At 72.9% G+C, this 56744-nt stretch carries 46 protein-coding genes, 1 pseudogene and 1 riboswitch; of the genes and pseudogenes, 22 read left to right on the top strand and 25 right to left on the bottom strand.

Annotation, left to right across the window (positions count from 1 at the left end):
• Positions 1–58 precede the first annotated feature (58 nt).
• From ACIOGZ_RS40250 to ACIOGZ_RS40225, 6 genes are all read left to right on the top strand, one after another.
• Positions 59–808, top strand: coding sequence for a 50S ribosomal protein L11 methyltransferase (locus ACIOGZ_RS40250; protein WP_363632359.1), 750 nt, complete (start codon positions 59–61; stop codon positions 806–808).
• A 495-nt stretch (positions 809–1303) separates the two neighbouring features.
• Positions 1304–2476 (top strand): 3-deoxy-7-phosphoheptulonate synthase, encoded by a 1173-nt coding sequence (locus ACIOGZ_RS40245; RefSeq protein WP_400989571.1) that lies wholly within the window; start codon positions 1304–1306, stop codon positions 2474–2476.
• Between the two features lie 122 nt (positions 2477–2598).
• The gene (locus ACIOGZ_RS40240; RefSeq protein ID WP_363587042.1) at positions 2599–3369 is read left to right on the top strand and encodes a 2,3-dihydro-2,3-dihydroxybenzoate dehydrogenase; all 771 of its coding nucleotides are present in this window, start codon (positions 2599–2601) and stop codon (positions 3367–3369) included.
• Positions 3370–3411: 42 nt separating this feature from the next.
• The gene (locus ACIOGZ_RS40235) at positions 3412–4041 is read left to right on the top strand and encodes an isochorismatase family protein (protein WP_400989569.1); all 630 of its coding nucleotides are present in this window, start codon (positions 3412–3414) and stop codon (positions 4039–4041) included.
• On the top strand, positions 4038–5993 hold the full coding sequence (locus ACIOGZ_RS40230; protein ID WP_400989568.1) for an anthranilate synthase family protein: 1956 nt from the start codon (positions 4038–4040) through the stop codon (positions 5991–5993). The genes ACIOGZ_RS40235 and ACIOGZ_RS40230 overlap by 4 nt, the downstream gene beginning before the upstream one ends.
• 35 nt (positions 5994–6028) lie before the next feature.
• Positions 6029–6886, top strand: a complete 858-nt coding sequence (locus ACIOGZ_RS40225; RefSeq protein ID WP_400989566.1) for an arylamine N-acetyltransferase — start codon at positions 6029–6031, stop codon at positions 6884–6886.
• A gap of 56 nt (positions 6887–6942) precedes the next feature.
• On the opposite strand, the gene ACIOGZ_RS40220 is transcribed toward ACIOGZ_RS40225, so the two are convergent.
• From ACIOGZ_RS40220 to ACIOGZ_RS40190, 7 genes are all read right to left on the bottom strand, one after another.
• Positions 6943–8511, bottom strand: a complete 1569-nt coding sequence (locus tag ACIOGZ_RS40220) for a class I adenylate-forming enzyme family protein (protein ID WP_363587045.1) — start codon at positions 8509–8511, stop codon at positions 6943–6945.
• Between the two features lie 73 nt (positions 8512–8584).
• Complete coding sequence (locus ACIOGZ_RS40215) at positions 8585–10063, bottom strand: adenylosuccinate lyase family protein (protein ID WP_400989564.1); 1479 nt, start codon at positions 10061–10063, stop codon at positions 8585–8587.
• Positions 10060–12051 carry an FAD/NAD(P)-binding protein gene (locus ACIOGZ_RS40210; protein WP_400989562.1) on the bottom strand — a complete coding sequence of 664 codons (1992 nt, stop codon included), beginning with the start codon at positions 12049–12051 and terminating at the stop codon, positions 10060–10062. The genes ACIOGZ_RS40215 and ACIOGZ_RS40210 overlap by 4 nt, the downstream gene beginning before the upstream one ends.
• 73 nt (positions 12052–12124) lie before the next feature.
• Positions 12125–13696: a class I adenylate-forming enzyme family protein gene (locus tag ACIOGZ_RS40205; RefSeq protein WP_400989560.1), complete on the bottom strand. Its 1572-nt coding sequence runs from the start codon at positions 13694–13696 to the stop codon at positions 12125–12127.
• Between the two features lie 228 nt (positions 13697–13924).
• Complete coding sequence (locus ACIOGZ_RS40200) at positions 13925–14470, bottom strand: SRPBCC family protein (protein ID WP_363587049.1); 546 nt, start codon at positions 14468–14470, stop codon at positions 13925–13927.
• Between the two features lie 181 nt (positions 14471–14651).
• Positions 14652–15095 (bottom strand): GNAT family N-acetyltransferase, encoded by a 444-nt coding sequence (locus ACIOGZ_RS40195; RefSeq protein WP_400989558.1) that lies wholly within the window; start codon positions 15093–15095, stop codon positions 14652–14654.
• Between the two features lie 75 nt (positions 15096–15170).
• Positions 15171–15584 (bottom strand): transcriptional repressor, encoded by a 414-nt coding sequence (locus ACIOGZ_RS40190; protein ID WP_363587051.1) that lies wholly within the window; start codon positions 15582–15584, stop codon positions 15171–15173.
• Positions 15585–15784: 200 nt separating this feature from the next.
• Between ACIOGZ_RS40190 and katG the strand changes: the two genes are divergently transcribed.
• Entirely contained in the window at positions 15785–18019 is a 2235-nt protein-coding gene (gene katG / locus ACIOGZ_RS40185; protein ID WP_363587052.1) for a catalase/peroxidase HPI, read from the top strand.
• A 130-nt stretch (positions 18020–18149) separates the two neighbouring features.
• On the opposite strand, the gene ACIOGZ_RS40180 is transcribed toward katG, so the two are convergent.
• Positions 18150–18302 (bottom strand): hypothetical protein, encoded by a 153-nt coding sequence (locus tag ACIOGZ_RS40180; RefSeq protein ID WP_400803322.1) that lies wholly within the window; start codon positions 18300–18302, stop codon positions 18150–18152.
• A 103-nt stretch (positions 18303–18405) separates the two neighbouring features.
• Entirely contained in the window at positions 18406–18963 is a 558-nt protein-coding gene (locus ACIOGZ_RS40175; RefSeq protein ID WP_363587053.1) for a histidine kinase dimerization/phosphoacceptor domain-containing protein, read from the bottom strand.
• Positions 18964–19316: 353 nt separating this feature from the next.
• Between ACIOGZ_RS40175 and ACIOGZ_RS40170 the strand changes: the two genes are divergently transcribed.
• A complete protein-coding gene (locus ACIOGZ_RS40170) occupies positions 19317–19565 on the top strand; it encodes a hypothetical protein (RefSeq protein ID WP_363587054.1) in 249 nt (82 codons plus the stop codon).
• Positions 19566–19581: 16 nt separating this feature from the next.
• On the opposite strand, the gene ACIOGZ_RS40165 is transcribed toward ACIOGZ_RS40170, so the two are convergent.
• Positions 19582–20166: a hypothetical protein gene (locus tag ACIOGZ_RS40165; RefSeq protein WP_363587055.1), complete on the bottom strand. Its 585-nt coding sequence runs from the start codon at positions 20164–20166 to the stop codon at positions 19582–19584.
• Positions 20167–20533: 367 nt separating this feature from the next.
• Here ACIOGZ_RS40165 and ACIOGZ_RS40160 point away from each other — a divergent pair, with 367 nt between their 5' ends.
• The 3 genes from ACIOGZ_RS40160 (at position 20534) to ACIOGZ_RS40150 (ending at position 26474) form a co-directional block, all read left to right on the top strand.
• The gene (locus ACIOGZ_RS40160; protein WP_063346527.1) at positions 20534–20713 is read left to right on the top strand and encodes a hypothetical protein; all 180 of its coding nucleotides are present in this window, start codon (positions 20534–20536) and stop codon (positions 20711–20713) included.
• A 179-nt stretch (positions 20714–20892) separates the two neighbouring features.
• Positions 20893–24105, top strand: coding sequence for a type 2 lanthipeptide synthetase LanM family protein (locus tag ACIOGZ_RS40155; RefSeq protein ID WP_363587056.1), 3213 nt, complete (start codon positions 20893–20895; stop codon positions 24103–24105).
• 368 nt (positions 24106–24473) lie between these two features.
• Positions 24474–26474 carry an ABC transporter ATP-binding protein gene (locus tag ACIOGZ_RS40150; protein WP_363587057.1) on the top strand — a complete coding sequence of 667 codons (2001 nt, stop codon included), beginning with the start codon at positions 24474–24476 and terminating at the stop codon, positions 26472–26474.
• A gap of 311 nt (positions 26475–26785) precedes the next feature.
• On the opposite strand, the gene ACIOGZ_RS40145 is transcribed toward ACIOGZ_RS40150, so the two are convergent.
• Positions 26786–27805 (bottom strand): JmjC domain-containing protein, encoded by a 1020-nt coding sequence (locus ACIOGZ_RS40145; RefSeq protein ID WP_400989556.1) that lies wholly within the window; start codon positions 27803–27805, stop codon positions 26786–26788.
• A gap of 39 nt (positions 27806–27844) precedes the next feature.
• On the bottom strand, positions 27845–28891 hold the full coding sequence (locus tag ACIOGZ_RS40140; RefSeq protein WP_400989554.1) for a cytochrome P450: 1047 nt from the start codon (positions 28889–28891) through the stop codon (positions 27845–27847).
• Positions 28892–29364: 473 nt separating this feature from the next.
• Here ACIOGZ_RS40140 and ACIOGZ_RS40135 point away from each other — a divergent pair, with 473 nt between their 5' ends.
• The gene (locus ACIOGZ_RS40135; protein WP_363587060.1) at positions 29365–29817 is read left to right on the top strand and encodes a DUF5990 family protein; all 453 of its coding nucleotides are present in this window, start codon (positions 29365–29367) and stop codon (positions 29815–29817) included.
• A 73-nt stretch (positions 29818–29890) separates the two neighbouring features.
• Here ACIOGZ_RS40135 and ACIOGZ_RS40130 read toward each other — a convergent pair whose 3' ends face one another.
• Both ACIOGZ_RS40130 and tsaD read right to left on the bottom strand, forming a co-directional pair.
• A complete protein-coding gene (locus tag ACIOGZ_RS40130) occupies positions 29891–32176 on the bottom strand; it encodes a M9 family metallopeptidase (protein WP_400803308.1) in 2286 nt (761 codons plus the stop codon).
• Between the two features lie 207 nt (positions 32177–32383).
• Positions 32384–33436: a tRNA (adenosine(37)-N6)-threonylcarbamoyltransferase complex transferase subunit TsaD gene (gene tsaD / locus ACIOGZ_RS40125; RefSeq protein ID WP_400989577.1), complete on the bottom strand. Its 1053-nt coding sequence runs from the start codon at positions 33434–33436 to the stop codon at positions 32384–32386.
• Between the two features lie 175 nt (positions 33437–33611).
• Here tsaD and ACIOGZ_RS40120 point away from each other — a divergent pair, with 175 nt between their 5' ends.
• Positions 33612–34214: a superoxide dismutase gene (locus tag ACIOGZ_RS40120; RefSeq protein WP_363587062.1), complete on the top strand. Its 603-nt coding sequence runs from the start codon at positions 33612–33614 to the stop codon at positions 34212–34214.
• 55 nt (positions 34215–34269) lie between these two features.
• Here ACIOGZ_RS40120 and ACIOGZ_RS40115 read toward each other — a convergent pair whose 3' ends face one another.
• The 4 genes from ACIOGZ_RS40115 to ACIOGZ_RS40100 all read right to left on the bottom strand — a co-directional run bounded on the left by ACIOGZ_RS40115 (position 34270) and on the right by ACIOGZ_RS40100 (position 37974).
• Positions 34270–35430: an XRE family transcriptional regulator gene (locus ACIOGZ_RS40115; protein WP_400989552.1), complete on the bottom strand. Its 1161-nt coding sequence runs from the start codon at positions 35428–35430 to the stop codon at positions 34270–34272.
• Between the two features lie 3 nt (positions 35431–35433).
• Positions 35434–36294, bottom strand: a complete 861-nt coding sequence (locus tag ACIOGZ_RS40110; protein WP_400989550.1) for a tetratricopeptide repeat protein — start codon at positions 36292–36294, stop codon at positions 35434–35436.
• A gap of 319 nt (positions 36295–36613) precedes the next feature.
• Positions 36614–37804, bottom strand: a complete 1191-nt coding sequence (locus tag ACIOGZ_RS40105; RefSeq protein ID WP_400803299.1) for a methyltransferase domain-containing protein — start codon at positions 37802–37804, stop codon at positions 36614–36616.
• Positions 37801–37974 carry a hypothetical protein gene (locus tag ACIOGZ_RS40100; protein WP_400803296.1) on the bottom strand — a complete coding sequence of 58 codons (174 nt, stop codon included), beginning with the start codon at positions 37972–37974 and terminating at the stop codon, positions 37801–37803. Before ACIOGZ_RS40100 ends, ACIOGZ_RS40105 begins: the two co-directional genes overlap by 4 nt.
• Between ACIOGZ_RS40100 and ACIOGZ_RS40095 the strand changes: the two genes are divergently transcribed.
• The 5 genes from ACIOGZ_RS40095 to ACIOGZ_RS40075 all read left to right on the top strand — a co-directional run bounded on the left by ACIOGZ_RS40095 (position 37973) and on the right by ACIOGZ_RS40075 (position 41168).
• Positions 37973–38101, top strand: a complete 129-nt coding sequence (locus tag ACIOGZ_RS40095; RefSeq protein WP_400803293.1) for a hypothetical protein — start codon at positions 37973–37975, stop codon at positions 38099–38101. The two genes, ACIOGZ_RS40100 and ACIOGZ_RS40095, sit on opposite strands and share 2 nt — an antisense overlap.
• A 67-nt stretch (positions 38102–38168) precedes the next feature.
• Entirely contained in the window at positions 38169–39020 is an 852-nt protein-coding gene (locus ACIOGZ_RS40090) for a helix-turn-helix domain-containing protein (RefSeq protein ID WP_400803291.1), read from the top strand.
• Positions 39021–39033: 13 nt separating this feature from the next.
• Positions 39034–39603, top strand: coding sequence for a class IV adenylate cyclase (cyaB, locus tag ACIOGZ_RS40085; protein WP_400803289.1), 570 nt, complete (start codon positions 39034–39036; stop codon positions 39601–39603).
• A 158-nt stretch (positions 39604–39761) separates the two neighbouring features.
• Entirely contained in the window at positions 39762–40580 is an 819-nt protein-coding gene (locus ACIOGZ_RS40080) for a hypothetical protein (RefSeq protein ID WP_400989548.1), read from the top strand.
• Positions 40581–40694: 114 nt separating this feature from the next.
• A complete protein-coding gene (locus ACIOGZ_RS40075) occupies positions 40695–41168 on the top strand; it encodes a DIP1984 family protein (protein WP_363587072.1) in 474 nt (157 codons plus the stop codon).
• Between the two features lie 297 nt (positions 41169–41465).
• Here the strand turns inward: ACIOGZ_RS40075 and meaB are convergent, their stop codons facing one another.
• From meaB to ACIOGZ_RS40060, 3 genes are read right to left on the bottom strand one after another with little or no spacing between them, the layout of a single operon-like run.
• Positions 41466–42467, bottom strand: a complete 1002-nt coding sequence (gene meaB / locus ACIOGZ_RS40070; RefSeq protein WP_400989546.1) for a methylmalonyl Co-A mutase-associated GTPase MeaB — start codon at positions 42465–42467, stop codon at positions 41466–41468.
• A 12-nt stretch (positions 42468–42479) separates the two neighbouring features.
• On the bottom strand, positions 42480–44684 hold the full coding sequence (scpA, locus tag ACIOGZ_RS40065) for a methylmalonyl-CoA mutase (protein WP_400803280.1): 2205 nt from the start codon (positions 44682–44684) through the stop codon (positions 42480–42482).
• Positions 44681–46549 carry a methylmalonyl-CoA mutase family protein gene (locus tag ACIOGZ_RS40060; protein WP_400989544.1) on the bottom strand — a complete coding sequence of 623 codons (1869 nt, stop codon included), beginning with the start codon at positions 46547–46549 and terminating at the stop codon, positions 44681–44683. The genes scpA and ACIOGZ_RS40060 overlap by 4 nt, the downstream gene beginning before the upstream one ends.
• A gap of 302 nt (positions 46550–46851) precedes the next feature.
• On the opposite strand from ACIOGZ_RS40060, the gene ACIOGZ_RS40055 reads away from it, so the two are divergent.
• The 3 genes from ACIOGZ_RS40055 to ACIOGZ_RS40045 all read left to right on the top strand — a co-directional run bounded on the left by ACIOGZ_RS40055 (position 46852) and on the right by ACIOGZ_RS40045 (position 50704).
• Entirely contained in the window at positions 46852–47922 is a 1071-nt protein-coding gene (locus ACIOGZ_RS40055; RefSeq protein WP_363625125.1) for an NlpC/P60 family protein, read from the top strand.
• Between the two features lie 212 nt (positions 47923–48134).
• On the top strand, positions 48135–49688 hold the full coding sequence (locus ACIOGZ_RS40050) for an amino acid permease (protein ID WP_400989542.1): 1554 nt from the start codon (positions 48135–48137) through the stop codon (positions 49686–49688).
• Positions 49685–50704 carry an acetamidase/formamidase family protein gene (locus tag ACIOGZ_RS40045; RefSeq protein WP_363587078.1) on the top strand — a complete coding sequence of 340 codons (1020 nt, stop codon included), beginning with the start codon at positions 49685–49687 and terminating at the stop codon, positions 50702–50704. The genes ACIOGZ_RS40050 and ACIOGZ_RS40045 overlap by 4 nt, the downstream gene beginning before the upstream one ends.
• 38 nt (positions 50705–50742) lie before the next feature.
• On the opposite strand, the gene ACIOGZ_RS40040 is transcribed toward ACIOGZ_RS40045, so the two are convergent.
• The 4 genes from ACIOGZ_RS40040 to ACIOGZ_RS40025 form a co-directional block, all read right to left on the bottom strand.
• A complete protein-coding gene (locus ACIOGZ_RS40040; protein WP_400989540.1) occupies positions 50743–51678 on the bottom strand; it encodes a M56 family metallopeptidase in 936 nt (311 codons plus the stop codon).
• On the bottom strand, positions 51675–52043 hold the full coding sequence (locus ACIOGZ_RS40035) for a BlaI/MecI/CopY family transcriptional regulator (RefSeq protein ID WP_363589677.1): 369 nt from the start codon (positions 52041–52043) through the stop codon (positions 51675–51677). The genes ACIOGZ_RS40040 and ACIOGZ_RS40035 overlap by 4 nt, the downstream gene beginning before the upstream one ends.
• Before the next feature lie 145 nt (positions 52044–52188).
• A complete protein-coding gene (locus tag ACIOGZ_RS40030) occupies positions 52189–54939 on the bottom strand; it encodes an FtsX-like permease family protein (protein WP_400989538.1) in 2751 nt (916 codons plus the stop codon).
• Complete coding sequence (locus ACIOGZ_RS40025; protein WP_400989537.1) at positions 54936–55832, bottom strand: ABC transporter ATP-binding protein; 897 nt, start codon at positions 55830–55832, stop codon at positions 54936–54938. The genes ACIOGZ_RS40030 and ACIOGZ_RS40025 overlap by 4 nt, the downstream gene beginning before the upstream one ends.
• 137 nt (positions 55833–55969) lie before the next feature.
• A riboswitch (M-box (ykoK) riboswitch) is annotated at positions 55970–56146 on the top strand.
• Positions 56147–56505: 359 nt separating this feature from the next.
• Here ACIOGZ_RS40025 and ACIOGZ_RS40020 point away from each other — a divergent pair.
• A pseudogene (locus ACIOGZ_RS40020) lies at positions 56506–56744 on the top strand (manganese transporter); the annotation flags it as partial.

The following is a 56744-nucleotide window of genomic DNA, read 5'->3' as shown; positions in this document are numbered from 1 at the left end:
GGGAGGTGGTCCGGGCGACAACGCCCAGCTGGCGCGGTGGGGGGCACAGGCGGACGACATGAAGGCGCTACAGGACTACCGCCGTTCGCTGGAACGGAGCAGGGCCGCGCTGGAGCACCCGCACCGGCCCGCGACCTTCCGGCTCTGCGGCCGTGAATGGGACCTGCTGCCAGGGATTTTCGCCCCGGTCTACTCGCCCACCAGCGAGATCTCCATGCGCCTGCTCGGTCTGGACGACCCGCGGGCCGCCGGGCGCTCCGGCTCGCTGCTGGAGATCGGCTGCGGCACCGGCGTCATCGCGGTGGCCGCAGCACTGGCCGGGCATGCACGGGTGGTGGCCGGCGACATCAACGAGGCCGCCGTCCGCAACACCGAGATGAACGCCCACCGGCACGGCGTCGCCGACCGCGTCCACAGCGTGCACAGCGACCTGTTCGCCGCGCTCGCGCCCGAGGAGCGCTTCGACACCGTCTTCTGGCACTCCAACTACGTGCTCGCGCCGGAGGACTACCGCTACCGGACGATGCACGAGCGCGGCTACGTCGACCCGGGCTACGCCGCCCACCGCCGCTTCCTCGTCGAGGCTCCGGGCCGGCTGGCTCCGGGCGGCTCGGTGCTGCTGCACTTCAGCGAGCGCGGCGACCTGACGGCGCTCCTCCGGATCGCCGAGGAATGCGGGCGCACCCTGCGGGTGGTGCGCAGCGGCGTCTTCCCGGAGGGCGAGGAGGAGGTCGCGCACATGTTGATCGAGGTGACCGTGGCGCGCGGCCGGTCCGGCGGCGAGACGGCACCTGGTACCGGCTTCTGACGTCCGAGCCCGGCGGCCCGATCTGCCACGCCGACTTCGGCACATGCCACGAGGTGCCGGCGCACGGTGGTCCGCCCACCCCGGGGGATGCGTGGGCCACCGGAGTCCGGCCGTGCTGTACGGCGTCCAGATGGGGCGCGCGCCCGAGCCGTTCCATGGCCGGATCTCGCCGGTCCGCCACCTCGGGACGGACCTCGTCGAGGGCCCGCCGTCACCGTTCTCGGTCGCGCCGGGGCGACATCTGACGGAGTGTGCCGCCACCTGATGGAGTATCCGCCACCTGACGAAGTGCGGGGGCGGGCGTTGGCGACACCTGGTGGCACGCCACAAGATCTGGAAGAGCCTCAGCCGTTCGGCGGCCGGCGGACCGCTGCCGGACCGGGACCCGGCCCGCGGGCCGGCCGCTCCTCCCTGACCCGTGCCATCCACAGCCTCGCCACGACGCCCTTCCGTGCGCGCCGCCGAGCCGGCGCACCTTCGCCCCGGGAGACCCCCATGGTCACCGCCCTGTCCGCGCTCCTGTCCCGGCCCGCACTCCATCAGCCCGACTGGGCCGACCACGAGCACCTTCCCGACATCAAGGACCGGCTGGCCGGTCTGCCGCCGCTGGTCGGCCCGGCCGACGTCCGGCGGCTGCGCTCCGTGCTCGCCGACGTCGCGGCCGGGCGGGCCCAGGTCGTACAGATCGGCGACTGCGCCGAGGACCCGGCGGAGTGCACCGCGGGCGACGTCGCCCGCAAGACCGGCCTGCTGGACGTCCTGGCCGGCATCGTCACGATGGCCACCCACCGGCCGGTGGTCCGGGTCGGCCGGATGGCCGGCCAGTTCGCCAAGCCCCGCTCCAAGCCGACCGAGTTCGTCGGGGGCCTGGAGATCCCGGTCTTCCGCGGCCACCTGGTCAACAGCCCCGAACCCGACCCGGAGCTGCGCCGCCCCGACCCGCGGCGGCTGCTCGGCTGCTACTGGGCGGCGGCCGAGGCGATGACCCACCTCGGCTGGTCGGATCCGGACCGTCGCTCGCCGCTCAGCCCGCCGGTGTGGACCAGCCACGAGGCGCTGCTGCTCGACTACGAAATTCCGATGATCCGTCAGATCGGTTACACCGAAAGCCTCTTGACGTCCACACACTGGCCGTGGATCGGCGAGCGGACCCGCGACGTGGCCGGCGCCCACGTCACGATGCTCGCGTCCGTGGCCAACCCGGTCGCGTGCAAGGTGGGACCCGGCATGGTACCCGAGGAACTGCTGGAGCTGTGCGCGCGGCTCGACCCGCACCGCGAGCCCGGGCGGCTGACCCTGATCGCCCGGATGGGCGCCGAGGTCGTCGCCGACCGGCTGCCCGCGCTGGTCAGGGCCGTCCGGGAGGCCGGCCACCCGGTCATCTGGCTCACCGACCCGATGCACGGCAATACCGTCACCACGCCCGGTGGGCTGAAGACCCGCTTCGTGGAGACCGTCGTCCGGGAGATCCAGCACTTCCAGTACGCCGTCCGCTCCGAGGGCGGCGTGGCCGGCGGCCTGCACCTGGAGACCACGCCCGACGACGTCACCGAGTGCGCCCACGACGCCTCCGGGGTGGCGCACGTCGGCGACAAGTACACCAGCTTCTGCGATCCCCGGCTCAACCCCGGCCAGGCCATCACCGTGGTCTCCGCCTGGGAGGGCTGACCCGCCGGGCCCGGAACGGCGCCACACACCACCACACCGAGAGCAACCGAGAGCAACCGAGCAACCGAGAGCAACCGAGAGCAACGGGCCGGCCACGCGTCGGCCCCGAGGGAGGTCCGGCAGTGACGAACACGATCGCCCTGGTCACCGGGGCAGCAGGCGGCATCGGCGCGGCCGTGGTCCGCGCCCTGGCCGAACAGGGCACCGCGGTGGCCGCGGCGGACCGCGACGAGGAGGGCCTGCGCAAGACCGTGGCCGCCCTCGCCGAGGAGGGCCTGCGGGCCGAGGCCTACCCGGTGGACGTCAGCGACCACCGCGCCGTCGACCTGCTCGTCGACCGGGTGGAGCGCGAACTCGGGCCGGTGGACCAACTGGTGAACGCCGCCGGGGTGCTGCGCCTCGGCGAGGTCCGGGACTTCTCCGTCGAGGACTGGACGGCCACCTTCGCGGTCAACGTCAACGGCGTCTTCCACGTGTCCCGCGCGGTGGTCGACCGGATGATCCCGCGCGGGCGCGGCGCCATCGTCACCGTCGCCTCCAACGCCGCCCGCACCCCGCGCACCGAGATGGCCGCCTACGCCGCTTCCAAGGCCGCCGCGACGATGTTCACCAAGAGCCTCGGCCTGGAGGTCGCCAGGTACGGCATCCGCTGCAACCTCGTCGCCCCCGGATCCACCGACACCCCGATGCTCACCTCGATGTGGCACGACGAGTCCGGCCCGCAGGGCACCCTGCACGGTCGCGCGGACGCTTTCCGGGTCGGCATCCCGCTCAACAAGCTGGCCAGCCCTGCCGACATCGCCGCCGCCGTGCTCTTCCTGCTCTCCGACGCGGCCGGCCACATCACCCTGCACGACCTCACCGTCGACGGCGGCGCCGGCCTCGGCGCCTGACCGGCCCGCCCAACTCACCATTCCCCCAGGAGAGTCCACCGCATGGCAGGCATTCCGACCATCGAGCCCTATCCGATGCCGACCGCGGGCGAGCTGCCCGACAACACCGTGTTGTGGACCGTCCGCCCGGACCGCGCGGTGCTGCTCGTGCACGACATGCAGCGCTACTTCCTGCGCCCCTTCCCGGCGGACGAGGCACCCGGCCGGGAGCTGCTGCACAACGCCGCCCTGCTGCGCCGCCAGGCCGCCGAGCTCGGCGTGCCGGTCGCCTACACCGCCCAGCCGGGCGGCATGACCACCGAACAGCGCGGGCTGTTGCTGGACTTCTGGGGCCCCGGGATGCGGATGGACCCGGTCGACCGAGAGGTCGTCGAGTCGCTCGCCCCGGCCCCCGGCGACTGGCTGCTCACCAAGTGGCGCTACAGCGCCTTCTTCCGCTCCGACCTCCTCCAGCGGATGCGCGAGGAGGGCCGCGACCAGCTGATCCTGTGCGGCGTGTACGCCCACGTGGGCGTACTGATGACGGCCGTCGACGCCTTCACCAACGACATCCGGCCGTTCCTGGTCGCCGACGCCGTCGCGGACTTCTCCGCCGCCCACCACCGGCTCGCCCTGGAGTACGCCGCCGCGCGCTGCGCGATGCTGATCACCGCCAAGGAGACCTTCGCATGACCGACCGGACGACGGACCGGGCGAGCGAGCGGACGACGGGCCGGGCGAGCGGGCGGACGACGGACCGGACGACCGAGGAGCTGCTGCGCCGGGTGCTCGCGGAACGGCCGCCCGCCTTCGCCCTCCTGCACCGGCCCGAGACCACCGGCCCGGGCACGCTGGACGTCCTGTTCGGCGAGGTCGCCACCGCGGACACGCTGGACGCTGTCCCGCTGGGCCCCGAGCCCGGCCGCCCGGGCCCGGAGGTCCTGGTCCTGGTCCCGTACCGGCAGATCGCCGAGCGCGGTTTCGAGGCCCAGGACGACGGTGCCCCGCTGCTCGCCATGACGGTGACCGAGCACGCCACCGTCGACCTCGGCGAAGCGCTGGCGCTGATCCCGGACCGGCCCACCGAGCTGACCGGCGCCCGCTTCGACCTCGGCGACGAGGAGTACGCCGACATCGTCCGACGGGTGGTCGCCGAGGAGATCGGGCAGGGCGTCGGCGCCAACTTCGTCGTCCGCCGCACCTTCCTGGCCGAGATCAGCGACTACACCCTGCACGCCGCGCTGGCCTTCTTCCGCCGGCTGACCGAGCGCGAGGCGGGCGCCTACTGGATCTTCGTCGTGCACACCGGGGAGCGGACCTTCGTCGGCGCCAGCCCCGAGCGGCACATCAGCCTGGCCGACGGCGTCGCCGTGATGAACCCGATCAGCGGCACCTACCGCTACCCGCCCTCCGGCCCCACCCTGGCCGGCGTGATGGACTTCCTCGCCGACCGCAAGGAGGCCGACGAGCTCTACATGGTGGTCGACGAGGAGCTCAAGATGATGGCCCGGATCTGCGAGGGCGGCGGCCGGGTGGTCGGCCCGTACCTCAAGGAGATGGCCCGGCTCGCGCACACCGAGTACCTCATCGAGGGCCGAACCGACCGCGACCCGCGCGAGATCCTCCGCGAGACGATGTTCGCCCCGACCGTCACCGGCAGCCCGCTGGAGAGCGCCGCCCGGGTCATCCGCCGTCACGAGCCCGCCGGGCGCGGCTACTACAGCGGCGTGGCCGCGCTGATCGGCCGGGACGAGCGCGGCGGGCGCACGATGGACTCCGCGATCCTGATCCGCACCGCCGACATCGACACCGCCGGCCGGATCCGGATCGGGGTCGGCGCCACCCTGGTGCGCCACTCCGACCCGGCCTCCGAGGTCGCCGAGACCAGGGCCAAGGCGGCCGGGCTGCTGGCCGCGCTGGAAGCCGGAGGCCCGCGCACCTTCGCCGGCCACCCCCGGGTACGGGCCGCGCTGGAGCGGCGCAACACCGTCATCTCGGACTTCTGGCTGGCCGAGGACGCGGACCGCGGCCGGCGACTCGCCGAATTCGCCGGGCGCCGGGTGCTCGTGATCGACGCCGAGGACACCTTCACCGCCATGATCGGCCACCAACTCCAGTCACTCGGGCTTGAAGTGACGATCCGTCGGTTCGACGAGCACTACGCCTTCGACGGCTTCGACCTGGTCGTGATGGGCCCGGGGCCGGGCGACCCGCGGCAGGCCGACCACCCCAAGATCGCCAGTCTGCGCGCCGCCGTGGCCGAGTTGCTCGCCCGGCGGCGCCCGTTCGTCGCGGTCTGCCTCAGTCACCAGGTGCTGTCCACCCTGCTCGGCCTGCCGCTGCGTCGCCGGGACGTCCCCAACCAGGGCGTCCAACGCGAGATCGACCTGTTCGGCGCCCGCGAGCGGGTGGGCTTCTACAACACCTTCGCCGCCGTCAGCCCGCACGACACGGTCGACGTGGACGGCGTCGGCACCATCGAGGCCGTCCGCGACCGGGAGACCGGCGAGGTGCACGCCCTGCGCGGCCCGCACTTCGCGTCCATGCAGTTCCACGCCGAGTCGGTGCTCACCCAGGACGGCCCCCGGATCGTCGGCGGCCTGATCGCCGAGGTCCTCCGTGCCGGGGCGATCCTTGCCGGGTAGTCTCCGGGAGACCGCACGGGAGAGGGGCCGACAGGATGGGCGATGACCGCGCCACCGGCGAATGGGGAGCGGAACTGCTCGACGTCGGGGCCTACCTGGCCCGCACGGGCGTTTCCGGTCCGCTGCCCCCTGAACCCGGGACGCTGCGCCGGCTGCACCGCGCCCACCTGCTGGCCCTCCCGTTCGAGAACCTCGACATCCCGCTCGGCCGCGGCGTCCCGCTCGACCTGGACCGCGTCCAGGCCAAGCTGGTCGCCGGCGGCCGCGGCGGCTACTGCTTCGAACAGAACCTGCTCTTCGCCGCGGTGCTGGAACGCCTGGGCTTCCAGGTCACCAGGCTCGCCGCCCGCGCCCTGCTGAACGCCGGCCGACCGCTGCCACGCACCCACCTGGTGCTGCTGGTGACGGTCGGCCAGGCGCGTTTCCTCGCCGACGTCGGCTTCGGCGACAAGGGGCCGCTGGAGCCGCTGCCGCTGACCGACGGCGCCCTGGCCGAGCCCGACGGCTGGACTCACCGGCTCCGCCGGGTCGGCTCGGAGCCGGACTGCTGGGTGCTCGAACTCCTTCGCCCCGACGGGTGGTTGCCGCTCTACCGGTTCGAGACGGGCCTGCCGCTGCACCAGGTCGACTGCGTGGTGATGAACCACTACACCTCCACCCACGAGCGCTCCCCGTTCACCGGCCGGGCCTACCTGTCCAAGATCACGTCGCAGCGCCGGCTCTCCCTCGACGGCCGGCGGCTGGTCGTCGGCCGCGCCGACGGCACGACGGAGGCCGCGGACCTCACCGACGAGCGGTACGCCACCGTCCTCGCGGAGGACTTCGGTGTCCGGCTCGGGCCCGGGGACCTGCGGTCCGTCCTGCGGAGCCTGCCGGCCATCGGCTCCTCCTGACACGCGTCGGCCCCGGCGGGTCTCACGACACCGCCGGGGCCGACGCCTTCCTCGGCTCAGGCCTCCTCGGCCGCGGCCAGCTCCCTGGCCAGCTCCAGCCGCTTCACCTTGGTCGTGGCGGTGTGCGGCAGTTCGTCCAGCCGGCGCTGCACCGGCGGGGCCAGCGTGGGCAGGCCGGCCACCGCGCGGTTCCAGCGGGCGAGGTCGAGCGGCTGGTCGTCCCGGGTGCAGACCACGGGCACCGGGGCCTTGTCCCCGCCGGGCACGATGATCACCTCCAGCAGCTCGGGCAGCCGGGTGAACAGCTTGTCCTCCAGGTCCAGGGTGCTGTTGATCCCCGGGATCTCGTCGACCTCGCGGTCCAGCAGATGCAGGCAGCCCCACCGGGTGCGGTAGCCGAGGTCGCCCATCCGCCACCAGCCGTCCCGCGAGAACTGGCCCTCGAAGCGCTCCCGTTCGCCGAAGTAGGTGACGATCTGCCCGCCGCTGCGCACCTCGATGTGGCCGGGGGAGTCCTTGGCCACCGGCCGGCCGTCCCGGCTGACCACCCGGACCTCGGTCATCCCGGGGAAGGTCCGCCCGACGCAGCGGCCGTCGGCGCCGCTGCGGCGGTGCCGGGTGTAGGTGCGGGCGGCGATGGCGCCGGTCTCGCTCTGCCCGTACGTCTGGGCGAAGAACGGCAGGCTGCGCTCGGACGCGCCCAGCAGGGTGTCGACCGTGCGCGGGTGGATGGCGTCGAAGGTGTTGCTGAAGCAGCGGACCTTGGCCAGCGGCTTCGCCGGGTGGTCCGCCAGGACCTCCCAGCTCAGCAGGGTGTTGGGGTGGGACTCGATCACCCCCGGGGGGATCCGGGCGAACAGCTTCGCGACGTGCTCCGGCTCGTCGTCCCGCAGGATGATCATGGGATGGCCGCGCAGCGCGAACAGCGCGGCCCCGCTGATCATCCGCGAGTGGACGAAGGAGACGTGCACGGCGATCGGCTCGTGCCGCCCGACCGGGGCGAGCAGCACCGACTGCGGGCGGCAGCGGGCCTGGATCGTGATGCCGGTCTGGACGGCGAGCTTGGGCAGGCCGGTGGTGCCCGAGGTGTGGGTGATCAGGGCCGGCCGGTCCTGCGGCATGGTCACCGGCGCCACCCGCTCGACCCCGGCCAGCCCGGCCAGCGCGGTCGCGCCCGGGAACTCCCCGGTGGCCACCAGCACCCGCTCGGTCAGGTCGAACACCTCGGACGGGAGTGCCTGCTCCAGCTTCGCCGCGTCGGTGAGCAGCGTCGGCCGGGACAGTCGCCCCAGCAGGCGGGCGACGGTGGCGCCGTCCAGCTTCGGGGACAGCAGCACCGGTACCCCGCCGACCCGGGCGACGCTGTAGGCGAGCAGGGAGATGTCGAAGCTGTCCGACTTGTGGATCACCACGTGCGAGCCGGGGCGGACCTGGGAAGCCCACAGCCGGGCGGCGAAGTCATCGACCAGGTCGGCGAGTTCGGTCAGGGTGACCCGCCGGCCCAGCTCCGGGGCGATGTCGAGGTCGTGGTCGAGGTAGACCGGGCTCGCCGGGTGACGGGCGGCCGCGCGGTCCCAGACCGTGCCCAGCCGGATGCCTCGATTGCCGACGCGTTGCAGGAACATGCTCCTCTTCCCCTTCGGTTGGTCGCGGATCGCTCGGGCGCCCGGTGCCGGGGCGCCGGACGCCGGGCCGGCCTCACGGCTCGCGCAGGGCCCGGTCGACGAGGGGGCCGGCCGCTCCGGTGTACGTGGTCGGATCGCACAGCCGAGAGAGCTCGACCCTGCCGAACATGCCGTCGAGAGCGGGCAGTTCGGCGAGCACCTGCTCCAGCGGCCGACCGTCGCGGTCGGCCTCGCCGGACGCCTCGGTGAGCAGCTGCTTGGCCGCCGCCTTGCCGAGCCGGGGTGCCAGGACGGCGACGATCCGCTCCGAGACGATCTGACTACCCGTCAGTTCGAGGTTGGTGCGCATTCGTTCGGGCTTGACCTCCAGCCCCTCGGCGAGCTCCACCGCGGTGTGCGCGGCGCCCCCGGTCAGCCGCAGCGCCTCGCGCAGCAGCTGCCACTCGGCGTGCCAGGCGCCCCCCGAGCGCTCGTCCTCGGCCAGCAGGCACTGGGTGAGCCCGGTGGCGATCACCGGCACCTGCAGCGCGGCGCTGCGGATCAGGGTGGCCAGCACCGGGTTGCGCTTGTGCGGCATCGCGGAGGAGCTGCCGCGCCCGGCCGCGGTGGGCTCGGCCACCTCGCCGACCTCCGTCCTGGTCAGCGACTGCACGTCGATCGCGATCTTGCCGAGGGCGCCGGCGGTGAAGGCCAGCGCGCCCGCGAGGTCGGCGATCGGGGTGCGCAGCGCGTGCCAGGGCAGCACCGGGCGGGCCAGCCCGGTCTCGGCGGCGAAGGCGGTGAGCAGTCGGTCCAGGTAGTCGCCCGGGTCCGGCGCCGCCCCGTTCGCGGCCGCGCCGTCGATCCGGGCGTACTCCAGGTACCCGGCGAGGGTGCCGGCGGCGCCGCCGAGCGAGACCGGCAGACCGTGCTCGGCGACCCGTCCGAGCCGCTGCTCGGAGTCCAGGACGAGCTGGCGCCAGCCGGCTGCCTTGAGGCCGAAGGTGGTCGGTACGGCTTGCAGGGCGAGCGTGCGGCCGGGGAGGACGGTGTCCCGGTGCCGTTCGGCGAGGACGGCCAGGGCCCGCGCGGTGCGGGCGAGGTCGGCGCGGATGATCCGCAGGGCCTGGGCGGCCACCAGCATCGCGCCGGTGTCCAGGACGTCCTGGCTGGTGGAACCGCGGTGGACGTACTCGGCGGCGGCCCGGTCCTCGGCCGCCACCACCCCGGTCAGCGCCCGGACCAGCCCGACCACCGGGTTGGCGGTCTCCCGGGACTCGACCGCGAGGGCCCGCAGGTCCAGCAGCTCGGCGCGGGCCAGGCGGGTGATGGTGTCGGCGGCGGTCTTCGGCAGGGTGCCCAGCCCGGCCTGGGCCCGGGCCAGCGCCGCCTCGGCGTCCAGCATGGCCTGTAGCCAGGCCCGGTCGCAGACGGCGGCCTCGACCGGCGTCCCGGCGCGGACCGGCGACAGCAGCCCGGCGTCGGTCAGGATGTCGGCCGCGTCGTGCGGGTCGTGCGGGTCGTGCGGGCCGCCGGGTTCGTCCGGCGCGGCCGGCTCGTCAGGGTCGGTCATATCAGCACTCCGGTCAGGTCGGTGACGGCCGCGTCCGGCCGGACGCCGAAGGGCAGCTGGGTGGTGGGCGGCAGGGCGAGCAGCGAGCGGGCGATCGCGTCCGAGTCGCCGAGCGTCACCGAGTCCACGCCGGGCCGGATTCCGGCCGCCGTCACCCAGTGCACCGACTCGGTCGGCACCCCGTAGGCGTAGCGCCGCGGGTGCGCGCGGCCCCGGGTGTCCAGCAGCCGGTACGGCCGTTTGGTGACGGCCAGGCCGCCGGTCTCGTAGTCGGTGCCGCCCGTGCCCGGGATCCGGTACGCGGTGGCCTGTTCGGTGCTCAGCAGGTGCTGCAGCAGCGGGTCGGTGGTGCGGCGCAGGTCGGGTTCGGGCAGCCGGGCCTCGATCAGGACGGTGGCGCGCACCGGCGGCTGGGGCACCGCCCGGGAGGTGAGCACGTAGGCGGCCGCCTCGGTGTCGATCCGGATCTCGGTGCCCGGGCCGGTGAGTTCGACCACCCCGGCCTCGATCAGGGCGATCAGCTCCTCGATCCGGGAGACCGGCGGGCCGATCGACAGGAAGGCGTTGAGCGGGGTGTACCAGCCCTCCAGGTCGTCCCGGTGCGAGTTCCCCTCCAGCCCGCCGTGGTCCACCGCGAGGCGGATCTCGTTGCGCAGGTCGCGCAGGATGTCCAGGGCGGCCTTGAGCGGGCCGCTGAGGTTGCCGGCGCGGGCCGCCTCGACGTCCTCGGCCAGGTACCCGAGCAGCCAGTCGCGGAAGTCCTCCGGCCCGCTGAACTCCCGGTCCCCGTAAGGGCGGAAGAGCCGCTCCCAGTCCCACCGCTCCGACTCGGGGATGCCGTACTCGTCGAGCAGGGCCGCGAAGCCGCCGCCGTGGGCGACCGTCAGGTACCGCTGGACGAAGGGCTCCCGCTCGGCGCCGCGGCCCTTCGCGTCGAGCAGCGTGCCGTAGTAGACGCTCTCCACCTCGCGCGCGATCAGCGGCCACAGGTCGGTGCGGAACTGCACCGGCTCGCCGGCCGCGGACTGCTCGCGCAGCCCGGCGATGTACTCGGCGGTCAGCAACCGGGGGAAGTAACGGCCGTACGCGCCCTTCTCGTTCTCGCCGCGGGCGTGGTACGGGATGCCGCGGCGCGAACTGGCGAACAGTTTCGGCTCCCGGCCCGACGGCCGGTACACCAGCCGTCCGTCCGCGCGGACGAAGGCGCCGCCCCGGCCGACCGTGAACAGGGCCATGTGGTCGAAGAAGTTCAGCCCGAGGCCGCGCAACAGTACGTGCTGGCCCGGCAGGATGCCGCTCAGGTCGAGATCCGCCGGGTTGGCCGGGGTGATGTAGGTGAGGTGGTGGATCCGGGACAGGCTCGCCGTCCGCTCCTCGTGCGGGGTCGGCCGGGCCGCGACGTGGCCCTGGGCGAGCACGATGGCGTCCAGGTGGTTGAGCCGGCTGCCGTTCTCCAGGCGGATGCCCTGCGGGCCGCCGGGGACACCGTGGGTGTCCGCCATCGCCACCGCCCGCGAGCGGTGCACCTGGACGGTGACGTGCGCGGGCGCGCCGTCCACCACCCGGCGGAAGCTCGCGTTCAGGTAGCGCCCGTAGAACGCCCGGGTGGGGTAGCTGTCGGCTCGCAGGGTGCGGGCCTCGGCCACGCACTCCTCGTCCTGCCCGGAGGCGGCGCCGGCCTCGGCGACCTCCACCGCCCACTCCCACAGGCTCGGACCGGGCTCGATCGGGCCGTCGATCCGGGAGCTGTCGTCGGTGTACACGGTGATCTGCGAGGCGACGGTGTTCATCAGCAGGTGCCGTGACTGGTCCTGGCGCCAGACGGCGCCGGCGCCGGGCGCGGCCGGGTCGACCATGTGCACCGTGATGGAGCCGTGCGAGGGCGCCGCGCGCTCGTTGGCGCAGAGCCGCTCCAGAACGGACAGGCCGCGCGGGCCGGCCCCGATGACGCAGACCTCCAATGCCGCCTTGCCGCCCACTCCGCTCATGCGCCCGCCTCGCTTCGCTCGGCAGGGGCATTCGCCCGCGCGCACCTCTCGATGACGAGATGGCTTCGCTCACTCATGGCTTCACGTCCTCCACGTCTTCCACGTCCGCCCGGGTGCCCTGCGGGGCGTCGGCGAGCAGCAGGCGGGCGAGTTCCAGGCGCTTGATCTTGGTGGTGGCGGTCCTCGGCAGCTCGTCCAGCCGTCGGTGGACCGGCTCGGCCATCGGCGGCAGCGACGCCGTGGCGCGCCGCCAGGCCGCCAGGTCCAGTGGTTCGTCGTCCTTGGTGCACACCACCGGCACGGCCCGGCCGTCCGGGCCGGGGATGATGATGACCTCGGCGAGGCCGGGCAGCTGGCCGAACAGGGTGTCCTCGGCCGCGAGGGTGCTGCCGAAGCCCTCGATCAGGTCGACCTCGCGGTCCAGCAGGTGCACGCAGCCCCACTTGGTGCGGTAGCCGACGTCGCCCATCCGCCACCAGCCGTCCGCCGACACCTGGGCGTCGTAGCGGTCCTGCTCGCCGAGATAGGTGACGATGCGCCCGTCGCTGCGCACCTCGATGAAGCCCGGGTTCCGTGCGGACGGCGGGTTGCCGTTCCGGCTGACGACCCGGACGTCGGTCATCCCGGGGAACGGCATGCCGACGCAGCGGCCGTCGTCGTCCAGGGTGCGGCGCCGGGTGAAGCCGCGGACGATGGCCGGGCCGACCTCGCTCTGCCCGTACAACTGGCCGAAGAGCGGCGAGCGGCGCCGGGTGGCGCGCAGCAACCGGTGCACGGTCCGCGGGTGGATCGCGTCGAAGGTGCTGCTGAACAGCTTGACGTTGGACAGTGGGCCGCGCGGGTCCTGCGCCAACTCCTCCCACTCCATGAAGGAGTTGGGGTGCGCCTCCAGGATGCCCGGCTTCAGCCGCGCGAACAGGTCGCCGACGTGCTTCGGGTCCGACTCGCGCAGCACGACCAGCGGGAAGCCGCGGTAGAGCGAGATCGCCAGTGCGGTGATCAGCCGGGAGTGGACGAAGGAGACGTGGATGGCGATGGTCTCCCGGCCCGGGATCAGCGGGGCGATGACGGAGGCCTGCGGGCGGTAGCGGGACTGCAGGCTGAACCCGGTGTGCACGGCCAGCTTGGGCGTCCCGGTGGTGCCCGAGGTGTGGGTGATCAGCGTCGGGTGGTCGGCCGGCATGATGACGGGTTTGACCCTCTCCACCCCGGCCAGCGCCCGCAGTTCGACGGCGTCCCGGTACGAGCCGGAGGTCAGCACCACCCGGTCGGCGAGGTCGAAGACCGTCTCGGGCAGCACGTTGTCCAGCTTTTCCTGGTCGGTCACCAGGAACGGCCGGTCGGTACGGCGGACCAGCTCGGCGACGGTCGCGCCGTCCAGAGCCGGCGACAGCAGGACCGGGACCGCCCCGATCCGCGCCGCCGCGCACGCGAGCAGCGTGATGTCGAAGCCGTCGGCCTTGTACACCACCACCCGCCGGCTCGGCCGCACGCCCGCCGCCCAGAGCCGGGACGCCAGGTCGTCCACCAGGTCCGACACCTCGGCGACAGTCGCCCTGCGGCCCAACTCCGGTGCCGCGTCGAGGTCGTGGTCGAGGATGAGGACGTTCGCGCCGTGTCTGGCCGCGGCGCGTTCGAAGAGCATCCCGAGCTGAATTCCCCGGTTTCCGATACGTTGAAGAAGCACCTGTACGCCTCCCGGGCCGCGGCTGTGCGCCGTCGGCGCCTGACGTGAATGGAATGGACACCACCCGCGGTGAAAGGGACACCGTCCGAGGTGAATTGGCGTGCCCGGGCGTCCGAATGGCCGCGTGCCCGGGTACGAGCCCGGGAATTCCGGGCGAATCGCGGAAAGGCCGGATACCGCCCGGCGTCACGCCTCTTCGATGACGGCCTTGATGCGCTGCAGGGTGGCGGCCAGATCGCCGGAGATCTTGTCGCCCCACTCCGCGAAGAAGCGCTGCTTCTCGGCCGCGTCCATCTCCGCGGTGATGCCCTTGATGCCCTGGGTGGCCGAGTCCATGCGGAAGTGGTGGGTCAGCAGGCTGCCGCCGCCCTCGGCGGCTTCGATGTCGAAGCCCCAGATGCTCTCCTGCTTCTGGCCGTCCGAGTTGTGTATCGCCCACCGGAAGGTCCGGCCCGGCTCCGCGGCGACCACCTCGGACTGGGTCGTCCACCGGCCGCGGACCACCGGCGCCCAGGCGACGATGTCGTCGCCGCGGAGGTTGTCGCCGCGGAACACGGACCCGACGGCGGCCGGCTCGCCGACCGTCCATTCACCGCCCAGGCATTCCGGGCTCCATTCGCCGCTGCGCGGCAGGTCGCTGACCACCGCGTAGACCTCGACCGGTGTCGCGGAAATTCGAATGTCGGCGTCGGCGGAGAATATCGGCTGCTTCTCGTTGATGGTTTCGCCCATGCCGGGGATCGTCCCAGCCCGGCCCCGGCGGGGGTCAAGGGCGGGCCGGCGGGTCCGTCAACTCCGTGATTCCGTGTCAACTCCGGCCCGGTGCCGCGGCGAACGGCCGCGAACGGACCGGCATCGCGTACCACGAACCGGCCGGCACCGCGGGCCGCGAACCGACCGTCCCCTCGAACCGCTACGAACCGGCCCGGATCTCGCGGGCGAAGTGCAGGGCGACGATCGACATCCGGGCCGTGTGATAAAAGCGGTGCGCGCCGTGGTTGGTCACCCCCGAGTCGAGCTCGATCCGGGCGCACCCCGCCCGCCGGGCCCGCTCCTCCAGCTCCGCCATCAGCCGCCCGCCGACCCCCGCCGACCGCACCGCGCGGTCGGTCACCAGGTCGTCGACGAACAGCAGCCGGCCGCGGCTGGTCGCCAGCACCCGGTGGGTCGCCACCCCGACGCACCGCCCGCGACCGTCGTACGCGGCGGTGAATGCCAGCCCCTGCGCGTGCGCCTCGGCGGCGAAGGCGGCGAACCCCTCGGCGGTCAGGGCCGGCCTCAACTGCCGTATCAGCGGCCCGACATCGGCCGCCATGGCGGCGCTCCCCGGTGCGACGTCAACCATCGTCAGTTCCATCCCTCGATCTTCGCAGGGAATCCCGGTCCTCGGTCCGGGCGGGGATGTGAGTCCGGGCCCGTGGTCAGCCCGTGGTCAGCCCGCGCAGGCCGGGCAGAGGCCGCGGTAGGTGACGGCGGCGTCGGTGACGGTGAAGCCGAAGCGCTGGTCGGTGGGCAGGGCGGTGAGGGGGTCGTCGGTGGGGTGGACGTCGCGGATGGTGCCGCAGTGGGTGCAGACGAGGTGCTGGTGCGGGTGGTGGGCGTTGGGGTCGTAGCGCTTGGCCCGGCCGTCGGTGGAGACCTCGATGACCTCGCCGAGGGTGACCAGTTCGCCGAGGGTGTTGTAGACGGTGGCCCGGGAGATCTCGGGCAGGCGTTCGGCGGCTCGGGCGTGGACCTCGTCGGCGGTGAGGTGAACGTGCTCGCCGTCCAGGACCTCCGCCACGACACGCCGCTGGGAGGTGAGGCGCCAGCCGCGTCCGCGCAGTCGCTCCAGCAGGTCACTCATATCGGTTCACCTATTCAGGTCAATGGGAAGACCGGATTTTACCAAGTGATTGCGGCTTCTCTCCGGTTCCCGATCGGATATGGGTTTGGTGTCAATCTTGACGTGGATCGAGTCCATCGTAGGATCGGCTCCGGCGATAGCCTGGGTAGCAGGAAGTAGCAGTCAAGACACCGTGATCCGCCTTGTAGGGAAGGATTTCCATGTCTGAGAACCACGATCCCATCGTTACCGAACCCGAGCCGCAGGCGGAGGGCACGGGTGGCTGCCCGGTGGCCCACGGGCGCGCGCCGCACCCCACCCAGGGCGGCGGAAACCGCCAGTGGTGGCCGGAGCGGCTCAATCTGAAGATCCTCGCGAAGAATCCGGCCGTGGCGAACCCGCTCGGCGCGGACTTCGACTACGCCGCGGCGTTCGGATCCCTCGACCTTCCGACCGTGAAGCGGGACATCGAGACGGCCCTCACCACCTCGCACGCGTGGTGGCCGGCCGACTACGGGCACTACGGCCCCTTCATCATCCGGATGGCGTGGCACAGCGCGGGCACCTACCGCATCAGCGACGGCCGAGGCGGCGCCGGCGCCGGGCAGCAGCGCTTCGCCCCGCTGAACAGCTGGCCCGACAACGCCAGCCTGGACAAGGCCCGCCGCCTGCTGTGGCCGGTGAAGAAGAAGTACGGCCGCAACCTCTCCTGGGCCGACCTGATGATCCTGGCCGGGAACGTCGCCCTGGAGTCGATGGGCTTCGAGACCTTCGGCTTCGGCGGCGGCCGGGTGGACGAGTGGGAGCCGGACGAGGACGTCTACTGGGGCCCGGAGACCACCTGGCTCGGCGACGAGCGCTACACCGGCGACCGCCAGCTGGAGCGCCCGCTCGCCGCCGTCCAGATGGGCCTGATCTACGTCAACCCCGAGGGCCCCAACGGCACCCCGGACCCGCTCGCCGCCGCCCGCGACATCCGCGAGACCTTCTACCGGATGGCGATGAACGACGAGGAGACCGTCGCGCTGATCGCCGGCGGCCACACCTTCGGCAAGACCCACGGCGCGGGCCCGGCGGACAACGTCGGCCCCGACCCCGAGGACGCCCCGATCGAGCAGCAGGGCCTCGGCTGGAAGAGCACCTTCCGCACCGGCAAGGGCGGGGACGCGATCACCAGCGGCCTGGAGGGCGCCTGGACGGCCACCCCGGTGACCTGGGACAACAGCTTCTTCGAGACGCTGTTCGGCTACGAGTGGGAGCTGACCAAGAGCCCGGCCGGCGCCTTCCAGTGGAAGCCGAAGGGCGGCGCCGGAGCGGGCACCGTCCCGGACGCCCACGACCCGTCCAAGCGGCACGCCCCGACGATGCTGACCACCGACCTCTCGCTGCGCCTGGACCCGGTCTACGAGCCGATCTCCCGGCGCTTCCTGGAGCACCCCGAGGAGCTCGCGGACGCCTTCGCCCGCGCCTGGTTCAAGCTGACCCACCGCGACATGGGCCCGGTCGCCCGCTACGTCGGCGCGGAGGTCCCGGCCGAGCAACTGGTGTGGCAGGACCCGCTGCCCGCGGTCGACTACCGGCAGATCGACGCCGCGGACGTCGCCGCCCTGCGGGAGCGGATCGCCGCCTCCGGGCTGTCGGTCTCCGAGCTGGTGTCCACCGCGTGGGCGGCGGCCTCCTCCTTCCGCGGCAGCGACAAGCGCGGCGGCGCCAACGGCGGCCGGATCCGGCTCCAGCCGCAGATCGGCTGGGAGGTCAACGAGCCGGACCGGCTGGCCTCGGTGCTGCGCACCCTGGAGGGCGTGCAGCAGGAGTTCAACGCCCGGTCCGGCGCCAAGCAGGTCTCGCTGGCGGACGTGGTGGTGCTGGCCGGCGGCGTCGGCGTGGAGAAGGCCGCCCGGGCGGCCGGCCACGACGTGGTGGTGCCGTTCACACCGGGCCGGGTGGACGCGACGCAGGAGCTCACCGACGTCGACTCCTTCGCGGCGATGGAGCCGACCTCGGACGGCTTCCGCAACTACGTGGGCAAGGGCAGCCGGCTGGGCGCCGAGTACCTGCTGCTCGACAAGGCGAACCTGCTGACCCTGAGCGCGCCCGAACTGACCGTCCTGGTCGGCGGCCTGCGGGTGCTGGGCGCCAACTACCAGCAGTCTCCGCACGGCGTCCTCACCGAGACCCCCGAGGCCCTGACGAACGACTTCTTCGTCAACCTGCTGGACCTGGGCACGGAGTGGAAGGCCACCTCGGAGGACGGGCACACCTTCGAGGGCCGGGACGCGGCCACCGGCGCGCTCAAGTGGACCGGCACCCGGGCCGACCTGGTCTTCGGCTCCAACTCCGAACTGCGCGCCGTCGCCGAGGTCTACGCGAGCGACGACGCGAAGGAGAAGTTCGTGGCCGACTTCGTCGCGGCGTGGGTCAAGGTGATGAACCTGGACCGGTTCGACGTCGCCTGATCCCGCGCCCGCCCGATCCCGTGATCCCGGGTTCCCGGGCGGCCGACGGGAGTTGGCGTCAGCCGTCCGGAGGGCGGTGAGGATCCGCCATCGGCCCGGAGGTGTACGCCTCCGGGCCGATGGCGGACCGCTACCGGGGTTGCGCCGCCGTGCCGACGTTGACCAGCCCGGTCTCGTAGGCGGCGACCACCTCGATCCCCTCCGATTCGAGGATCAGCCGGAACCCGGTGCGGACCAGGGCCTGGTCGTCGGCCACCACCACGCGCAGCGCCCGCTCGCTCATGAACTCTCCAGGGGGATAAGGGCCTTGACGCGGTAGCCGCCGCGCGGCCGGGGGCCGGTGTGCAGGGTGCCGCCGTAGACGGCGAGGCGTTCGCGCAGGCCGATCAGGCCTCCACCGCGGCCATCGCCTCGCGGGCCTTGTCCGGGGCGGTGTCCAGGATCTTGCGGGCGGCCCCGGCCTGGATCGTCATCATGCTCACGTTGTGCGTCACCACGTCGTGCAACTCCCGAACGATCCACGCCCGTTCGAGCTCCACCGCGTGCTCCAGCGCGGCCAGCCGCCCGCGCTCCAGGGCGGACAGCCGTTCGCGCTCCTCGTCCACCCGGCGGCGCCACATCCGTAGTTCGTAGGCGACCGCGAACACCGGGACCAGGACCAGCAGCGCGATCACCGCGTTGGGGAAGTGCGGCAGCTTGGCGTCGTCGAAGAGCACCACCAGCGTCGCGGCGGCCGCCGGCAGGATCGGCAGCAGTGCCGCCGGGCGGCGCCCGTAGGCGGCGGCGCTGTAGGCGGCGATGATGACGGCCACGCCGGCCGCGTACGCGATGTCCTCCGACTGGTGGCGCACCAGCAGCGCGGCCGGCATCACCGCCCACAGCACCGCCAGCGGCAGGCGGCGGCGCAGCACCAGCGGCAGCGGCACGAGCGGCACCAGCAGCATCAGCCCGTACCAGTCGGTGCCGTGACCCTTGCTCGCGGTGGTGGCGTAGCGGGCGCAGGCGAAGGCGAGGAACAGGGCCGGGGCCAGGTCGAAGGCCTGGCCGCGCCGGGTCGGCCGGACGGGGGAGCGGAGTCGCCCTGGGCAGCGTCCCCGGCGCGCCGCCCGTCCGTACCTTCGTGCCGTCCACCAGGCGGGAACGTACGAGGAGCGGGGGACGAGCAGCGAACCGGTGATCGAACTGAGCGGTGTGAGCCGCCACTACGAGGGCGCGCGGGCGGCCCTCGCCGAGGACTGCGCCACCGCACGGTCCGGATGCGGGACGGCCGGATCGACTCGGACTCGGCGGTGGCGGCATGACCGCGCTGGGCAGGGCGGTGCGCGCGGGTGTCCGCCGGAGCCGCACGCAGTCCGTCGCGATCGGGCTGGCCGCCCTGGTGGCCACCACCTGCTCCGTCCTCGGCGGCTCGGCCCTCGACGTGTTCGGCACGCCGGTGCTGGCGCTGCTCGGGTTCGGCGGCGTGCTGATCGCGCTGCTCGGGGCGCTGCTGCCCGCCGTCCGGGCGGCTCGGGCGCGGACGATCGAGGCGCTGCGGGCCGAGTGAGGGGCCGGGCGGCGGGTCAGGCGCCCTCGCCGGGCCGGTGACCCTCCGCCTTGGGCTCCTCCGCCGTGTCCTGTTCCGCCGCGTTCCGCGCGGCCGGGTCCTGCTCCGCCGGGTCCTGCTCCGCCTTGTGCTCGGCGGTCCGGACCTGCTCGGCGAAGGCCTGCGCGTCGATCCGCTCGACCGTGGCCCCGTGCCGGGAGGCCAGGTCGTCGGCCCGGTCGGGGGAGGACTCCCGGAGCTCCAGGACGAGCAGCGCGCCGCCGTCCGGGACGCGCGGCGAGAGCATGATCAGCCCGGCGCCGCCCTCCGTCGCCCGGCCCTCCTCGGCGGCGTTGCCGAGCGCCGCACCGGCCGCGAAGCCGAGCAGGACGCCGATCGGCCCGCCGACCAGGCCCACCAGGCCGCCGAGGACGCCGGAGCTGACGGTGGTCACGCCCGCGCCCCGGGTGAAGGTGTCCTGGATCTCCAACAGGCCGTCGGCGCTGCGCTCCAGCGCCGCCAGCTGCCGCAGGCCCGGCAGGTGCTGAGCCTCGTCGAAGGCCGTCCGCCACGTGGCGGCGTCCGGGAAGGTCAGCAGGACGACGTTGTGCTGCTCGCTCATCGCGCTCCGATCGGGCCGGGGGCGGGGGTTGCCGGATTCCATCGTGACCTTCGGTGCCCGGCCCGGCCACAGGAGCGACGGGCGGTGCGGACTGCCCGGGGCCCGGCCGTTCAAACGTGGGGCCTGGTTCAGGCCCCCGTCACTGCCCGGATTCCGGACAGGTGTAGGGCGACGGGAGGTTCGACGGCTGGCCGGGGGAGCGGGCGCGGCCTGCGGAAGCAGGACGGGCGGGGAGGCCTCGTCCCTATTTCGACCCTGGCCGAAATTGTGCCCGGTGCGCGGCACACCCCTGGTGCGGCGGGTGGGGCGGTGCCAGGATCCCGACCCGGCACGACCGTGCCAGACCCGAATGTCTGAAGGAGGCACCATGCAGCCCACGGCAGAGCAGGTCCGCGCGCTCAAGGACGAGGACTTCCGGCTCACCCTCGGCCAGGGCCACCAGGTCCACCCGGCCGGCGACCTGTCGGACGAGGTCTACGTGACCGCCGCGGTGCAGGCCAGCACCTGTGGCGGTTGGAGCAGCTGCGCCCACGTCTGCAGCTTCTGAGTCCGCCGTCCGCGGCGCGGACCCCGGTCGCACCGCCGGAGCCCGCGTCGCGGACGCACGATACGGCCGGTGAGCGCGCGCCCCGGCCGCATCGCCGGGGCGCGTACGCCCGGTACCGCGACCGTCGAGCGCACAGCACCGAAACCGTCGTGCACGAACCGAGCATGGAGAGACCGCCCGTGGTTGACGCGTCCGAAATCCGTCGGGCCGCCGCCCGAGCCGTCCCGCTCGCCGCCCGCGGTCCGCTGCCCGACCCGGACGCCCAGCGCGCCGAACGGACTGAACGGGCCGACCGTGCCGGGCGGATCCTCGACCGCTGGCGCGCCCAGCCGCCCTTCGACCGGGACGACTGGTTCGAGCGCCGCCTCGCCGCCGACCGCCTCGACCCGGACGGGCTGCGCGCCCTGCTCGCCGAACACCCGGCCGACCTCGCGGACCGCCTCGGCACCCCCGACTGGGCCGAACGCCTCGCCGCCGCCTTCGAGGCCGGGCACACCCTCGACCTCCCCGAGGAGCACGCCTTCGCCCGGCTCGTCGCCCCGCTGCTCGCCGACGCCCGCGACCGCCTGCGCACCGGCCTCGCCGAACTCGGCCCCGCCACCCCGGGCGCGGCTTCCCCCGGTCCCGCCACCCTCGGCACCCCCGACCAGCTCGCCGACCTCGTCCTGCCCGCACTCACCGCGACCGCGCACACCGCGGCCGTCCGCACCGTCATCACCGAACTCCACGTCGCCCGCCTCTCCGGCGAGTTGACCGGAGACACCCCCGAACAGCGCTACCGGAACTTCCTCGACCGGCTCACCGAACCCGGCCGCGCCGTCCGACTCCTCGCCGAATACCCGGTGCTGGCGTACCGGCTGGCCACCGCCGCCGAACAGTGGACCGCCACCTGCCTCACCCTGTACCGCCGCCTCGCCGCCGACCTCCCCGCCCTCGCCCGCACCTTCGCCGACGGCCGCCCGCTCGGCCGCCTCACCGAACTCGCCACCGGCCTCGGCGACCCGCACCGGGGCGGCGCCAGCGTCAGCGCCCTGCGCTTCGAACACGGCACCCGCATCGTCTACAAGCCGCGCCCGCTCGGCGCCGAGACGCACTTCCAGCACCTCCTGCGCTGGCTCAACCCCATGCTCCGGCTGCCGCTGCACGACCTCGCCCACCTGGCCCGCGACGGCTACGGCTGGGTCGCCCACGTCGCCGCCGAACCAGCCAGCGACGACGCCGAGTTGAGCGACTTCTACCACCGCGCCGGCACCCTCGCCGCGCTGCTCCACACCCTCGACGCGGTCGACTGCCACGCCCAGAACCTGATCGCCGTCCGCGACCAGCCGGTCCTGATCGACCTGGAAGCGCTGTTCCACCCCGACCTGCCCGAACCCGCCAAGGACCTCTCCGAGTCCGAACGGCTCGCCCGCCACCAGGCCCGACACTCGGTGCTGCGCTCCGGCCTGCTGCCCGAGCGCATGTGGGACGAGGGCAACGGCGGCACCGACCTCTCCGCCCTCGGCTGGGATCCGGGCAGCCTCCCGCCGCGCCCCGCCCCCGTCCTGGTCGACCAGGGCACCGACCGGCTCCGCCTGGAGTACCACCGGATGCCCGTCGCGGCGCCCGGCAGCCGTCCCGTCCCGCCCGGGCGGCCGCTGCGCCTGGCCGACCACGTCGGCGAGCTCGAAGCCGGCTTCACCGAGGCCTACCGGCTGCTCGCCGCCCACAAGGGCGAACTCCGGGAACTCATCCGGGCGTTCGCCGCCGACGAGACCAGGATGCTCCGCCGCGACACCTTCGAGTACCGCAGCCTGCTCGCCACCGCCTGCCACCCCGACCTGCTCCGCGACGGCCTCGACCAGGACCGCCACCTCGACCGGCTCTGGGCGCTCCCCGCCTGGGAGGACCACGCGCTCGCCTACGTCGACCACGAGCGCGCCGACCTCTGGCGCGGGGACGTCCCGGTCTTCACCATCCGCCCCGACAGCGTCGACGCCCGCTCCTCCACCGGCGTCCTGATCCCCGGTGTCACCGACCGGCCCGCACTCGACCTCGCCCTCGCCAAGGCGGACGCCCTCGGCGAACCGGACCTGGCCCGCCAACTCCAGCTGCTGCGCCTGTCGGTGACCACCGCGGACGGCGCCCGCGAGCCGCGCCGCCACCCGGTCACGTCCCCTCCCGCGCCACCCGGGAGGCCGGCCGAAGGCCCGGACCTGGCCGCCCGCGCCCTCGCCAAGGCCGTCGACGCCGGCGAACAGCTCCTCCGGGAGGCCTACCGGGGGAGCGCGGACCTCGCCTGGGCCGGCCCCAACTGGGCCCCGCCCGGCCGCTGGGCACCCGCCGAACTCGGCCCCGACCTCTACAGCGGGACGGCCGGCGTCGCCCTCTTCCTCCATCAGCTCGCCACCGTCACCGGTGATCGCGAGCACCGAAGCACCGCCCGGGCAGCCGAACTGACGTTACGTCACCAAATTCGCCGGCGCGCCGACCGCCTCGGCGGCGGCCTCGCCGGAGTCGGCGGCATCCTCTACGCCCTCGCCCACCTCGCCGCCCACCACCCCGACGCCGAACTCGACGCCCTGGCCGCCCAGGTGGTGCGCCGCAGCGCCGCCACCGCCGCCGACGACGCCCAGCACGACCTCCTCGCCGGCAACGCGGGCACCATCGGCGGACTGCTCGCCTGGGCGGCCGTCCGCCCCGGCCCCGCCGTCACCGACGCCCTCGCCGCCTGCGCCGAACGCCTCGTCCGGGCCGCCGCCCCGCACCCCGAAGGCGGCGCCGGCTGGCTGCCCGCCTCCCTCGCCGGCACCGTCAAGCGCCCGCTGGCCGGTTTCGCGCACGGCGGCTCCGGCATCGCCTGGGCGCTCGCCCGTGCCGGCCGGCATCTCGGTGACCCCCGGCTGCCCCAACTCGCCCTCGCCGCCGTCGAGTACGAACGCACCCTGTTCGACCCGGCCGCCGCCAACTGGCGCGACGTCCGCGAGGACGACGGCCCTGACGCGCCCCACTACCCGGCCCTCTGGTGCCACGGCGCCTCGGGCATCGCGCTCGCCCGCACCGAACTCGCCGAACTCCTCCCCGAAGCCCGCGAGTTGCTCCTCGCCGAACGCGACACCGCCCTGACCACCGTCCTCCGCGAGGGCTTCGGCCACAACTTCTCGCTCTGCCACGGCGACTTCGGCAACCTCGAACCCCTCCTGCTCGCCGGCGACCGCTGGCGCACCGCCGCCCTGCGGCAGGCCCACGCCACCCTCGACGACCTCGACACCCGCGGCTGGACCTGCGGCCTCCCGCACGGCGTCCACAGCCCCTCCCTGATGGTCGGCCTCGCCGGCACCGGCCACGGGCTGCTCCGCCTCGCCGCCCCCACCACCCCCTCCCTCCTCGCGCTCCACCCGCCGACCCCCTGAGACGGTCGGCGAGGTCGGCGAGGTCGGGCAGCGCGGGCTCGGCCGGGATGTTCCTGTGATCGTCGGACCGCGTGCCCGGAGCGTGCCGCAGTCGGCCCCCGAATCGAACATCGCGGACCCTCCCGGTGATCGATTGCCACCAACTCGCCGCCGCCGACACGGAATCGCCCGGATCGAGTGAGACCGGCCGGGACACGCCGGACGGCCCGGCGGACCGCTGCCAGGATCGGGGTCCGCACCGCAGCAGGCCCTTCGCAGCGTGCCTTCCGGCACCGCTGCCGACCCCACACGCCCACTCGGCGGTGAGGGCTGCCCGCGCGCGGATCCGCTGCGGCCACCGGCCGCCGTACCAGGGAGCAGGGAGCACTGTGTCCGAACAGATCGTGAAGCCCGAGAGGCCCCACACCCCGCCCGACCGCACCCCCTCCGACCACGACCAGCCCGACCAGCACGACCAGGACCACGACCAGCACGACGAGGACCACGACCAGCACGACGAGGAGCTGCGCCTGCGCTTCCCCGGCGACCGCCGCGCCGAGGCCGGCGCGTCGATGTCGGCGAACGCGATGCTGCGCCGCCTCCCGCACCTGGTGCGCCGCGCGGTGGCGCTGGCGTGGGCGGCGGACCGGACGTCCACCGTGCTGCTGCTGGTGTGCCAGGCGCTGGCGGGCGTGTTCGGGGCGTTGGCGCTGTACGCGACGACCGGCACCCTGGGCGCGCTGCTGGTGGCGGGCCCGGTGGGGGAGCACCTGCGGACCGCCGCGCCGTCGCTGCTCCTGCTGACCGTCTCGGCCGCGCTGCGCGCGGTGCTGGGGGTCGCGGTGGTGGGGCTGTCCGGCCGGGTGTCGCCGAGGGTCACCCGGGAGGCGGAGCTGGCGCTGATCGCCGCCGGGTGCGCGGCCGAGCTGCGGGCGTACGACGAGCCCGCGTACAACGAGCAGTGGGAGGCGGCCGATCGGGGTGCCTCGACCACGCCGGACCTGCTCTCCAACGCCCAGGACGTGATCGCCTCGACGGTCTCGCTGGCCGCTGCGGCGGGTGTCCTGGCGACGCTCCATCCGTGGCTGGTGCCGCTGCTGCTGCTGGGTTCGGTGCCGACCGGGGTGGCGGCCGTCCGGACGGCCCGGATCCACTACCTGGCGGCCGTGGTCACCAACGAGGACCGTGGCGCGCTGCGCGTCTACCGCTGGTTCCTGATCGACAAGACCCGTGCGGACCAGGTCCGTTCGGACCAGGTCACGCCGTTCCTGATGGCCAAGTACCGCCGCGCCGGGGAGAAGATCGTCGAGGCGACGGACCGGGCGACCAGGGAGGCGGCGAAGGTCTCCCTGCTGGCCTCGCTGGGCACGGGGGCGGGCAGCGCGCTGGTCTGGGGCACGCTGCTGTACCTGGTGGCGAGCGGCCGGATCGACCTGGCGGCGGCGGGTACGGCGACGTTCGCGCTGCGGACGGCCTCGTCCGGGCTGCAGGGCCTGGTCGGCAACGGCGCCCGGCTCTACCGGATGGGCCTGTACCTGGACGACTACTTCACCTTCCTGGACGAGGCCGGCGGTCACCGGATCCGGCGCGGCGGGATCGTGCCGGACGCGCCGCGACTGGTGGAGGTCGTGGACCTCGGGCACGCCTACCCCGGCGAGCAGCAGGAGCCGGCGCTGCGCGGGGTCAGCATGACGCTGCGGGCCGGGGAGGTGGTGGCGGTGATCGGGCAGAACGGCAGCGGCAAGTCGACGCTGCTGAAGCTGCTGTCGGGCCTCTACCTGCCGCAGTCCGGCCGGATCTGCTGGGACGGCGTGCCGGTGGAGGAACTGGACGCGGACGGCATGTGGTCGCGGGTGGCCCGGGTGCCGCAGGAGTTCGCGCGCTGGCCGCTGGGGGCGGCCGAGAACGTCCACCTGGGGCACCTCACCGAGCAGGTGATGGCGGACGTGGAGCGGGCGGCCGCGCGGACGGGCTTCGACGAGATCGTGGCCCGGCTGCGGTCGGGCTGGCGCACGCTGCTGGCCCAGGGCTGGTGGGGCGGCGCCGAGTTGTCGGGCGGCGGCTGGCAGCGGGCGGCGGTGGCCCGGGCGCTGTACCGGACGGTGCGCAGCCCGGGGCTGCTGATCCTGGACGAGCCGACCTCGGACCTGGACCCGCGCGCCGAGCACCGCATCCTGCACGCGCTGCGCGCCCTCGCCCCGGGGCGGATCACGCTGCTGGTGACGCACAACATCGCCAACGCGGCGGTGGCGGACCGGGTGATCGTGATGGACCGGGGCCGGATCGTGCAGACCGGCACCTGGGCGGAGCTGGCGGCGCGCCCGGACGGGCTGTTCCGTGAGCTGCTGGACCTCCAGCGGGACCGGACGGTCCCGGCGCAGCGGGTTTAGGGCGTGTCTGACAATTCCCGCCGGGCGCGCGACGCCGGGCATCCCGCCTGGACGCACCGCCGAAACGCCCAAGTACGACCCAGTACGAGGACGCTTCGCCGGCACGCCCAGCCGGGCGCCCAACGCCGCGCGCTGATCCGCCGCGAATTGTCAGACACGCCCTGACGTCCTCGGCCGTCGAGGGCCGGTGCTGACCGTCCTCCGTACCGCCGTCGTCACGGCGGTACGGAGGACGGGCGGCGCCCGCCGGACGCGCGGGGTCTCGTTGCCGGCCCTGCGCCGGTGCGCCGGTGCGCCGGTGGGGCAGCGCGTCAGTGGGTGGTGCGTGCCGCGTCCCGCAGCCGGCGCCAGGTGCGGCTGACGGACGCCAGCCCGGCCCGCCCGGCGGCGGTCCCGCCGCCTTCCCAGGCCCGGGCCGCCTCGGCGAACGTCTCCGCGCGCTCCGCGTTCTCCGCCGCCGCCCGGGCCGCCTGTGCCTGCGCGGCCCGGGCGGTGAGCCGCACGTCCTCCGGTTCGATCATGTCGAGCCTCGCCCGGACGTGGTCGAGCAGCGCGGCGCAGGAGTCGTCGATCGCGGCCTCGCCCAGCGGGCGCGCCGGGAGGTCCAGCCCGTCCGTCAACCGCTGCTCCAGGGCGGCCCGCAGGTCCGGCACGGAGATGTCGCGGATCGTGAGGGAGAGGTGGGCGGAGAGGCCGGCGGCGCCGACCGCGCGGTGCGCGAAGCCGCGCGGGACGTAGAGCACGCTGCCGGGTTCGAGGACGCCGTGCAGGAGCCGCGGGGAGTGCTCGTCGTCGGGGAGTTCTCCCGGCGACCAGTGCGCCACGGTCGGCGCGTCGTGGACGTACCAGGTCTTGCGTCCGGCCGCCTGGAGGACGAACACGTCGGCGTCGTCACGGTGCACCGCGAGACCCTGGCCGCCGGCGGGCGTGACGAAGAAGAACGCCTCGACGCGCCGGTCGAGTTCTTCGGACAGCCGCGCCACCAGCTCGCCCGTCGGGCGGTGCCACTGGTCGACGCAGCGCAGCAGCAGCGTCGCCCCGGCGCCCAGGAGCGCGAGGACCTTCGCACGGTCGGCGAAGCCGTGGTACGTGGTGCCGTTGACCACGCGTGACGTGGTGTAGGCCTCGGGCGGGACGGTCACCTTGGTGGAGCGGACCATCTCCAGGTAGGGGGTGCGCAGCAGCCCCGTGTCGAAGGCGGCGTCCAACGCGTCCAGGTCGAACGGCGAGGCGAGTTCCTCCGGCGTGAAGACCGCGGGCTTGCGCTGCCACTGGTGGCCGGTGAAGCTCCGGACATCGCCGACCCAGTCGGCCAGCGTGGGCGATTCCATGGTGTGTCCCGTGGTGTCAGGGTGTTCGGGGCTCGTGGGTCAGGCCCTGGCCGCGGCGTCGAACCGCACGGAGAGCAGGGAACGCAGGGGGACGTGCGTCTCCTGCCGCGGGCCGCGAATGGCGAGCCGGTGGTCGAAGGCGACGTTCAGCAGGCGTTCGGCCAGGGGTACGACCAGGTGCTTGGCCCAGCAGCGGGCTCCGTCGAAGCCGAACGGCATGAACCCGGGCGTCTTCTCCGGGTCCGCCACCCCGGCCCACCGTTCGGGCCGGAACTCCAGCGGGTCGGACCAGTGCTCCGGGTCGCGGTGCATCAGGAGCGGGAAGAGCGCGACGCGGTCCTCGGGGCGGATCTCGGGGTGCAGTCCGGTGTAGGCGTGGCCGTCGTTGCGGAACAGCATCCACGCGGGTGGGAGCAGCCGCAGGGTCTCCCACAGGACCTCGGTGAGGTCGGCGCGGGCGCCCTCCCGCTCCCGGTCCGGCCCCATGAGCCACAGGGCGTTGCCGGCCAGCGCGGCGACCCCGTCGCAGAGGGTGGCCGTCGATCGCCGGTACAGCGCGATGGCCTGCCTCCGCTCCCGGGCGCCGGAAGCGTCGCGGATCTGCCCGGCCAGCGTGGTGCTCCTGCCCTCGGCAGCGGATCCCGGCCAGACGGTGACGGCGCGGTCGACGATCCGGGAGAGCCTGTCGGAGCGGGTGACGCCGCGTTTCGACAGGAGGGAGACCGGCAGGGGGTCGGACGCGAAGAGCCATCGGCGCAGGTAGGAGGTGGCCGCGTAGGGCCAGGCGCCGGACAGCCCGCGTGCCGGGGGCGGCGGGGTCCTGATGCCCGCCATGACGTCCTGGCCCAGCGCGCGGATCGTCCGGGTCGCGCTGTCGTGGTGGATGTCCGCTCCCGCGGCGGGCTTGTAGACCGAGCGCTCCGCCGACCGCACGGGGCGCGCCGCGACGATTTCGGCCATCAGCTCGCAGTCGGAGACGCCGACCGTGCGGGCGTCGATCCGGAATACCTTTTCTTCCCTGGTCAGCAGGTCCTGGATCTTCGGGGCGTAAACGATGGAATGGCTGCGCCCGGCTGTCGGCGCCATTTCCTCCACGAGAATCCCGCCTCCAATGAAATGGCGATGAAATGAGTTCTCCGCAGCCGGTGGAGAACTCCGGACAGGGAGCGGGTGGGGCACTCCGCCGCGCCGGCGGGGGCCACGGCATGCCCGGGGCCCCCGCCGCCGACGGTGCATCAGATGACGTGCAGGACCCACGCGTGGTTGGCGAGGTCCTCGTCACGCTTGAACTTCTTCACGATCGCCTTGATCATCTTCATGGGTATTCTCCCTTTCCGAGATTGCGGGCACAACGGAACAAGCGCCCGCGGCTTGGCGGAAATCCGACATTCCGGCCTGGAAGTCGAACTGGCTTTCATCTAACTCCGGACCTCAAGCGAAAGCTAGGTCCCTGACGGTCTTTTGACAAAGGATTCCCTGTTCCTCTGGTCGAGTGTGCGTCGCATTAGATGGCCGATCGTTATAACTTCCCGAGGCGCGCGGTGGGGGACCATATCGGTATGGAACTGAGGATTGAGGCCACCGACCTGCCGGGGCGTGAGTGTGCCGCCGCGCCGGGCTTCCCGGGCTACCGGGACCTGCACGTCGCCGTCCAACGCCGGGGTCGCCCGGCCGAGCTGCTCGACCTGTTCCCCGGTGACGCGCCGCGCGCCCACTGGTCGCTGGAGTGCGAGGCGAGGCCGACACCAGGAGGAGTGGACCTCACCGGCCGGTACGTGCAGGGCGGTCCCGGCGCCCGGTTCGTCTACCTGAACTGGGTGACCGGGAACGGGGACGGCCGGGCGCTGTTCCGCCGGGCCAAGCTGCTGCTGGCGGCGGTCGACCGGGAGGTCGCCGAGGCGGCGGTGGAGCGCGGCGTCCTGGTGGCCCGGCTGCGCCTGACGGACGCCAAGGGCCACCCGTTGTGCGCCGCCGTCCGCCCGCCCGTGGTGACCTGGTCGGCGGAGGGCTGAGTACGCGGCGTCCGAACGCGCGAGGAGGGCCCCGCCGCACGCGGGGCCCTCCTCAACGTTCGGTATGCGCAGGTCAGTTGTACGTGGTGGTGACGGTCACGCCGCCGAAGCCCTGCTGGGCGTAGAGGCTGAAGTACACCCAGCCGGACGGCGGGTTGGTGATGGTGAGGGTCTCGCCGTTGCCGGCGTTGGTGGACTTGGCCAGGTTCGACCCGGTGGTGGCCCACGCACCCCCGTTGTAGTAGAGGTCGGCGTTGCCGGTGCCGCCGCTGGTGGTGATGGTCAGCTGCTTCACGCCGGCGGGCAGGTTGAGGAAGCTGTAGCTGTAGTTGCCGGTGGTGGCGGCGACGCCGTCGCGGCGGCAGTTCTTGTCGTACTGCCGGGTGTCGCCGGCGGTGCAGAGCGGGGCCTGGCTGGTGGGCAGGCTGCCGCAGTTGTCGGCGCCGCAGGCCTTGAGCCAGGTGGCGAAGTCGGCGTCATACGAGGTGCCGATGGTGGTCTTGAGGAGGGCGCGGGCGCCGTTCCAGTCGCCGACGCGGTACTTGGCGAGGAGTGCGTCGACGTCCTGCGGGTGCGACTGGAGCATGTAGCGCACCGCCAGGTAGCCCCAGTTGTAGACCTTGGTGGAGTCGGAGTTGTCGTAGGTGTTGTCGAAGAGGGTGCTCAGCGCGTAGGTGCCCTTGGCGGCCTGCGCGACGGCGTCGTCGTAGTGGACGCCCCGGTAGCTGTACGAGACGTACTCGGCGAGGCCCTCGACCCACCAGACGGTCGGGGTGGTCATGCCGGCGGCGAAGTCGCCGTAGAAGTCGTAGCGGCCGTCGAGGTAGTGGGTGTACTCGTGGTTGAGGTTCCAGATCTGGAAGGCGGGGCGCAGCCAGGAGGCCTCGTGCGCGATGAAGCGGGCCTGGTTGCCGGCCTTGGCCGGGTCGCCCTCCTCGTACATGCCGCCGTTGTCGACGGCGATGCCGTACATCTCCCAGGCGTAGAGGCTGTACTCGTAGTAGTCGTCGAAGACGACGACCTCAAGACTGGTGTTGTTGTCGTTGGCGACCGGGCCCTTGTCCTTGACCACCTGGTGGAAGAACTGGTCCTCGTTGATCAGGCTGGTGCAGGTGTCGGCGAGCTGCTGCGCGGTCATGTCCTGGGCGCGGATGCGCAGGTTGGCGTTGCAGGTGTGGTCGACGGTGAGCACGAGCGGGACGAGCCGGGCGGGCAGGTCGCAGGTGCCGTAGTAGCTGCAGTTGCCGGTGTCCTTCTTCTCCGCGAACCAGACCAGGTTCATGGTGAGCGGACCGGTGGCGCCGACCAGCGGGTAGCGGTTGATCAGGTCCTTGACGATCGGCCGGCCCTGGGCCTTGGTGGCGTCGTTGGCGACCAGGTTGCCGATCTGGATGCCGATCGAGGTGACCAGGTCGGAGCCGTTCAGCTGGGAGCTGTTGCGGGTGACGAAGGACGCCATGGCGGTGGCGAAGGAGGGGTCGGCCTGGAGGGCGGCGGTGAAGGCCGGGAGGTCGAAGCCGCGCTCGATGACGGTCTTGGTGTTGCCGACGGCGTCGGCCATCGAGCCGGTCCAGGAGCCGGTGTAGTCGTTGAGCAGGCCCTTGACGACGCCGGTGTAGCGGGCGTTCTCCTGGGCGCTGTCGATCAGGGTGACGGCCTCGGCGAGGGTCGCGCCGTTCGCCTCGGTGACGTCCTTGCTGTGCGGGGCGGCGAAGAAGCCGTCAAGGGCGCCGCGGATGGCGGTCTGGAGGGTGGTGCCGTACGGGCCGACCACGTCCGAGTGGTTCCACTGCACGTAGTAGCCGGCGCGGAGGTAGACCACCAGCTGGCCGGCCGAGGTGGAGTCGTCGCCGGGGTAGGCGGCGGACACGTCGCGCAGGGCGTTGGCGACGGTGGCCATCTGCGCCTCGTTGAACGCGCCCTTGGCGTCGTTGCCGGTCAGGTTGTACAGGGTGTTGATGCAGCCGAGGTCGGCGGCCTTGACCTGCTGGACGAGCGCGGCACCGGTGTTGCCGGTGAAGGCGGACACGTTGCAGGCGGCGGCGGGGGCGGCGGAGAGCTGCTTGGCGGCCTTGGCGGCGTGCGCACCGGTGGCGCTGCCCGCCGCCGGGGCGGTCGCCTTGGCCTGCTGGTCCGCGGCCAGCGGGCGGGCGTCCTTCGGAGTGTCGGGGGACTTGGGCACCGGGACGGAGCGCGGCGCCGCCGCCTTGCCGGCCTGGGCCTGGGCCTTGAGGGTGGTGGTGGAGTCGGCCGTCGCGGCGTGTGCCTGCGGGGCGAACAGGCCGAGAGCGAGGAAGAACGCGGCGCCGAGCGCGGGCAGTTTCCGCGCCTGGGCCGTGGTTATCCGGAAGGGACGCATCTGTGGGGGCCTCCGGGGCCGTTGAGGGTTGCCGTGCGGTTGGGGGCACACGGGTTCCTGATGTGTGACATGTAAAATGGCACAGCGATTGCGGCCGGGGGAAGGCTTGGGAACGGATTCGCGTCGGGCGAGATCGAACCGTTGCCGGATCAACACGCCGTCAGGCCGGCGACGGGGGTGCGATCCGGAGCAAAAGCGGTGAAACCCTCAGGCGGCGGCAGTCCGCGCCAACGGCGTCAACGCCGCGAACTCCAGCGGCGCCGACGGATCCACCGACAGCTCCGCCGGAGCCGGCTCGGCGCCGGAGCGGACCAGCAGGTCGCCGATCGCCGCCACCATCGCCCCGTTGTCCGTGCAGAGCCTCAGCGGCGGCACCCGCAGTGCGATCCCGGCCGCCGCGCAGCGCTCCTCGGCCAGCGACCGAACCCGGGAGTTGGCCGCGACCCCGCCGACCACCACCAGGGTGCCGATCCCGTGATCGGTGCAGGCCCGCACCGCCTTGCGGGTCAGCACGTCGGCGATCGCCTCCTGCAACCCGGCCGCCGCGTCCGGGACGTACGGGTCCGAGCCGCCCGAGCGCTGCGCCTCCACCCAGCGGGCGGCGGCCGTCTTGAGTCCGGAGAACGAGAACGCGTACGGGTCGTCCCGCGGTCCGGTCAGCGGCCGCGGCAGGCGGACGGCCGTCGGGTCGCCGTCCCGGGCGGCCCGGTCGATCGCCGGCCCGCCGGGGTAGGGGAGGCCGAGGATCCGGGCGACCTTGTCGAAGCACTCGCCGGCCGCGTCGTCCAGGGTGTCGCCGAGGTGGACGATCGGATCGCGGGCGAGGTCGCGCACCAGCAGCAGCGAGGTGTGCCCGCCCGAGACGATCAGCACCACGCAGGGGTTCGGCAGCGGCCCGCCGTCCAGCGTCGCGGCGGCGACGTGCCCGGCCAGGTGGTGCACCCCGTACAGCGGGACGCCGAGCGAGAACGCGTAGCCCTTGGCCGCGGCCACCCCGACCTGGAGCGCCCCGGCCAGCCCCGGACCGGTCGTCACCGCGACGGCGCCGACGTCATCGAGTGTCAGCCCGGCCCGCACCAGCGCCTCGCCGACCACCGGCGCCATCGCGTGGACGTGCGCCCGGGCGGCGATCTCCGGCACCACCCCGCCGAAGCGGGCGTGCTCGTCCATCGACGACGCCACCGCCTGCCCGAGCAGTACGCCGTCCCGGACCAGACCCGCGCCGGTCTCGTCGCAGGAGGACTCGATCCCCAGCACCACCGGTGACCCTGTCACAGTCACTCACCCTCATCACTCATTACATGCACTCGCGACCATTGTGCCCGACGAGACGTGAGGAATAAGCAGGAGCCCATGCTTCGTTCCTGCAACTCATACGCAATAGTGTTGTCCCGGCACGATCATCACTGTTCATCGAAAGGGGCTGTGTCCCAGCATGGGCACCTACTCGCTTCCCGACCTGCCGTACGACTACTCCGCGCTTGAGCGGGCGATGTCCCCCGAGATCCTCGAACTGCACCACTCCAAGCACCACGCCGCCTACGTCAAGGGTGCGAACGACACCCTGGACCAGCTGGCCGAGGCGCGCGACAAGGAGCAGTTCGGCGGCCTGGTCGGCCTGCAGAAGACCTTCGCCTTCCACCTGTCCGGCCACGTGCTGCACTCGCTGTTCTGGCAGAACCTCTCCCCGGAGGGCGGCGACCGCCCCGAGGGCGAGCTGGCCGACGCCATCACCGAGCACTTCGGCAGCTTCGAGGCCTTCCGCAAGCAGCTCACCACCGCCACCACCGGTGTGCAGGGCTCCGGCTGGGGCATCCTCTCCTGGGAGCCGCTGGCCAAGCGCCTGATCGTCGAGCAGGTCTACGACCACCACGGCAACGTCGGCCAGGGCACCACCCCGCTGCTCGCCTTCGACGCCTGGGAGCACGCCTACTACCTGCAGTACCGCAACGTCCGCCCCGACTACGTCGAGAAGCTCTGGGACGTCGTCAACTGGCAGGACGTCTCGTCCCGCTTCGCGGCCGCCAAGACCGCCTGACCCGCACTAGGTGAACGGCCCCGGACCGGTCGGGCGGTCCGGGGCCTTCCTCGGGTCAGGAGAGCTGCAACAGCGCCTTCCGGTGCCGCCAGGCGAGCCGCAGGAGCGCCGCGCCGGCGGGCTGCATCGGCTCCGCACCGGTGAGGCGATCCACCTGCTCGGCTGTGAACGGGATGCCGGTCGAGCGCCCCGTCGCGTCGTCCAGCCCGACGCGGTGGCCCTCGTCGTTGGTCGAGACGATGCGCCGGAACGTCTCGTCGAACAGCTCGGCGTCGAACACGGCCACGGTGAGCATGTCGGTGACGAAGGTCAGCGGATCCATCCCGAGGCCCAGCCAGAACACCCGCAGGCGGCCGTCCTCACGTGCTGCGGTGAGCGACCGGTTGAGCGGCCAGGCGGCGTAGTCGATCGGCGCCCTGTCGCTCCCGTAGTCCTCGGCGTCACCGAGCAGTTCCTCGCTCAGCTCCCGCAGGATCGCCCGCCAGAGGTCGAAGTCGTTCCCCTCGTTCCACGGCGCGTCGTGCGAAGCCTGGAACATCCCGACCGGCATCACCTGGAAGAGACCCCCGCCGCTGGCGACCTTCTCGGGATCACGCCAGTGCAGCACGAACTCCGCTTCGCCGGTCCTGCGATCGTGCCGGATGGTCAGCGTACTGATGGCCGCCATGACCGGCCGGCGCGCGAGGTCGGTCGGATCGCCGATGGCAGCGCGGAAGGGCGTGGCGGCCCCGCCCGCCAGGACCGCCGCCGCGTACTCGTGCGCGACGGCCTCACAGATGTCGATCACGTCGAAGTACCGGCCGCGGCCGAAGGTCAGCGTCGGACCGCCCGCAGACGTCCCGACATCAAGCAGGCGGTAGCAGCTTCGATCCTCGAACAGCCTGGGCCTGGCAAGCTCCCGCACCGCGTCGGCGTAGCGGCGGTAGGCCGTTCCGCTCCTCCGGCGCGGGCGGATGCGGTCGAGCTCCGGCTCACCGCCGTCCAGGTCGGCCTCCGGCGCGTCCGGCACCCACCGCAGCCGGACGCGCTCCAGCGGCACCGGCTGCTTCGGAATCCAGTGCTGGCGAGCCAGCAGCGGAGTCCCCGGGACCAGCCGCTCGGGAGTGCTCTCGGCAAGGAGCCGATTGGTCAACTCGAAGCGGTGGTCGTTCAGGAAGCTCCGTACCCATCGCCAGTGCTCCCGGCTGTCGGACGGGCCCGGTCGGTCGTCTGCCACGATTCACCCTAACGTCGCGGCTCGTTCGTCGAGTTCCCCGGCACCGGCCACGTCACGGAGGCGGTAGAGGCGGGCCCGGAGGTCGCGGACGGCGTCCTGCACCTTGACCGAGCGGATGCCGTCCGCGCAGTCGAGGAAGTCGTTCCAGGACGCGAGGGCACCGTCGACGTCGTCCTGCCGGAGACGGACGGTGCCGAGGTCGGCGAGGACGATCGCACGGGTGCGGCGGCGGTCGAGGCCGTGGATGTCGAGCGCGTGGTGGAGGTGTTCCTGCGCGCTGGTGTGGTCGCCGAGTCGGGCGAGGATCATGCCGGACTCGTGAGCCCACCGGCCGATGCTGTAGTGCGAGGCCCACGACTCGCCGGGCGTGCCGGTGGCCCGTTCGATCGCGCTCTGGGACGCGGCGAGCGAGCTGGTCGCGGTGCGCCGGTCGCCGTCGAGGGCTGCGGCGTTGGCGAGGGTGGCCTGGTAGTAGGCCAGGGATCGGGAGTCATCGAGGTGTTTGGCCTGGTCGACGCACTCTTCCGCTATCCGTACGGCGGTGGGCCTGAACCCCAGGTCGATGGCCTGGACGGCCAGACCGCGCAGGGCGGTGGCGGCCAACTCGGCGTCGCCGGCCTCGGAAGCGAGCCGGAAGGAATGCGCGTAGTACTGCTGGGCAGCGTCCTGGTTCCCCTCGTCCTGGGCCATCCACCCGGCCAGGTGGACGAGTTGGGAGGTCGCCGCGAACAGCTCCCGGCCGACGGCTTCACTCCAAGTCCCGTCCAGCCAGGGGGCGACGTCGTCGTGGAGGTAGCGGACGGCCAAATGGCGGGCATGGCCGCCACCGAGTTCGGCGGCCGTGTCGCCCAGCGACTTCGTCATCTGGCGGATCGCTGCGACCTCGCCCCGGCCGACCTTCACTGTGCTGCCAGTCTTTCCCTGTACCCGCCGCAGGACGGCATCAAGGTCGGACAGGCCCAACGCCGCAAGCGCGTACGCGCTGGAGGCGGACACGAATCCCCGGCGATCCACCACGTCCCTCCGGCTCAGCTCGACAGCCGATCCACGGTAACGCCAATTCCACTCTCTACATGCCCAGTTGTCGGCTTGTTGACCACCTGGAACATCCGATCGGTTCCAGGCAGGCAGCCCCGGACTGGCGGTCCGGGGCCGTGCTGAATGAGACGGGCAATCCACTCCGCTACGGCAGGGGCCACGTATTCGTCGGGTCGTCCAGCCAGGCCTGATGGCCTCCGGGGCCGATGGTGAGGCCGAGGCGGCTCGGCCCGGGGCGGTCGTTGTCCAGCCACCAGCGGTGGGCGGCCTCGACTTCGTCCCACAGGCGGCGCGGGCCGTGCTGCCACACCGTGTACCGCTCGGTGTTCTCGGTGCCGTCCCAGTCGACGGCGGCCCAGGAGCCGCCGTCGGTCGTGGCCACCCAGAGGCGGGTCTCGACGTCATCGAGATCGGGGTCGTGGTGCCAGGCGTACCAGAGGTCGCCGAGGCGGTGCCCGAGGGCGAACTGGGTCTCGAACTCCGAGTCGGCGACGGCCCAGGGGTCGAGCGTGGTCGTGGACTCGTCCGGTACGTGCTCGTCCATGACGACGTCCCGGAAGAGGCGGAGGTCGCGGCGCTGGGTGCGCATCAGCATGAAGGCGCTGTCGGGGGTGTAACGGCCGGTGGCAGTTCCGTCGTTGCCCACGGTGAGGCGGAGCAGGCCGCCGTGGCTCCAGTCGTCGCACCAGGGGGTGAGGATGACGCCGCCGGGCCTGGTCTGTTCGATCCAGGCGTACGGAACCCGTCTCACCGAACAGGTGGCCACCACACGGTCGAACGGTGTTTCGCCGCTCCAGCCGAGGCTTCCGTCCCCACAGACGACGGCGGGAGCGTAGCCGTTGGCCTTGAGGTTGGAACGGGCGAGTTCGGCCACGGTGGGGTCGATCTCGATCGTGGTCACGTTGGTGTCGCCCAGCCGGTGGGAGAGGAGTGCGGCGTTGAACCCGGTGCCCGCGCCGATCTCCAGGACTCGCATCCCCGGTGCGAGGCAGAGGAGTTCGAGCATCTGGAAGACGATCGACGGAGCGGAGGCCGAGGAGGACGGTGAGGCGTCGGCCAGATCCTCCGGCTCCTGCCCGTCGTTGATCTGCGTCACCACGGGTTCGTCCGCGTACGCGGCGGCGAACCAGCGATCGGGCTCGTGCCCGCGATCGCAGGGCGCGAGAACATCGTCGTCGCCGCTCAGCCAGATGCGGTCGGGGAGGAAACGGTGGCGCGGTGTTGCTTCGGCGGCCTTGCGCCAGTCGGGGGTCAGATCGCGGCCGAGGTGCCGGGAGACGGCAAGGAGCAGGCCGCGCACGCCGGCCTGCTCCAGGGCCTGGTGGTGAGTTGTCACTTGTTCTCGTCGCCGCCCTTGCCGTGCTTGCCGCCGGCCTTTCGCGACTGGTGATCCTGATTCTGCGGGGCCGTGCTGAAGTCCTTGTCGCCCGCGTGCTTGCCCTGCCCGCCGTCGTTGTCCCCGCTGCCGCCACCGGAGCTTCCGTCCTTGCCGGTTCCCCATCCCATGGGTACCCCCTACCTGTTCGCGATGGTTGTCGTGGTGCTGCTGGTCGTGCCGATCATCGGGGTCATCGTCGACCAGGCGGCCGAGCGGACTCGGCCCGTGGTCACGGATCCAGACTCCCGTTACTGACCGTCAATACCAATATCCAGTGGGTAATCTCGCCGTGGGATGGATTCACCGATGAGGGGCGCGTCTCGTGGGTACCGCACTCGAACCGATCAAGCTGGCCGACCTCGCCTGGCAGAGCGAGGAAGTGTGCCGTGCGCTGAGCCGCCGCGATATGGCAGCCATCTTCCGGTACGTTCAGCGCCATAGTGGGGCCAGTCAGGCCCGGTTGGCCGTGCAAGTGGGTATGACCCAAGGTCGTGTGAACGAGATCATCAATGGCCGTCGGCTCGTTACGAAGCTCGATGTCTTCGAACGCATCGCGGACGGGCTCAATCTCCCCGACGGTGCGAGGCGCCTCCTTGGCCTGGCGCCGAGCCCGAACGGTCGACGCTCGCCAGGATCAGCCTTCGACCTGGTGACTTTCCCCGAGATCGCGCGCGTCTACAGTGACCAGGCCTCTGCGACTGCCGAGATCCAACGGGCCGCCCGGTCGGCCACTGAACTGGACGTCCTCGCTGTGCGCGGTCTCGGGCTCCTGGCTCTGCGGGACTCCCTGCTGCGCCAATACCTGGACTGGAATGGGGATCCCGCCCCGCGACTGCGGGTGTTGCTCCTCGACCCGGACTCGCCGGCAGCTGAGCGGCGCGCCGCCGAGATCGGCGAATCCACCGAATCGCTCGCGGGCGGCATCCGGCTTGCAGAGGCCCGACTGCGAGAGCTGGCCGGGTACGGGCGGGTTGAGGTCTACCGGTACAGCGCGGTGCCGGTGTGGCGGATCATCAGGCTGGATCGGACTCTCTTCGTCGGAGCTTTCGACGCGGACTGGGAAGGACACGAGTCGGCGACCTATAAGGTTCTGGCCACCCCGCACGGCCCCCTGTACCGGGGCTGGCGCAGGCAGTTCGATGTGATGGTGGACGGCGCCGAGCGCGTGATCTGACGGAGGGGCGAGGATGGCGATCGAAGCGGAGCTCAAGGCGGTCGTGCGCGACCCGGAAGGCGTGCGCGAGCAACTGGAGGCCCGGCACGGTGCCGGCCGCGCCGAGGTCTACCGCGACACGTACTACGACGCGCCGGACGGCAGCCTGATGGGCACCGATCGCGAGTTGCGGATCCGTACCGTGCACAGCCCGGACGACACGCGCACGGTGCTCACGTACAAGGGGGCCCGGGTGGACGAGGCGTCCGGGTCGAAGCCGGAGTCCGAGACGAAGGTCGAGGACGCCGATGCCGCGCACGAGATCATGCGGGGCCTGGGCTTCACCCCTCGCATCGCGTTCGAGAAGCGGTGCCGCAACTACGGCTTCCAGCGCGACGGAAGGCGCCTGCTCGCCACGTTCGTTCGCGTTCCCGAGTTGGACGACGCCACGTTCATCGAGGTCGAGACGACGGCCGCCACGGAGGCCGACCTCGCGCCGGCCCTCGCCCTGGTGCGTGCGGTGCTGGACGAACTCGGCATCAAGGACGACGACTTGACCACTGAGCTGTACACCGACGCGGTCGCGGCGGCGCGACCTGCCTGACCGCACGGCTGAGCGGGCCCGCTGGCGGCCCATCCCGGTACTCATCCGCCGGGATGACGGCCTCCAGCCGCGTACCCCATCCGAGCACGATTTCCGCCAGCCAGGCGTCGGCGTCAAATGTGGTGGCGGCCCGTGCCGGGGGTGGTCATTCTGGGCGGATGGGTGATCGTGCGAACTTCGTCGTTGTCCGCGAGAGCGGTGAGTTCGAGCTGTACCTGTCGCGGTTCGGGGCGGTAGGAATCGACCTCGACCTCCTGGCCGGGCCGGCGGAGGTTCTCTCGATGGTCCGGCACCTGAGAGCGGTCGACTGGTGGCTGGACGATGTGCACTGCCAGGGTGCGGCACTGATCGACCTCGGGCGGAAGGTGTTGATGCTGTTCGCCTGGGAAGGGCCGAGCGCCGAGATGCGCCACCGGGCAGCCACGCTGGAACTGTTGCAGGAGGCGTGGGCGGGGTGGGACGTCCGGTGGATGTACGACGGCCCGGCCGAGCTGCGGACGTACCTGGGGCTGGACCCCGAACACGTCCGTGCCCGTGGGTGCGGGATTGCGGTGGGGCCGCTGCTCGAACCGGGCGACGAGGAACTGGCTGACCCCGAGCCGATGGTTGCGGTGGTGACGGTCGGGACGGAGCACTGCTACGTGTTGGCGAACGTCAACGACCATCCGGTCCGGGAGGGGGCTGCGCTGCTCGACCGACTGGCGGGCGGCCCCGAGCACGGGGTCTGCCGGGCGTCGGCCGATGCCGGCATCCACGTCGATCCGCTGCGCCGGTGGGTGGGCTGGTGGGTGCTCGGGGCGGCGGCGGAGGCGTACGAGATGCCGCGGCGATGGCCCGGTTGGACGGTGGAGTTCTGGCAGGACCGCTGGGAGGAGCACGTACTGGCGGCGCCCGGACGCTTCTCGCCGCCGCCGGTCGACCGCGCGAGGGCGCTGGCGGACGTGCGGGCAGCGGCCGAACGCTGTCGAGGGGCGTGAACCCGCCCGGCGCCCGCCGGGTCGGTCCGGCCGGCTCCACCCCTCTTGCCGAGCCGTCAGGCACCGATGTGCATACTTGCCGGACGATCAGCAGGACGTAGAGGTGATGACGCGGTGAAACTGGCTGAAGCGCTCGCGCAGCGCGCGGCTGCGGTGCGGCAGGTGGAGCAGTTGCGGGCGCGCGTCGTCGGCAGTGCGCGCTACCAGGAGGGCGAGGAACCGGCCGAGAGCGCGGCGGAGGTCCTGGCCCAGGCCGGGGAGGCGCTGGACGAGCTGGAGCGGCTGATCCGTCAGATCAACCGGACCAACTCCACCTCGCTCATCGAGGGCGGCGGCACGCTGACCGACGCCCTCGCCCGCCGGGACGTCCTGCGGCTGCGCCACTCGGTGATCACCGCGGCCGCCGACGCCGCCTCCGGGCGCGACCAGCGGGGAGCCGTACGGCAGTTGCGGTCCGAACTCAGGATCCTCTCCGCCCTGCCGGTCGCCGAGCTCCATGCCCAGGCGGACGCCCTGGCGAAGGAGATCCGCGAGGTGGACACCCTGATCCAGCGCACCAACTGGGAGATCGACCTGATCGAGGACTGACCCCACAAGCTGGGTGGGGGAAGCAGGTAGTCGCCACGGAGGCGTGCACACACCGCGGGCCGGCGGTTCATCCGGCCCCTGGCGCGTGAAGAGCAACGCAGGGGTTCGATTCCTCACCGAACAATGCAGCTCAGCATCGCGTACAGGTGACAGAGCACACCGCACAGCTCACCACCACGTGCAGATCCGGGCGACGAGGGCGGGAACGGGGCGCCCCACACCCGGTGCGAGGGCCGTGCACACCGGCACGGCCCTCGTACCTGTTCCTCCCCGGAGCCACCCGAGCAGCGCCTCCCGTCAGGGCGTGCCGAACAAGCCGAAGAAGCTGTCGAGGATCTGCTGCGCGGCGAGCCCGGCCGGCATGGTGCCGGCGCGGACCTGGGTCTCCAACTCGACCGAGAGCCGCCGCACTTCGGGGTGTTCGTGCAGCCGCGCGTAGAGCTGGTCGTGGACCATCGTCCAGGTCCATTCGACCTGCTGGTCCCGCCGCTTCGCGGCCAGCGCACCGGTGGCGTCGAGGACCTTGCGGTGTTGCTGCAGCCGCTCCCACAGCACGTCGAGTCCGGCGCCGTCCCGCCCGCTACAGGTCAGCACCGGGGGCGTCCACGCCGCGTCGGGAGCCTGCAACAGCCTTAGGGCGCCCGCGAGTTCGCGGGCCGCGGCGCGAGCATCCGTCTCGTGCGGCCCGTCCGCCTTGTTGACGGCGATGACGTCGGCCAGCTCCAGGACGCCCTTCTTGATGCCCTGCAACTGGTCGCCGGTGCGGGCCAGGCTGAGCAGCAGGAAGGTGTCGACCATCCCGGCGACGGCGGTCTCGGACTGGCCGACTCCCACCGTCTCGATCAGGACCACGTCGTAGCCGGCGGCCTCCATCACCACCATGGACTCCCGGGTGGCCTTGGCGACGCCGCCCAGCGTCCCGGAGGTGGGCGAGGGGCGGACGAAGGCGTGCGGGTCGACGGCGAGGCGTTCCATCCGGGTCTTGTCGCCGAGGATGGAGCCGCCGGTGCGACTGGAGGTGGGGTCGACGGCGAGCACCGCGACCCGGTGGCCGAGCCCCGTGAGCATGGTGCCGAAGGAGTCGATGAAGGTCGACTTGCCGACACCTGGCACGCCGGTGATGCCCACCCGGACCGCGCCGCCCGCGTGCGGCAGCAGCCGTTGGAGCAACTGCTGCGCGAGCGCGCGGTGGTCGGGCCGGGTGGACTCGACGAGGGTGACGGCGCGCGCGATCCAGGCGCGCGAGCCGTCGAGGACACCCGTCACATAGCTGTCGAGGTCGATCGTCCGCGGAGGCATACGATCAAAATCTCACAGCTCGTGGCCGAGGTCGGCCGCCAGCGAGGTGAGCAGGTCGTAGGCGGCGTCCGGGATGACGGTGCCCGGCGGGAAGACCGCCGCCGCTCCCGCCTCGTACAGCGCGTCGAAGTCCTGCGGGGGGATCACCCCGCCGACCACGATGGTGATGTCCTCCCGGCCGGCCTCGGCGAGCGCGGTGCGCAGCGCGGGGACCAGGGTGAGGTGCCCGGCGGCGAGCGAGGAGACGCCGACGATGTGCACGTCCGCCTCGACGGCCTGGCGGGCGACCTCGTCGGGGGTCTGGAAGAGCGGGCCGACGTCCACGGTGAAGCCGAGGTCGGCGAAGGCGGTGGCGATCACCTTCTGGCCGCGGTCGTGGCCGTCCTGGCCCATCTTGGCGACCAGGATCCGCGGGCGTCGGCCTTCGGCCCGCTCGAACCGCTCGACCAGGTCGCGGGTGCGCTGGAGGGAGGCCGAGGGGCCCGCTTCGTCTCGGTACACACCGGAGATGGTACGGATCTGGCCGCTGTGCCGGCCGTACACCTTCTCCAGGGCGTCCGAGATCTCGCCGACGGTGGCCTTTGCCCGGGCCGCGTCGACGGCCAGGTGCAGCAGGTTGCCGTCGAGCGAGCCGCCGCGCTGCGGGCCGGCCTCGGCGGCCCGGGTGAGCGCGTTCAGCGCGTCCTGGCAGACCGCCTCGTCGCGCTCCTCGCGCAGCCGGCGCAGCTTCTCGATCTGGCGGGCGCGCACCGAGGAGTTGTCGACCTTGAGCACGTCGATCTGCTCGTCGCTGTCCACCCGGTACTTGTTGACGCCGATGACCGGCTGGCGGCCGGAGTCGATCCGGGCCTGGGTGCGGGCGGCGGCCTCCTCGACGCGCATCTTCGGGATGCCCGCGTCGATGGCCTTGGCCATGCCGCCGGCCGCCTCGACCTCCTGGATGTGCTGCCAGGCACGGCGCGCCAGGTCGTGGGTGAGCTTCTCGACGTAGGCGGAGCCGCCCCACGGGTCGATGACCCGGCAGGTGCCGGACTCCTGCTGGAGCAGCAGCTGGGTGTTGCGGGCGATCCGGGCGGAGAAGTCGGTGGGCAGGGCCAGCGCCTCGTCGAGCGCGTTGGTGTGCAGCGACTGGGTGTGGCCCTGGGTGGCGGCCATCGCCTCCACGCAGGTGCGGGTCACGTTGTTGAACACGTCCTGGGCGGTGAGCGACCAGCCGGAGGTCTGCGAATGGGTGCGCAGCGACAGCGACTTGGCGTTCTTCGGGTCGAACTGCTTGACCAGCTTCGCCCACAGCAGCCGGGCCGCGCGCAGCTTGGCGACCTCCATGAAGAAGTTCATGCCGATCGCCCAGAAGAACGACAGCCGCGGCGCGAACGCGTCCACGTCCAGTCCCACGTCCAGGCCCGCGCGCAGGTACTCCACCCCGTCGGCCAGGGTGTAGGCCAGCTCCAGGTCGGCGGTGGCCCCGGCCTCCTGGATGTGGTACCCGGAGATGGAGATGGAGTTGTACCGGGGCATCTTCTGCGAGGTGTACGCGAAGATGTCCGAGATGATCCGCATCGACGGCTGCGGCGGGTAGATGTAGGTGTTGCGGACCATGAACTCCTTGAGGATGTCGTTCTGGATGGTCCCCGCCAGCTTCTCGGGTGCCACCCCCTGCTCCTCGGCGGCCACGATGTACAGGGCCAGGACGGGCAGGACGGCGCCGTTCATGGTCATCGACACCGACATCTTGTCCAGCGGGATGCCGTCGAAGAGTTGGCGCATGTCGTAGATCGAGTCGATCGCCACGCCCGCCATGCCGACGTCGCCGGTGACGCGCGGGTGGTCGCTGTCGTAGCCGCGGTGGGTCGGCAGGTCGAAGGCGACCGAGAGGCCCTTCTGGCCGGCCGCCAGGTTGCGGCGGTAGAAGGCGTTGGACTCCTCGGCGGTGGAGAAGCCCGCGTACTGGCGGACGGTCCACGGCTGGTTGACGTACATGGTCGGGTACGGCCCGCGCAGGTACGGGGCGATGCCCGGGTAGGTCTCCAGGAAGTCCAGGCCGGCCAGGTCCGCCGTGGTGTACAGCGGCTTGACGCCGATGCCCTCGGGGGTGTCCCAGACCAGCTCGTCGACGTCCTTGCCGGTGGACTGCCGCCAGGCGGCCCGCCACTGGCCGTCGGTGACGTCCCCGGAGGGATCCCCGTTCAGCCCGATTCCGGTGAAGTCGGGGATCATCGTGCCACTCCGATCTGGTCGAGCAGGGAGGTGAGGACGGCGATGGCGTCCCCGCCCGCGTGGATGAACTCGTCTACTCCTGCCGGGGTTTCGCCGAGCCGACCGGCCAGCAGCACCCGTTGGGCTCCGGCCGCCCTCAGCGCGCCGGCGACGGCCTCGGCGTGCTCGCCGTACTGCGCGTCGCCGGAGCACAGGCAGGCGGCGGTGGCGCCGGAGGCGGTGAAGGCCTCGGCGAAGGCGGCCGGGTCGACGGACTCCAGCGAGGTCGTCGCGATGCCGCCGGCCTGGAACAGGTTGGCGGCGAAGGTGGTGCGCGCGGTGTGCGCGGAGGCGGTGCCGATCGAGGCCAGGAACAGCTTCGGCCGCTCGCCGGTGGCCGCGAGCTGCGCGTCCGAGCGGTCGCGCAGCGCCTCGTACGCCTCGGCGCGGCGCACCTGCGGCAGCCCGCCGCCCGGTGCGGCCGGGGCCGGCTCGCGGACCAGCGGCTGTTCGTCCAGGTGTGGGAACTCGCTGACGCCGGTGACGGGTTCACGCCGCTTGGCGAGCTTGACGGAACGCTCCGCCCAGGTCGCGGCGATCCGCTCGCGGACCGTCCCGTCGGTGAGCGCCGCCTGCTGGCCGCCGGCCCGCTCGATCTCCTGGAACCAGGCCCAGGCGGCCGCCGCCAGCTCCTCGCTCAGCTGCTCGACGTACCAGGAGCCGCCGGCCGGGTCGATCACCCGGGCGAGGTGGGACTCCTCCAGCAGGATCGACTGGGTGTTGCGGGCGATCCGGCGGGCGAAGGAGTCCGGCAGGCCGAGGGCGCTGTCGAAGGGCAGCACGGTGACGGCGTCGGCGCCGCCCACGCCGGCGGCGAGGCAGGCGACGGTGGTGCGCAGCATGTTCACCCACGGGTCGCGGGCGGTCATCATCACCCGGGAGGTGACGGCGTGCTGGCGCTGCGCCGAGGCCGCCGCGGAAGCCCCCGACACCTCGGCGACGCGGGACCAGAGGCGGCGCGCGGCACGGAACTTGGCGATGGTGAGGAACTGGTCGGCGTCGGCCGCGTAGCGGAATTCCAGCTGGCCGAGCGCGGCGTCCACCGACAGCCCGGCGGCGGTGAGCGCCCGCAGGTAGGCGACGCCGGTGGCGAGCGAGCAGCCCAGCTCCTGGGCGGGCGAGGCGCCGGCCTCGTGGTAGGGCAGGGCGTCCACGGTCAGCGCCCGGACGCCGGGGTACTCGGCGGAGCAGCGGGCGGCCAGCGCGGTGGCCTCGGCGAGCAGCGCGGTGGTGCGTCCGGTCTCGCCGGTGCGGGCCTGGAGGCCCAGCGGGTCGGCGCCGAGGTTGCCGGCGGCGGCACCGGGGGAGACCTCGCGCTCCTCGTACAGGGCGAACAACTGCTCGGCGGCGGCGGTGAATTCGGGCCCGGCGTCGAGTGCCACGGCGGCCAGGTCGAGGTACACGCCGGCCAGCGTCTCGGGCAGGGCCGTGACGGGCAGGCCCGTGCCGCCGAGCTCCAGCCAGAGCGAGCCGACGCCGTTCTCCAGATCGGCCAGGACCGCCTCGTTGGTGCGCCGGCGGTCCGGGTCGGTGTGCCGCTGGCGGACGTCCCAGCCGGCGACGGCGGCGCCCTGCGGCCGGCCGCCGCGGACGAACGGGGGGAAGCCGGGGTAGCCGGCTTCGGCCGGGGCGTCCTCGGCGGTGTACAGCGGGCGGGCGCGCAGCCCGTCCGGGAGTTCGGTGGTGAGCGCCCGCTCGGCGGCGGCGCCGTCCGCGGGGTGCGCGCCGGACTTGCGCAGCACGCCCTCGACGAGCTGCTGCCACTGCTCGCGGTGTGCGGCCGGGAATTCGGCGGCGAGGGGGAGCCCTTCGGGCAGGACGTTCATGACCGCAGGTTAGCGCTCGTTCGCAGGCCCGCAGGAGGGGCGGTCCGTGTGACCTTTCCCTCGATTTGGCACGTTCTCAGCACTCCGGGCGGCGAGGAGTGCCGCGGACGGCGGCACCCGAGGTCAACGCCGGTGCCGGGGGCCACGATCGATCGCCAGGGACGGCCCGGAACAGGGGGATTGCGGAACCCCTCCACTCATCTATTAAGTTACTTCGAAGAAGGTGGGCGGGGACCGAACCCCCGTAGGTCCTCGCCCGCCTTCGCCGTCCCCTGCCGTCCCCCGAAGGAGAGCCCCCCGCCATGGGAAAGCGTCGCAAGCCCAGCCCCCCGAGCCGGGCCCGCATGGCGGTCCTCACCACGGCCATGGCCGGCGGCGCCGTCCTCGCCTCCGGCACCGCCCACGCCGAGCCCGCCCCCAACCTGGCCTCCGTCAAGGAACAGGTGGACAAGCTCAACGAGGAGGCGGAGCAGGCCGTCGAGCAGTTCAACGGCTTCCAGGAGAAGCAGCAGAAGCTCCAGGGCGACGCCAGCAAGATCCAGGAGAAGGTCGCCCGCGGGCAGGAGGCGATGAACGAGCTGCGCTCCCAGCTCGGCGCGGTGGCCGCCGACCAGTACCGCACCAACGGCATCGACCCGTCCTTCCAGCTGATGCTCGACTCCGACCCGGCCGCCTACCTGGAGCGCGCCTCGGTGCAGAACCACCTCGCCGACTCCCAGATATCCCTGCTCAAGCAGGCCCAGAACGAGCAGCGCAAGCTCGACCAGGACCGCGCCGAGGCCACGGCCACCCTGGCCCAGCTCGACTCCGTCGGCACCGAGCTGGGGGAGAAGAAGAAGCAGATCCAGGCCAAGCTCGCCCAGGCACAGGGCATGCTCAACAAGCTGAGCGCCGAGGACCGCGCCAAGATCAACGCCCAGCAGAACGCAGAGAAGGCCAAGGCCGAGGCCCAGGCGGCGGCCGCCGCCGACCGGGCCTCCCGCTCCTCGGAGCGCCAGAACATGAACACCCCGGCGCCGCCCGCCAGCGGTCGAGCCGCCGCCATCCTCCAGTTCGCCTACGCCCAGCTCGGCAAGCCCTACGGCTGGGGCGCGACCGGCCCCAGCAGCTTCGACTGCTCCGGCCTCACCGGCGGCGCCTACCGCTCGGCCAACGTCAAGCTGCCCCGGATGTCCCAGGACCAGTGGAATAGCGGCGCCCGCGTCCAGCGCGCCGACCTCCAGCCCGGCGACCTGGTCTTCTTCTACCCCGACATCCACCACGTGGGCATCTACATCGGCGACGGCAAGATGATCCACGCCCCGCGCACCGGCAAGAACGTCGAGGTCCTCCCGATCAGCGCCATGCCGTACGTGGGCGCCGTCCGGCCGTAGGCTTCGGCAGTTCGGCAGTTCGGCAGTTCGGCAGTTCGGCAGTTCGGCAGTTCGGCAGCCCGCTCCCGCCTCGGCGGGGGCGGGCCTTCGCGTTCTCCGGGTCCGCCCGGTCGGTCCTCCTCGTGCGGCGGAACGTGGAAACAGGAGCATCTGGAAGTACTTGCCCCTACAGTCTCCCCACACCCCCAGGGTCGTCACGGAGAGGGAGCACCATGGCTGACACGCCCGCGCCCCGGAGCATCGAGAGCTACGGCTACCAACAGGAACTCCGCCGGTCCCTGACCTTCACCGACCTGCTCGTCTACGGGCTGGTCTTCATGGTGCCGATCGCACCGTTCGGCATCTTCGGCGGCGTCTTCCAGGGCTCCGGCGGCATGGTCGCGCTGGCCTACGTCCTGGGCATGGTCGCGATGATGTTCACCGCCCTGTCCTACGCCCAGATGTCGCGGGCCTTCCCGATGGCCGGCTCGGTGTACACCTACGCCGGGCGGGGCATCGCGGCGCCGGTCGGCTTCCTGTCCGGCTGGATGATCCTGCTCGACTACGTGCTGGTGCCGGGGCTGCTGTACCTGGTCGCCGGTGTCGCCATGAACTCGCTGGTCCCGTCCGTCCCGGTGTGGCTCTGGCTGGTCGGCTTCGTGCTGCTCAACACCGTGGTCAACTACCTGGGCATCGAGACCACCTCCAGGGTCAACAAGGCGATGCTGATCGGCGAACTCGTCGTGCTGGCGCTGTTCGTGGTGGTCGGCGTGATCGCGCTCGCCTCCGGCAAGGGCCGGGGCTTCGACTTCACCCCGCTCTACAACGCGCACACCTTCTCGTGGAGCCTGGTCTTCGGCGCGGTCTCGATCGCGGTGCTCAGCTTCCTCGGCTTCGACGGGATCTCCACCCTCTCGGAGGAGAACCGGGACTCCACCAAGGCCGTCGGCCGGTCGATGGTCGCCGCGCTGCTGCTCGCGGGCACGCTGTTCATCGTGCAGACGTGGGTGGCCTCGCTGCTGGTGCCGGACCCGGACGCCCTGATCCGGGACGGCGATCCGAACGGCACCGCCTTCTACGACGCGGCCCGCACCGCCGCCGGCAGCTGGCTCGCCACGCTGACCGCCGCCTCCACCGCCGTCGCCTGGGGCTTCGCCAACTCCCTGGTCGCCCAGGCCGCCACCTCGCGGCTGCTGTACGCGATGGCCCGGGACCGCCAGCTGCCCGCCTTCCTGGCCCGGATCCACCCCGAGCGCCGGGTGCCGGTCAACGCCACCCTGCTGACCGCCGCGATCTCGCTGCTGCTCGGCCTCTACATGGCCTCGCGTGACGACGGCATCACCCTGCTGAGCACCCTGGTCAACTTCGGCGCGCTGACCACCTTCCTGGTCCTGCACGTCGCCGTCGTCGTCCACTACCTGATCCGCCGACGCAGCAAGGACTACTGGCGCCACCTGATCGCGCCGGTCCTCGGCTTCGCGATCCTCGCCTACGTGGTCGTGAACGCCAACATAGCGGCCCAGCGGCTCGGTTTCGTCTGGCTGGCCGTCGGCGCGGTCGTGCTGGCCGGGCTGGTGGCCACCGGCCGCAAGCCCCGACTGGCCGTCATCGAGGCCGAATCGGCCGTCGAGCCCGAATCGGCCGTCGAGCCCGAATCGGCCGTCGAGCCCGGATCGGCCGTCGAGCCCGGATCCTGCACCGAGCCCGGATCCGGCACCGAGCCCGATCCCGCCACCGGGCCCGAATCCGCCGTCGATGCGCCCACCACCCGCGAGGAGAACCCGTGAGCCTGCCCGAGACCGTCCAGCTGGCCCCCGCCCCGGCCGACTACGCCTACACCTTCGGCGGGCGCGCACCGCTCGTCACCGTGCGGCCCGGCACCATCGTCGAACTGACCACCGAGGACTGCTTCGGCGGCAAGGTGCGCGGCACCGGCGACCTGCCCAGCCAGGTCTGCGTCTTCCCCTACCTCAACCCGGTCACCGGGCCGATCGCGGTGGCGGGCGCGGAGCCCGGCGACGTCCTCGCGGTGCACTTCGTGGAGATCACCCCGGCCCGGGAGTACGGCGTCTCCAGCACCTTCCCGCACTTCGGCGCGCTGACCGCGACCCACAGCACGGCGATGCTGCACCCGCCGCTGGAGGAGCGGGTCTGGGTCTACGACCTGGACCTCAAGGCGGGCGTCTGCCGATTCCGGGCCCGGAACAGTGATTTCACGGTGGACCTCCCGCTCGACCCGATGCACGGCACCGTCGGGGTCGCCCCGGCGGCCGGCGAGGTGCTGGCCTCGATCACGCCGGGCGCGCACGGCGGCAACCTGGACACCCCCGAGATGCGGGCCGGCACCACCGCCTACTTCGGGGTCAACGTCCCGGGCGGGCTGCTCGCCATCGGCGACGGCCACGCCCGTCAGGGGGAGGGGGAGGTGTGCGGGACGGCGGTGGAGGCGGCCATGCGCACCACCGTGATCGTCGACCTGGTCAAGGGCGGCGGACCGGCCTGGCCGCGGCTGGAGGACGACCGCTTCCTGATCAGCACCGGCTCCGCCCGCCCCCTGGAGGACGCGTTCCGGATCAGCCAGCACGACCTGGTCGGCTGGACCGGGCACCTGCTCGGCCTGGACCAGCTCGACGCCTACCAACTGGTCAGCCAGGCCGGGCTGGCGCCGGCCGCCAACGTCTGCGACACCAACTACACGATGGTCGCCAAGCTGCCGAAGAGCCTGCTCGGGCGGGTCCGCGCCTACGACGGCCTGCACGACCGCCTGCGCGAAACCGCCGAGGCGTACCTGCGGCACCGCTAGGGTCCGCCCGGCATCGTGACCGGGGGACGGCGGACGCCCTACGGGTGCGGCGCGCAGGCCAGCAGGTACGGCAGCAGCGGGAGCGCCGACACCACTATCCAGAAGGCCAGTTGGCGCCTTCGTCGGCCGTGCCCCGGTCGGGCCAGCCGGCGGACCCGGGCCAGCACCCCGGTGGCGGACGCCGCCAGCGACCCGCCGGGCGCGATGCCGTACGCCGTGCCCGGCACGACGCCGTGCGCGGCGCCCGTCGGGGCTCCGGACGTCGCCAGGGCGCAGAGCGCGGAGGCCAGTTCGCTGCGCGACACCCGCGCCAGCGCGGCGTCGTCGGCCGCCATCTCCAGCAGCAGCCCCACCTCCGCCCGCCCGCGCCGGGCCAGCGGCAGCGGGCCGAACAGCAGGGCGAAGGTGTCCGCCGGCAGCCGGAACAGGTGGTGGCGGCCGCGGATGTGTCCGTGCTCGTGCGCCACCGCCGCGGCCAACTGCCGGTCGTCCAGCAGCCGCAGCGCCCCGCGCGACAGGACCACCCGGGAGCTGCGGCCGGGCAGGCAGTAGACGGTCGGGTGGGCGTGCTCCAGGATCAGGGCGCCCCAGCGCCCGTCCCGGACGGCGACCACGTCCAGCATCGCCCGGTGCCGTCGGCGCGCCCGTCCGGCTCGGACGCCGACGGCCGCCACCACCGTGGCGATCGCGGCCCCGGCGGCGGCCAGCAGCCACCAGTCGTGGGTGTGCGGGGCGATGGGCCCGGGGGGCTCCGGGTGCGGGAACAGCCCGACCAGCCCGGCCGGCTCGTGGGCGAACGGCTCCACCGCGTGGTGCGCCGCCAGCAGCAACGCGACCAGGAAGGAGGCCATCAGGGCCAGCCAGAGCGCGGCGCCCGCCGCCGGGCGCGCCTGCAACCGGGCCGAGCCGGCCAGCCGGCGCGGCAGCAGGACCCCGGTCACGGCCAGGTGGAGGCCGAGCAGCGCGAGGGTCACTCGGCGTCCCGGGCCTTCACCTGCTCCAGCGCCGCCAGCAGCGCGGATGCCTCGTCGCTGCTCATCCCGTCGACGAAGTGCAGCAGCGCACCCGCCCGGTCCGGCGTGGTCTCCAGCGCCTGGCGCATCAGCCGCGCGGTGTACGCCTCCCGGGTGCAGGTCGGCTCGTACGCCCAGGCCCGGCCCACCTTGTCCCGGCGCAGCCAGCCCTTGGTGTGCAGGATGTCGGCCACCGTGGTGACGGTGGTGTACGCGACCGGCCGCTGCCGCTGGAGGTCGTCCACCACCTCGCGTACGGTGGCGGGCCGCCCCCAGGACCACAGCCGGTCCATGATCTCGGCCTCCAGATCGCCGAACCCGCGCAGCACCGCCGTTCTCTCCCTCGCCGACCGCCGGCGCCCTTCGCCCGCTAGAACCCGCCCATGGTACGGCGCTCTCGCGCGCGGGTCGCCCGCGCACGCCGAAGCCCGCCCTCCGGAATGGGGGGCGGGCACCGGCGTGCGCCAGGGGTCAGGACAGCCGCCGCCCCATCGGGATGCGGGAGCGGGTCAGCAGGGCGGCGAGCAGCCCCGCCAGCACCGGGAGCACCAGGACGACCAGCAGCAGCTGGCCCCAGGGGGCGGTGATCAGGGCCGGGTGGCCGCCGAACCCGCTCGCCCGGGACTTCAGCAGGCCCACCGCGGGGACGAAGCCGTTGACCGCCCCGAGCAGCGCCCCGAGCAGGGCGATCATCGCGCACTGCAGTCCCGCCATGGTGCGGCGGATCCGCGGTGGTGCGCCGACGGCGGCCAGGGTGGCCTGGTCCTGGCGGGAGTCGGCGGCGGCCAGGCCGGTGGCGATGCCGGCGGCGCCGAGGACGACCAGTCCGGCGAAGCCGCTGAGGGCCAGGGTGAGGGCGTCGCCGCGGGGCTGGAAGCCGCGCTCGACCTCCAGCTGGGCGGCCCGGTCGAGCCGGACGACGGCGGCCTCGGTGCGCTGCTGGGCCTTGCGGTCGGGCGGGGTGGCGGGCACCCAGATCGAGCCGGTGGGCTTCGCGGTGAGCCCGGGCAGGAGCTTGGGCAGCGCCGAGGGCAGGATCAGGCCCTGGGCGAAGCGGGCGGCGGTCGGGTTCTCGACCAGGACGGCGTCGGCCGGGATTTCCTGAAGGTCGGGCTTGGGGACCTCGCCGGGCTGGAGCGGCGCGCCGGAGCTGCCGCGCAGCTGGAGCACCGCCCGGCCGTCGCCGGCGAGGAAGGCGCGGTCGAAGACCAGGATCTTCCCGGCGGCCAGGGCCTGTTCGGCGGCCGGGTCGTGGATGCCGAACTGGGTGCGGAGCATGGCGGCGTCCCCGGAGGCCAGGTGCGGCGGGCCGGACGCGGTGCGCCAGTTCACGGTGCCCTTGAGCTGGACGGTGCTGGAGCAGTTGGCACAGAACTGGTACACCGCTTCGCCGAGGTCGGCGCGCGGCCCCAGGTCGGTCAGCTGCTTGCCCACCTCGGCGCGCAGGCCGTCGAGTTGCGGTCCGTCGACGGTGGAGAGGAGCTGCACGGCGCCGTACGGGGCCTGCGGCCGGTAGTCGCGGCGGTTCTCGGCGTCGGTGCTGGTGCTGTAGACGCCGATGGCGACGGCCCCGGCCACGGCGGCCATCACGGCGGCGACGGCCGGCGCGGTACGCGAGCGGTGCCGGGCGGAGTCGCGCAGGGCGAGTCGGGGGCCGAGCGGCAGCCGCCTGGCGAGCCGGCCGAGCAGGGCGACGAGTGCGGGGGTGCAGGCGAGCAGGCCGAGTTCGGCGATGACGGAGCCGCCGAGCACGGTCAGCGTGCGGGTGTCGTAGGTGCTGACGACGGGCACGCCGCCGTGTTGCAGCGCGCTCGCGCCGTACAGGGCCAGGGCGGCGCCGGCGGCGAGCAGCAGCACACCGAGCACGGTGACCCAGCGGTTCGGGGCCTGGACGGTGTCCCGGTCGGTGAGTCCGGCGGTGACGCTGCGGCGGGCGGCTTGCCGGGCGGGCAGCGCGGCCGCGAGGAGCGCCGTGAGCAGGCCGATCCCGCCGATCGCGAGCAGGTCCAGTGGCGGCAGGGCGAAGTGTCCGAAGCGGGCGCCGCCGGCCCGTTCGATCCACGGGCGCAGCCCGGCGACGAGGCCGCCGCCGAGGACCACGCCGACCACGGCCCCGGCCGCGCCGAGGACGAGGGCGCCGCCGAGCACCACCGCGCCGACGTGCGTCCGCCGGCCGCCGGCGGCGCCGAGCAGCGCGAGCTGGCGGCGGGAGCGGCGGGCGCCGACCGCGAAGGCGGGGCCGGCGAGCAGGGCGACCTCCAGCAGGCCCATGCCGGTGACGGTGGCCACCACGACCTTGGTGTTGTCGTCGGCGGAGGGGCCGAAGGAGCGGTAGGCGTCCCGGTAGTAGGGGACGGCGGCGCGCGGCGGCGGGGCGAGCGCGACCGAGCGGGCGGTGAGGGTGTAGCCGTGGGCGTTGAACTCCTGGACCTTGGCCCAGTCGAGGGTGGCCCCGGCGGGGAGCCGGACCAGCCAGGCGCCGCGTTCGGGCTCCGGCGGTGCCGCGGCCGGGCTGCCGGGAGGCGTGGCGGCGGCGAGCTGGCTCAGCAACGCGCCCGACTGGGCGACGAGTTCGACCCGGCGGAGGTCGTCCGGGTGCTCGACGACGCCGGTGATGGTGAAGGTGGTCCGCTCCAGGCCCGGAAAGGTGGTGGTGCCGCCGACGGCCAGCCCGGCGTTGTCGAGGAAGGCCCGGGTGGCGGCCAGTTCGCGCGGGCCGCCCGGGGCGTGGCCGTCGACCAGGTTGAGCCGGCCGTGCCAGAGCGGGTCGGTGAGGTCGGCCTCGGTGGTGAGGGTGCGGACCAGGCCTTCGGGGGAGGTCGCGCCGGTCTCCGGGCCCTGCCGGGCGGAGGTGAGCACGCTGCCCGGCGGCAGCAGCCCGGTGACCAGGGTGACCGGGTCGGTGCCGGCGGCCTTCTGCTGCTCGGCCGTGGGCGGTTGTCCGGGGCGGGGCTGGGCCGCGAAGGCGCCGTCCTCGGCGACCGGGGCCTGCTCGACGGCCCGGCCGGGGGCGAGCGAGGTGACGAGGGCGTCCGCCCCGCCCAGCACCCGTTCGACCCGTTCGGCCGGGGTGAGCTGCCCGCTGCGGTGGACGACGTCGGCGCCGGTGACGCCGAGGACGGGCAGCGCGATCATGGCGACGATCAGGGCGCTGCGGCCCTTGGCGCGCAGCGCGTCGCGGCGGGCGATGCGCAGGGCGACCTTCCAGGCGCCGAGTCTCATCGGGCCACCTCGCCGTAGCCGTCGGCCGCGTGGCCGAAGTCGCCGACCGCGTGCCCGGTGCCGGTGGCCGAGTGCCCGGCCCCGTCGGCCGCGTGGCCGTAGCCGTCGGCCGGGGCGCTGAGCGGCTCGGCGGTCAGCCGGCGCTTGCCGGTGCGCCGCCCGTGGCTCTCGGAGGCGACCGCGCCGTCCTTCAGATGGACCACCCGGTCCGCCCAACTGGCGTGCGCGGCCTCGTGGGTGACCATCATCGCGGCGGCCCCGGCGTCGCAGCGGGCGCGCAGCACGGCGAGCACGGCCTCGCCGGTGGCGGAGTCGAGGGCGCCGGTCGGTTCGTCGGCGAGGACGAGGCGGCGCTCGCCGATCAGCGCGCGGGCGATGGCGACGCGCTGCTGCTGGCCGCCGGACATGTCGTCGGGGAAGCGGTCGGCGAGTTCCCCGATGCCGAGCTCCTCCAGGGCGGCGAGCGCCTCGCGGCGGGCGGTGCGTCCGGAGACTCCGTCGAGTTCGCGGGGCAGCGAGATGTTCTCGGCGGCGGTGAGGGCGGGGATCAGGTTGTAGTCCTGGAAGACGTACCCGATGGAGCGCCGCCGAAGGTCGGCGAGCCGGCCGCGGCTGAGGCCGCCGAGGGCCACGCCCTCGACCAGGATCTCGCCCTCGCTGGGCGCGTCGAGTCCGCCGGCCAGGGTCAGCAGGGTGGACTTCCCGGAGCCGGACGGGCCCATGACGGCGACGAACTCGCCGGGGTGGACGGCCAGTTCGACGCCGCGCAGGGCGTGTACCTCGGCGGCGCCCCGGCCGTGCACCCGGGTGACGTTGGCCAGGTGCAGGACGGGTGCGGATCGGGTCGGATCGCTGTGGGACACACTTCCCCCTCGTGAGCTGTTGAGCTGCATATGTCGGTGAACTATATATGCCGGACGGGGGTGCACGTCGAGGGGTGGGTTTGGTCAAGCTTCTACAAAGCTGTCGAAGTTCGGTCGAAACGCCGCTATCCGGGTGAAGGGGAGGGTTTATGCTTGACGAGATTTGAAAGGCACCTCGTTCGGTGAGGCGTCTTCACGGACACAGGCCACTGACCCGACGACGTCGAGAGACGCCCAGGTTCAGGACAGGTCTTCCCGAGTTAAGGGTTGACCCCAAGTGGCTTCCGGCCGATCGGGCTGGACACGCCGTGGAGTGCCAAAGCTCTGACGAGTTGGGGTGTGCCGGTCCCGTGGGGCCGGTCCGCTCCTTGCCGTGTCGCGATGCGGTGCACAGACGTGCGCCCCCGACCGGGAGGAGGCGAGAGACATGGACTGCGATAGTCCGGGCCATAGTCGCCCCTGCCCCCGCATGCTCTCGATCACCTCTGGCACGCGGTAACAACCTTCCCTGCGCGCGTTCACCTGACGCTGCGTCATGCGCTCAACCGCGCCCCGACGCACGACGTCTGACGCTCTGTCATGCCCTCACGGCCGCCGCCGCTCAGCGCCGCCGTGCGGTCCGACGCCGTGCGCTCTCGCAGGGAGGATCGCTGCTGCGTGCCCCCTGTCGCCCCCTCAAGGAAGGGGGCAGGGAGGCCCTGCCATGACCAACGTGATGCTGGACCCGAAGGTCCCCGCCACCACCCGCACCGCCGTGCTCGACGACGCCCACGTCGGCGACATCAGGGGTGCGCTCGGCACCATCCGGCTCGACGACACCACGCCGCGCCACGGCCTGTCCGCGCGGCTCAAGACCCTGCTCGCCATCGTGGGCCCCGGCCTGATCGTGATGGTCGGCGACAACGACGCGGGCGCCTTCTCGACGTACGGGCAGGCGGGGCA

The sequence above is a fragment of the Kitasatospora sp. NPDC088160 genome (assembly GCF_044741445.1).
Lineage (GTDB): Bacteria > Actinomycetota > Actinomycetes > Streptomycetales > Streptomycetaceae > Kitasatospora.
Note: the sequence above shows the minus strand (reverse complement) of the source record. Positions and strands in the feature narration are given on the sequence as shown.

Bases quoted from the DNA above. Each gene is read 5' to 3' on its own strand.
- ACIOGZ_RS40250 (WP_363632359.1), top strand. From the start codon at position 59: ATGAAGGCGCTACAGGACTACCGCCGTTCGCTGGAACGGAGCAGGGCC.
- ACIOGZ_RS40245 (WP_400989571.1), top strand. From the start codon at position 1,304: ATGGTCACCGCCCTGTCCGCGCTCCTGTCCCGGCCCGCACTCCATCAG.
- ACIOGZ_RS40235 (WP_400989569.1), top strand. From the start codon at position 3,412: ATGGCAGGCATTCCGACCATCGAGCCCTATCCGATGCCGACCGCGGGC.
- ACIOGZ_RS40230 (WP_400989568.1), top strand. From the start codon at position 4,038: ATGACCGACCGGACGACGGACCGGGCGAGCGAGCGGACGACGGGCCGG.
- ACIOGZ_RS40225 (WP_400989566.1), top strand. From the start codon at position 6,029: ATGGGCGATGACCGCGCCACCGGCGAATGGGGAGCGGAACTGCTCGAC.
- ACIOGZ_RS40220 (WP_363587045.1), bottom strand. From the start codon at position 8,511: ATGTTCCTGCAACGCGTCGGCAATCGAGGCATCCGGCTGGGCACGGTC.
- ACIOGZ_RS40215 (WP_400989564.1), bottom strand. From the start codon at position 10,063: ATGACCGACCCTGACGAGCCGGCCGCGCCGGACGAACCCGGCGGCCCG.
- ACIOGZ_RS40210 (WP_400989562.1), bottom strand. From the start codon at position 12,051: ATGAGCGGAGTGGGCGGCAAGGCGGCATTGGAGGTCTGCGTCATCGGG.
- ACIOGZ_RS40205 (WP_400989560.1), bottom strand. From the start codon at position 13,696: ATGCTCTTCGAACGCGCCGCGGCCAGACACGGCGCGAACGTCCTCATC.
- ACIOGZ_RS40200 (WP_363587049.1), bottom strand. From the start codon at position 14,470: ATGGGCGAAACCATCAACGAGAAGCAGCCGATATTCTCCGCCGACGCC.
- ACIOGZ_RS40195 (WP_400989558.1), bottom strand. From the start codon at position 15,095: ATGGAACTGACGATGGTTGACGTCGCACCGGGGAGCGCCGCCATGGCG.
- ACIOGZ_RS40190 (WP_363587051.1), bottom strand. From the start codon at position 15,584: ATGAGTGACCTGCTGGAGCGACTGCGCGGACGCGGCTGGCGCCTCACC.
- katG (WP_363587052.1), top strand. From the start codon at position 15,785: ATGTCTGAGAACCACGATCCCATCGTTACCGAACCCGAGCCGCAGGCG.
- ACIOGZ_RS40180 (WP_400803322.1), bottom strand. From the start codon at position 18,302: ATGAGCGAGCGGGCGCTGCGCGTGGTGGTGGCCGACGACCAGGCCCTG.
- ACIOGZ_RS40175 (WP_363587053.1), bottom strand. From the start codon at position 18,963: ATGCTGCTGGTGCCGCTCGTGCCGCTGCCGCTGGTGCTGCGCCGCCGC.
- ACIOGZ_RS40170 (WP_363587054.1), top strand. From the start codon at position 19,317: ATGACCGCGCTGGGCAGGGCGGTGCGCGCGGGTGTCCGCCGGAGCCGC.
- ACIOGZ_RS40165 (WP_363587055.1), bottom strand. From the start codon at position 20,166: ATGAGCGAGCAGCACAACGTCGTCCTGCTGACCTTCCCGGACGCCGCC.
- ACIOGZ_RS40160 (WP_063346527.1), top strand. From the start codon at position 20,534: ATGCAGCCCACGGCAGAGCAGGTCCGCGCGCTCAAGGACGAGGACTTC.
- ACIOGZ_RS40145 (WP_400989556.1), bottom strand. From the start codon at position 27,805: ATGGAATCGCCCACGCTGGCCGACTGGGTCGGCGATGTCCGGAGCTTC.
- ACIOGZ_RS40140 (WP_400989554.1), bottom strand. From the start codon at position 28,891: ATGGCGCCGACAGCCGGGCGCAGCCATTCCATCGTTTACGCCCCGAAG.
- ACIOGZ_RS40135 (WP_363587060.1), top strand. From the start codon at position 29,365: ATGGAACTGAGGATTGAGGCCACCGACCTGCCGGGGCGTGAGTGTGCC.
- ACIOGZ_RS40130 (WP_400803308.1), bottom strand. From the start codon at position 32,176: ATGCGTCCCTTCCGGATAACCACGGCCCAGGCGCGGAAACTGCCCGCG.
- ACIOGZ_RS40120 (WP_363587062.1), top strand. From the start codon at position 33,612: ATGGGCACCTACTCGCTTCCCGACCTGCCGTACGACTACTCCGCGCTT.
- ACIOGZ_RS40110 (WP_400989550.1), bottom strand. From the start codon at position 36,294: ATGACGAAGTCGCTGGGCGACACGGCCGCCGAACTCGGTGGCGGCCAT.
- ACIOGZ_RS40095 (WP_400803293.1), top strand. From the start codon at position 37,973: ATGGGTACCCCCTACCTGTTCGCGATGGTTGTCGTGGTGCTGCTGGTC.
- ACIOGZ_RS40100 (WP_400803296.1), bottom strand. From the start codon at position 37,974: ATGGGATGGGGAACCGGCAAGGACGGAAGCTCCGGTGGCGGCAGCGGG.
- cyaB (WP_400803289.1), top strand. From the start codon at position 39,034: ATGGCGATCGAAGCGGAGCTCAAGGCGGTCGTGCGCGACCCGGAAGGC.
- ACIOGZ_RS40080 (WP_400989548.1), top strand. From the start codon at position 39,762: ATGGGTGATCGTGCGAACTTCGTCGTTGTCCGCGAGAGCGGTGAGTTC.
- meaB (WP_400989546.1), bottom strand. From the start codon at position 42,467: ATGCCTCCGCGGACGATCGACCTCGACAGCTATGTGACGGGTGTCCTC.
- scpA (WP_400803280.1), bottom strand. From the start codon at position 44,684: ATGATCCCCGACTTCACCGGAATCGGGCTGAACGGGGATCCCTCCGGG.
- ACIOGZ_RS40060 (WP_400989544.1), bottom strand. From the start codon at position 46,549: ATGAACGTCCTGCCCGAAGGGCTCCCCCTCGCCGCCGAATTCCCGGCC.
- ACIOGZ_RS40055 (WP_363625125.1), top strand. From the start codon at position 46,852: ATGGGAAAGCGTCGCAAGCCCAGCCCCCCGAGCCGGGCCCGCATGGCG.
- ACIOGZ_RS40050 (WP_400989542.1), top strand. From the start codon at position 48,135: ATGGCTGACACGCCCGCGCCCCGGAGCATCGAGAGCTACGGCTACCAA.
- ACIOGZ_RS40030 (WP_400989538.1), bottom strand. From the start codon at position 54,939: ATGAGACTCGGCGCCTGGAAGGTCGCCCTGCGCATCGCCCGCCGCGAC.
- ACIOGZ_RS40025 (WP_400989537.1), bottom strand. From the start codon at position 55,832: ATGCAGCTCAACAGCTCACGAGGGGGAAGTGTGTCCCACAGCGATCCG.